This is a genomic window from Flavobacterium sp., from assembly GCF_028689845.1.
GTDB lineage: Bacteria > Bacteroidota > Bacteroidia > Flavobacteriales > Flavobacteriaceae > Flavobacterium.
In genome coordinates this window covers 1-52960 of record NZ_JAQVCH010000010.1, presented here as the reverse complement: position 1 = coordinate 52960, position 52960 = coordinate 1, and the positions used below count along the sequence as shown (strand labels likewise).

The 52960-nt window shown below is 33.4% G+C and carries 43 protein-coding genes; 17 read left to right on the top strand and 26 right to left on the bottom strand.

Annotated elements, in window-relative coordinates:
- Positions 1-4475 (bottom strand): hypothetical protein (locus PHR76_RS05745; protein ID WP_300059469.1); only part of this gene is annotated, 4475 nt, incomplete at its 3' end.
- A 35-nt stretch (positions 4476-4510) separates the two neighbouring features.
- Positions 4511-5080: a hypothetical protein gene (locus tag PHR76_RS05740; protein WP_300059467.1), complete on the bottom strand. Its 570-nt coding sequence runs from the start codon at positions 5078-5080 to the stop codon at positions 4511-4513.
- A gap of 504 nt (positions 5081-5584) precedes the next feature.
- Here PHR76_RS05740 and PHR76_RS05735 point away from each other — a divergent pair.
- The 3 genes from PHR76_RS05735 to PHR76_RS05725 are packed head-to-tail and all read left to right on the top strand — an operon-like array spanning position 5585 to position 9097.
- Positions 5585-6076 carry a histidine phosphatase family protein gene (locus tag PHR76_RS05735; protein ID WP_300059465.1) on the top strand — a complete coding sequence of 164 codons (492 nt, stop codon included), beginning with the start codon at positions 5585-5587 and terminating at the stop codon, positions 6074-6076.
- Positions 6069-8195: a polyphosphate kinase 1 gene (ppk1, locus tag PHR76_RS05730; protein WP_300059463.1), complete on the top strand. Its 2127-nt coding sequence runs from the start codon at positions 6069-6071 to the stop codon at positions 8193-8195. The genes PHR76_RS05735 and ppk1 overlap by 8 nt, the downstream gene beginning before the upstream one ends.
- An 11-nt stretch (positions 8196-8206) precedes the next feature.
- Positions 8207-9097, top strand: coding sequence for an exopolyphosphatase (locus PHR76_RS05725; RefSeq protein ID WP_300059461.1), 891 nt, complete (start codon positions 8207-8209; stop codon positions 9095-9097).
- An 11-nt stretch (positions 9098-9108) separates the two neighbouring features.
- On the opposite strand, the gene PHR76_RS05720 is transcribed toward PHR76_RS05725, so the two are convergent.
- Together PHR76_RS05720 and dnaX are read right to left on the bottom strand one after the other, a co-directional pair.
- On the bottom strand, positions 9109-9546 hold the full coding sequence (locus tag PHR76_RS05720; protein WP_300059459.1) for a DNA polymerase III: 438 nt from the start codon (positions 9544-9546) through the stop codon (positions 9109-9111).
- Positions 9547-9722: 176 nt separating this feature from the next.
- On the bottom strand, positions 9723-10808 hold the full coding sequence (gene dnaX / locus PHR76_RS05715; RefSeq protein WP_300059457.1) for a DNA polymerase III subunit gamma/tau: 1086 nt from the start codon (positions 10806-10808) through the stop codon (positions 9723-9725).
- Between the two features lie 244 nt (positions 10809-11052).
- Between dnaX and typA the strand changes: the two genes are divergently transcribed.
- Positions 11053-12849 carry a translational GTPase TypA gene (typA, locus tag PHR76_RS05710; protein WP_300059455.1) on the top strand — a complete coding sequence of 599 codons (1797 nt, stop codon included), beginning with the start codon at positions 11053-11055 and terminating at the stop codon, positions 12847-12849.
- A 75-nt stretch (positions 12850-12924) separates the two neighbouring features.
- Here typA and PHR76_RS05705 read toward each other — a convergent pair whose 3' ends face one another.
- The 11 genes from PHR76_RS05705 to nudK form a co-directional block, all read right to left on the bottom strand.
- Positions 12925-14679: a hypothetical protein gene (locus PHR76_RS05705; RefSeq protein ID WP_300059453.1), complete on the bottom strand. Its 1755-nt coding sequence runs from the start codon at positions 14677-14679 to the stop codon at positions 12925-12927.
- Between the two features lie 132 nt (positions 14680-14811).
- On the bottom strand, positions 14812-15732 hold the full coding sequence (locus PHR76_RS05700; protein ID WP_300059451.1) for an alpha/beta hydrolase-fold protein: 921 nt from the start codon (positions 15730-15732) through the stop codon (positions 14812-14814).
- Positions 15733-15736: 4 nt separating this feature from the next.
- A complete protein-coding gene (locus PHR76_RS05695) occupies positions 15737-20686 on the bottom strand; it encodes a T9SS type B sorting domain-containing protein (RefSeq protein ID WP_300059449.1) in 4950 nt (1649 codons plus the stop codon).
- 31 nt (positions 20687-20717) lie between these two features.
- A complete protein-coding gene (locus PHR76_RS05690; RefSeq protein ID WP_300059447.1) occupies positions 20718-23015 on the bottom strand; it encodes a choice-of-anchor L domain-containing protein in 2298 nt (765 codons plus the stop codon).
- A 16-nt stretch (positions 23016-23031) separates the two neighbouring features.
- A complete protein-coding gene (locus PHR76_RS05685) occupies positions 23032-23871 on the bottom strand; it encodes an ABC transporter permease (protein WP_300059445.1) in 840 nt (279 codons plus the stop codon).
- A gap of 12 nt (positions 23872-23883) precedes the next feature.
- Entirely contained in the window at positions 23884-24789 is a 906-nt protein-coding gene (locus PHR76_RS05680; protein WP_300059443.1) for an ATP-binding cassette domain-containing protein, read from the bottom strand.
- A 104-nt stretch (positions 24790-24893) separates the two neighbouring features.
- Entirely contained in the window at positions 24894-25142 is a 249-nt protein-coding gene (locus PHR76_RS05675; protein WP_300059442.1) for a hypothetical protein, read from the bottom strand.
- Positions 25143-25325: 183 nt separating this feature from the next.
- Positions 25326-26384: a nucleoid-associated protein gene (locus tag PHR76_RS05670; RefSeq protein WP_300059440.1), complete on the bottom strand. Its 1059-nt coding sequence runs from the start codon at positions 26382-26384 to the stop codon at positions 25326-25328.
- Positions 26385-26517: 133 nt separating this feature from the next.
- Positions 26518-26781 carry a four helix bundle protein gene (locus PHR76_RS05665; protein ID WP_366143570.1) on the bottom strand — a complete coding sequence of 88 codons (264 nt, stop codon included), beginning with the start codon at positions 26779-26781 and terminating at the stop codon, positions 26518-26520.
- A gap of 106 nt (positions 26782-26887) precedes the next feature.
- On the bottom strand, positions 26888-27421 hold the full coding sequence (locus tag PHR76_RS05660) for a hypothetical protein (RefSeq protein WP_300059438.1): 534 nt from the start codon (positions 27419-27421) through the stop codon (positions 26888-26890).
- Between the two features lie 81 nt (positions 27422-27502).
- Positions 27503-28084 carry a GDP-mannose pyrophosphatase NudK gene (nudK, locus tag PHR76_RS05655; protein ID WP_300059436.1) on the bottom strand — a complete coding sequence of 194 codons (582 nt, stop codon included), beginning with the start codon at positions 28082-28084 and terminating at the stop codon, positions 27503-27505.
- Between the two features lie 222 nt (positions 28085-28306).
- On the opposite strand from nudK, the gene PHR76_RS05650 reads away from it, so the two are divergent.
- The 6 genes from PHR76_RS05650 (at position 28307) to PHR76_RS05625 (ending at position 34112) form a co-directional block, all read left to right on the top strand.
- Positions 28307-30460, top strand: a complete 2154-nt coding sequence (locus PHR76_RS05650) for a TonB-dependent receptor (protein ID WP_300059434.1) — start codon at positions 28307-28309, stop codon at positions 30458-30460.
- 198 nt (positions 30461-30658) lie between these two features.
- Positions 30659-31279, top strand: a complete 621-nt coding sequence (locus tag PHR76_RS05645) for a hypothetical protein (RefSeq protein ID WP_300059432.1) — start codon at positions 30659-30661, stop codon at positions 31277-31279.
- Between the two features lie 7 nt (positions 31280-31286).
- A complete protein-coding gene (locus PHR76_RS05640) occupies positions 31287-32639 on the top strand; it encodes a 2TM domain-containing protein (RefSeq protein WP_300059430.1) in 1353 nt (450 codons plus the stop codon).
- Positions 32640-32641: 2 nt separating this feature from the next.
- Positions 32642-32944, top strand: a complete 303-nt coding sequence (locus tag PHR76_RS05635; protein WP_300059428.1) for a 2TM domain-containing protein — start codon at positions 32642-32644, stop codon at positions 32942-32944.
- Position 32945: 1 nt separating this feature from the next.
- Entirely contained in the window at positions 32946-33314 is a 369-nt protein-coding gene (locus tag PHR76_RS05630; RefSeq protein WP_300059426.1) for a 2TM domain-containing protein, read from the top strand.
- Between the two features lie 42 nt (positions 33315-33356).
- Entirely contained in the window at positions 33357-34112 is a 756-nt protein-coding gene (locus PHR76_RS05625; protein WP_300059424.1) for a LytTR family DNA-binding domain-containing protein, read from the top strand.
- A 52-nt stretch (positions 34113-34164) separates the two neighbouring features.
- Here the strand turns inward: PHR76_RS05625 and PHR76_RS05620 are convergent, their stop codons facing one another.
- The 3 genes from PHR76_RS05620 to PHR76_RS05610 form a co-directional block, all read right to left on the bottom strand.
- Positions 34165-35217 (bottom strand): Omp28-related outer membrane protein, encoded by a 1053-nt coding sequence (locus PHR76_RS05620; protein WP_300059422.1) that lies wholly within the window; start codon positions 35215-35217, stop codon positions 34165-34167.
- A 4-nt stretch (positions 35218-35221) separates the two neighbouring features.
- Complete coding sequence (locus tag PHR76_RS05615) at positions 35222-35935, bottom strand: T9SS type A sorting domain-containing protein (RefSeq protein WP_300059420.1); 714 nt, start codon at positions 35933-35935, stop codon at positions 35222-35224.
- Positions 35936-35997: 62 nt separating this feature from the next.
- A complete protein-coding gene (locus PHR76_RS05610; RefSeq protein ID WP_300059418.1) occupies positions 35998-37710 on the bottom strand; it encodes an Omp28-related outer membrane protein in 1713 nt (570 codons plus the stop codon).
- A gap of 201 nt (positions 37711-37911) precedes the next feature.
- On the opposite strand from PHR76_RS05610, the gene PHR76_RS05605 reads away from it, so the two are divergent.
- Positions 37912-38394, top strand: a complete 483-nt coding sequence (locus PHR76_RS05605; RefSeq protein ID WP_300059416.1) for a TlpA disulfide reductase family protein — start codon at positions 37912-37914, stop codon at positions 38392-38394.
- Between the two features lie 2 nt (positions 38395-38396).
- Positions 38397-40100 (top strand): DUF6029 family protein, encoded by a 1704-nt coding sequence (locus PHR76_RS05600; protein WP_300059414.1) that lies wholly within the window; start codon positions 38397-38399, stop codon positions 40098-40100.
- A gap of 53 nt (positions 40101-40153) precedes the next feature.
- Here the strand turns inward: PHR76_RS05600 and PHR76_RS05595 are convergent, their stop codons facing one another.
- The 5 genes from PHR76_RS05595 to PHR76_RS05575 form a co-directional block, all read right to left on the bottom strand.
- The gene (locus PHR76_RS05595; RefSeq protein ID WP_300059412.1) at positions 40154-40924 is read right to left on the bottom strand and encodes a CDP-alcohol phosphatidyltransferase family protein; all 771 of its coding nucleotides are present in this window, start codon (positions 40922-40924) and stop codon (positions 40154-40156) included.
- A gap of 43 nt (positions 40925-40967) precedes the next feature.
- Positions 40968-41987, bottom strand: a complete 1020-nt coding sequence (locus tag PHR76_RS05590; protein ID WP_300059410.1) for a COX15/CtaA family protein — start codon at positions 41985-41987, stop codon at positions 40968-40970.
- 58 nt (positions 41988-42045) lie between these two features.
- Positions 42046-43500, bottom strand: coding sequence for an HD domain-containing protein (locus tag PHR76_RS05585; protein ID WP_300059408.1), 1455 nt, complete (start codon positions 43498-43500; stop codon positions 42046-42048).
- 71 nt (positions 43501-43571) lie between these two features.
- Entirely contained in the window at positions 43572-43946 is a 375-nt protein-coding gene (locus tag PHR76_RS05580) for a GxxExxY protein (protein WP_300059406.1), read from the bottom strand.
- 51 nt (positions 43947-43997) lie between these two features.
- Entirely contained in the window at positions 43998-44567 is a 570-nt protein-coding gene (locus PHR76_RS05575) for an L-threonylcarbamoyladenylate synthase (RefSeq protein WP_300059404.1), read from the bottom strand.
- 47 nt (positions 44568-44614) lie between these two features.
- Between PHR76_RS05575 and PHR76_RS05570 the strand changes: the two genes are divergently transcribed.
- The 4 genes from PHR76_RS05570 to PHR76_RS05555 are packed head-to-tail and all read left to right on the top strand — an operon-like array spanning position 44615 to position 48160.
- A complete protein-coding gene (locus tag PHR76_RS05570) occupies positions 44615-45721 on the top strand; it encodes a glycosyltransferase family 4 protein (protein WP_300059402.1) in 1107 nt (368 codons plus the stop codon).
- Positions 45722-46507 carry a glycosyltransferase family 2 protein gene (locus PHR76_RS05565; protein ID WP_300059400.1) on the top strand — a complete coding sequence of 262 codons (786 nt, stop codon included), beginning with the start codon at positions 45722-45724 and terminating at the stop codon, positions 46505-46507.
- Positions 46508-46533: 26 nt separating this feature from the next.
- A complete protein-coding gene (locus PHR76_RS05560) occupies positions 46534-47295 on the top strand; it encodes a Kdo domain containing protein (RefSeq protein ID WP_300059398.1) in 762 nt (253 codons plus the stop codon).
- A gap of 43 nt (positions 47296-47338) precedes the next feature.
- Positions 47339-48160: a glycosyltransferase family 2 protein gene (locus PHR76_RS05555; protein WP_300059396.1), complete on the top strand. Its 822-nt coding sequence runs from the start codon at positions 47339-47341 to the stop codon at positions 48158-48160.
- Here PHR76_RS05555 and PHR76_RS05550 read toward each other — a convergent pair.
- Positions 48150-49211 carry a glycosyltransferase family 9 protein gene (locus PHR76_RS05550; RefSeq protein WP_300059394.1) on the bottom strand — a complete coding sequence of 354 codons (1062 nt, stop codon included), beginning with the start codon at positions 49209-49211 and terminating at the stop codon, positions 48150-48152. The two genes, PHR76_RS05555 and PHR76_RS05550, sit on opposite strands and share 11 nt — an antisense overlap.
- Before the next feature lie 94 nt (positions 49212-49305).
- On the opposite strand from PHR76_RS05550, the gene PHR76_RS05545 reads away from it, so the two are divergent.
- The gene (locus PHR76_RS05545; protein ID WP_300059392.1) at positions 49306-50058 is read left to right on the top strand and encodes a glycosyltransferase family 2 protein; all 753 of its coding nucleotides are present in this window, start codon (positions 49306-49308) and stop codon (positions 50056-50058) included.
- Here the strand turns inward: PHR76_RS05545 and PHR76_RS05540 are convergent.
- Both PHR76_RS05540 and PHR76_RS05535 read right to left on the bottom strand, forming a co-directional pair.
- On the bottom strand, positions 50055-51914 hold the full coding sequence (locus PHR76_RS05540) for an alkaline phosphatase family protein (RefSeq protein WP_300059390.1): 1860 nt from the start codon (positions 51912-51914) through the stop codon (positions 50055-50057). The genes PHR76_RS05545 and PHR76_RS05540 overlap by 4 nt on opposite strands.
- Before the next feature lie 30 nt (positions 51915-51944).
- A complete protein-coding gene (locus tag PHR76_RS05535; protein WP_300059389.1) occupies positions 51945-52760 on the bottom strand; it encodes a 2,3,4,5-tetrahydropyridine-2,6-dicarboxylate N-succinyltransferase in 816 nt (271 codons plus the stop codon).
- Between the last annotated feature and the right edge of the window lie 200 nt (positions 52761-52960).

The window sequence follows — 52960 nt, the reverse complement described above, 5'->3', positions numbered from 1 at the left end:
TCTTGAACAGTAAAGGTTGCAGCAGAAGTTGCTGTGTTTCCACACGCATCAGTAGCTGTAAAAATAACAGTAATCGCAGTTGAACAATCGTTTGCTAAGGCATCAAAGTCGTTTGACCAAGTTACCAAAGAACAATTGTCAGTAGCTGTTGCACCACCATTAGAGGCCAACCATGCTTCTACAGCACCTTGGTTTCCAGTTCCATCACATTCTACTACGATATTCGAAGCTTGTGTGGTGATTTCTGGATTAATCGTATCATTTACAGTAATTACTTGTGATACAGATGAAGTGTTTCCACACGCATCGGTGAAAGTCCAAGTTCTAGTGATTACAAAAGAGTTTACACATGTACCAGCTACAACAGTATCAACTCCTGTAGCAGTAATTTCACCTGTACATTCGTCTGTAGCAGTTAAAGATATATTAGCAGGTACTTCAGAGGCACAAGCAACAGAAATTGCTGCTGGAGCTGCTGGAGTAGCTGGAGCCGTAGTATCTTCTACATTTATAGTTTGCGAAGCGGTAGAAGTGTTTCCACACGCATCGGTAGCAGTCCAATTTCTAGTAATAGAATAAGAACCAGCACAGTTTCCATCAGTTCTACTATCAACAAAAGTTAAAGTAAAGTCAGAACCACATTCGTCAGAAGCAATTGCTTGAGCGAATTGAGGTACAGCAGGACATGTTATCGTTGAAGTTACTGGTAAAGTAGCAATAACTGGAGCCGTAACGTCTTCTACATTTATAGTTTGCGAAGCAGTAGAAGTATTTCCACACGCATCAGTAGCAGTCCAAGTTCTAGTAATAGAATAAGAACCAGCACAGTTTCCATCAGTTCTACTATCAACAAAAGTTAAAGTAAAGTCTGAATCACATTCGTCAGAAGCAATTGCTTGAGCGAATTGAGGTACAGCAGGACATGTTATCGTTGAAGTTACTGGTAAAGTAGCAATAACTGGAGCCGTAGTATCTTCTACATTTATAGTTTGCGAAGCAGTAGAAGTATTTCCACACGCATCAGTAGCAGTCCAATTTCTAGTAATAGAATAAGAACCAGCACAGTTTCCATCAGTTCTACTATCAACAAAAGTTAAAGTAAAGTCTGAATCACATTCGTCAGTAGCAGTTGCTTGAGCGAATTGAGGTACAGCAGGACATGTTATCGTTGAAGCTACTGGTAAAGCAGCAATAACTGGAGCCGTAACGTCTTCTACATTTATAGTTTGCGAAGCGGTAGAAGTATTTCCACACGCATCAGTAGCAGTCCAAGTTCTAGTAATAGAATAAGAACCAGCACAGTTTCCATCAGTTCTACTATCAACAAAAGTTAAAGTAAAGTCAGAACCACATTCGTCAGTAGCAGTTGCTTGAGCGAAATTAATTGATGCTCTGTTGATAATTCCCGATAAGCAACTAATTGTTGATTCTGCGGGTAAATCTGCAATCACAGGAGCCGTAGTATCTTCTACGTTTATCGTTTGCGAAGCAGTAGAAGCATTTCCACAAGTATCAGTAGCTGTCCAAGTTCTAGTAATAGAATAAGAACCAGCACAGTTTCCATCAGTTCTACTATCAACAAAAGTTAAAGTAAAATCAGAACCACATTCATCAGAAGCAGTTGCTTGAGCGAATTGAGGCACAGCAGGACAATTAATAGTTGTAGTTACTGGTAAAGCCGCAATCACTGGAGCCGTAACATCTTCTACATTTATTGTTTGAGAAGCCGTAGAGGTATTTCCAGCAGAATCCGTAGCAGTCCAAGTTCTAGTAATAGAATAAGAACCGGCACAGTTTCCATCTGTTCGAACATCAACAAAAGTTAACGTAGCTGCACCACAGGTATCTGTAGCTTGTGCTTGAGCAAATGCAGGAGTTGCAGGACAATTTATAGTTGATTCTCCTGGTAACGTTGCAATGGTTGGAGCAGTTGTGTCTACAATTGTAACTGTAATTGTAGCTGAACTACAATTAGTAGGATTAATTATTTCACATATTGTATAACCGAAAACATATTGACCAACTGCAATACCTGCAGTAATAGAAATATTTCCTTGAGCATCAAATGAGATATTTGGATTTGAGCCTGACGTAATCACAAAAGTAACATTCGAAGCAGAGGCTTGAATTGTACCAACAGTATCATTCGATAAGGCATTTCCAATAAGACCATTTTGAATACATTCAATTGCATTGATAGTGTCGTTTTCCGCCAGAATAACTGGAGCAGTTACAACAATAGTTACTATCGCAGTGTCACAATTTGTTAAGTTACCATTTTCACATATTTGATATGTTAAAGTGTAAGTTCCCGCTGGGGTTCCTACTGCAACATCAACACTTCCATCAGGATTTAGAGTTAAAGCACCTGTTGGATCTGGAGTTACTAAAGTTAATGTAACATCCGCAGGGTTTACTGGGTTTCCATTTAAAGTATCATTAGTAAACACATTTACAACACCCGTTTGTCCAGAGCCTCCATTAATTGGACCAGCACTATCATCTACCGCATTGATAGGACGACAAGCCGAGATTGTAAAAGCAAAATAACAGCCTTCTGCATTGTAGGGAACCGCATAATAAGTGACTGTTGAACCAGCTACAATTGGAAAATTAGTTATTGGCATAGCTCCAACTGGAACTGGGTAACTTGCATAAAACAATGAGCCTGGAGGGAACGCAGAGGCTAATTGAGCTGCAGAAACACTGGTTTCACCATTACAATAATAAAAATTTTGAACGAGTGGCACATCTTGACAGTTTTGTGCTACGAAGCTACCCGCATTAATACTAGCAGTAATAGGTTGATAAATAGGCTCGCCTTGACAAACCCCTGTGTTATTATATCCTAAAATTAAGGGTCTGTCTTTAAAAGGAATACTTGTGATTGCACCAGTACCAGATGTCATTCCATATAATGAAATGTTATTTGCACAAGCTGGGTTTGAAAGTATCGCACAATTGTCTGTAGCTTTTAATTTAAAACGCAATGAAGCAAGTAAAGTTTGTGGATTTGCCGGTAATGGCAAAGTTCCAAAATCCCAAACAATTGAACCAGTTGCACCTAAGTTAGGGTCAAAATAAAGGTTGTTTGGTGTTGGATTTGGCGAAAATAAAATAGAACTATTTAAACTTCCGGGTACAAAAGAAGCTGTGTATGGAATAGGTACTATTAATTTGTAATTATTTACCGCTTCTGTTCCTAAGTTTTTAATGTCAATTCCAAATTCAACTTCTTGACCTGGTTGAACACTATAAGGACCTCCAGGAGTAACTGGAATACCGCCTATACTTTGAACACTCAGTAATCCTTCAATTTCTGGGATATAAGCATCAACTGACATCGTAAGGTTATAAATCACATACGTATCTTGCGTTGTTCCATATCTAAAACGAGTAGAAGTTTGATTATTTGTAATAACAGCATTATTTGTATTTGGAATAGTGAACATGCTGATATCTAAACCTGTATTGTTTAAAAGATTTGGATTTCTAGTATTTCCTCCTGTATAAATTGAGGAGTTAAAAAAGTTATTTGTGCTGTTTGCACCATGATTTAAAGTAATCCAATTATTATTTGTATGATTTCTAATTTGAAAATAATCACCAGAAATACCTCGATCACCTTCACCAGCCATCATACCTAATTTCATATTAACTGGTCCAGCTTGAACCGTGTTAAATCCTGAAACTGGGATTTCAAAATCCGCAGTAATACTTCCCGCTACATAAGAGTGTCCGTCAAAAACGGTTACATCTCTCCATTTCATTTTAGCGTTCTCATAGACTACTACTAATCCCCAGCCACCGTAGTAACCAGTTCCGCCGCCATTTCCTTCAACTAAGGCAATGTCGGCAAGTGTGTAGCTTCCAGTTCCATTATTTTTAACATAATCGGTTACTTCAATATAACCAGAATACATAAAACCATCACCATTTACTGGATAATAAATATCGGAATCTTGTGCTGTTAAAACAGTATAACTTGAAGAGTTTGGCCCTTTAATCGAAACTTTTCTTTTATCAAAGGTTTTTGTTACCGTTGCTCCACCGACTTGTTTGCTTACCGTGAAAGTTGTTGGGCTACTTGTTCCATCAGATGCTCTACCCGTCCAATATAAGCCAGCATAAACAATATTTGAACAAGATGGATTCGCTCCATTTTCTGTAGATAGCACTAAATTGGCAGAAGAGGAGTTCCAAGTATTAGCATCACTGTCAACGTCAACATATCGCATGTTTCCGTTGTTGGATGATTCATTTCCATATTCCACTAAGGTAAGATTCGTGTTACCAAGCATGGTAAAATCACCCTTAACGTTATAAATGGTCTTACCCGGAGAATAAATTGACGTTCGTTGTGTAAACGGAACTTTTATCTGGGCATTTACCGTAAATAGATTACCTATTAATACTACTAACAGCAGTAAAAGGTAATTCGATTTTAGATTTAAATTTGAGTAGATATTCTTCATGATTTAATCATAGATTAGATTAATGTCTTTACGTATTAAGAAGGTTTTTCGATGCTGTATAAGACTACGAAATTTGGTTTTTCTCCTTGAATCATAGGTTCCAACAAATCAGTTGTACAATCAAATTGTACATTAAGATGTAGTACTTTTAATGAGGAGAATTTAGAAAAATCATTTATAGCAATGATTGAGCGTAGCTCTTGTCGATCTTTGATAGTAATCGTTACAATTTCAATCTTACTAATGTCTATTCTTAAAGTTTTGAGTAAGCCAATCGACTCAACATCGGTAAATATCGAAATAGGAGATTCTCCATAGGAGTTAATCCGCCCACTTGTAAGATAAACAGAAGGATGTAAATCCTTGATTAAGGACTTTATTGCACTCACATCATTGTTTCTGCTTGATGAAACTTGAGCTTTTACATACTTGTCTGAGCTTTCAATTTTTACATTTTGTGAAAATCCAAAAATAGGCACAATTAAAAGAAGAAGTACTTTTATTCTTGTCGAGTGGGGTAGACTCATTAAGAACAGGGATAAGGCATCCCTTTTTTGAAGGTTTGTTTCTTTTGATTGAAAAGAAACAGCTAGGTCTTTTTTCATAATTAAATAATTAGGTTGAATTGGGTTTGTTAATTTTTTTTACCTTCCACAGGCTATTTAAATAACGGGAGCTAAACTATATACAAATTCGTATTATTGTTTATTTTTCCCATAACTAACCAAAATACTCGATAAATGACACTGTACTATGCAGTTTAAAGATTATTTTGACATTTAATAGCTACTGCTTTCAATTTGTTAAATGATTTTTGACATACTTAAGCGTTAATTAATTCTTAAATACTGGACGAATGTAAAAGTAAAGAATGAGAAAAAAAAATATTTTATCGATAAAATGCATTTTATTGACGATAAAAAGTGTTAAAATACATATATTGTAAGAAAAAAAGTATAATAATTATTTTGTTGAAAACATGTTCATAACTTATTTCTTAATTAATTACTTTACAAAAGCTAATTCGTAAAAGCTTGAAATGTTAAAATAAAAGTATCTACTCTTAAATTTTAAATATATTTACTTAAATTGTCTCTTATTTATAAAATATGAAAAATCTAATTTTAATCAGACATGCTAAATCAAGCTGGGATGCTCCAATAGACGATAAACAACGTTTTTTATCTACTAGAGGAGTAAAAGATGCTCACTTGATTTCTCAACATATTGATACCCTGATTCCAAAAACAAATTTAATTTGGAGTAGCGATGCCAAAAGAGCCTCTGAAACGGCTATCATTTTTGCACAAAATTTAAATTGGCCGTTAGAAAGTATTATTTTTAAAGAAGATTTATACACCTTCGATTGTACTAAATTGGAAAAAGAAATTAAACGTTGTGCCGATGAGTATGAAAATCTTATTCTTTTTGGACATAATGAGGCAATCACAGAATTTGTTAATAAATTTGGAGATGTTTTTATCGACAATGTTCCAACAACTGGATTCATATCTATATCTTTTCCAGAAGACAGTTGGACAAAAATTAAAAATGGTAAAACAGCAACAATACTTTTTCCAAGAGATTTAAAAAATGATTAAAGCTATAGAATACCGTTATATTGACAGAGAAAAAAGTTGGCTGTGTTTTAATGCTCGTGTGCTTCAAGAAGCCGCAGACCCAACCGTTCCGTTATTAGATAGACTCCGTTTTCTAGGAATTTTTTCAAATAATTTAGATGAATTTTTTAGAGTTCGTTTCGCCGCAATTAGAAGGCTTACGCTTTCTGGCGAAACCGGAGAGAAGATTTTAGGCGGTATTACCGCTCAGCAACTTGTTAAAGACATTACAACGATTGTTATTAAACAACAATCAGAAAGTTTACGAATCTTAAGTCTAATAGAAAAAGAATTAGAAAAAGAAGGTGTTTTTATTATTAATGAAAAAGAAATATCCAAAGAGCAAGAAGGTTATATTCATGATTTTTTTATTCAAAAAGTAAGTCCTGCTTTAGTAACTATTATTTTGAATGATTTGGCCGAATTTCCTTTATTGAGAGATACTTCGGGTTATTTAGCAGTAAAATTAGTTATGAAAAGTGAGCCCGAAGTTGAAAAAGGTTCCTTTCTTGGCTTCAAAAAATCTAAAAAAGACATTCGTTATGCTGTTATCGAAATTCCTAAAACGCTCAATCGATTTGTGGTGCTTCCTGCCAACGGCGATAAACAATATATTATCTTACTTGATGATGTGATTCGGTACAACTTACACAGTATCTTCAATATTTTTGAATATGAAAGCATCTCGGCACACATGATTAAAATTACACGTGATGCACAGTTGGAATTTGATAGTGATATTGGTAAAAGTTTTGCTGAAAAAATTTCAGAAAGCGTTCGCGATAGAAGAATTGGCGAACCCGTTCGTTTTGTCTACGATCAATCCATTGATAAAGACACCTTGAAATTCTTTTTAGAAAAAATGAGTATTGAATCGACCGATAGTATCATCCCCGGCGGACGATACCATAACCGACGCGATTATATGGATTTTCCAAATTTGTCTCGTTTTGATTTAATATATCAACCTAAAACACCACTTCCTGTTGATGGCCTGGCTTTAGAAGGCAGTATTTTACAAAAAATTAATATGCAGGATTATTTAGTAAATGCTCCTTATCAAACTTTTGCTTACCTCATTAAATTTTTAAGAGAAGCGGCTCTTGACCCTAAAGTGGTCAGTATTAAAATTACGTTATATCGGTTGGCAAAAAATTCACAAATTATCAGTTCTTTGATAAATGCCGCTAAAAACGGAAAAAAAGTCACAGTCCAAATTGAATTACAAGCTCGTTTTGATGAAGCCAGCAATATTTCGTATGCAGAACAAATGCAAACCGAAGGAATTAATTTGATTTTTGGTGTGAAAGGATTAAAAGTACACAGTAAAATTTGTGTAATTGAACGGATGGAAGAAAAAAAAGTACGTCGTTACGGCTTTATTTCAACCGGAAATTTCAACGAATCGACGGCTAAAATCTATACCGATGTAACCTTGTTTACCAGTCATCAACAAATTTTAAAAGATGCCGATAAAGTATTTGATTTCTTTGAAGTGAATTATCGGGTTCACCGTTATAAACACTTAATTATATCGCCGCATTATACCCGAAATAAATTTTATAAATTAATTGATAGGGAAATTATGCACGCTCTTTCTGGAAAAGAAACCTATATAAAACTTAAAATGAATAGTTTGTCAGATACGCGAATGATTGATAAACTCTATGACGCCAGTCGGGCTGGAGTCAAAATTCAATTAATTATAAGAGGAATTTGTTGTTTAATTCCAGGAGTAAAAGGAATGAGTGAGAACATTGAAGCAGTCAGTATCGTTGATAATTTCTTAGAGCATTCAAGGGTTTTTATTTTTGGAAATAATGATAAGCCAGAAGTATTTATCTCTTCCGCCGATTTTATGACACGAAATATTGATGCTCGTGTTGAAGTAACTTGTCCTATATATGCTGAGAACATTAAATCAGAATTAATCGAAAGCTTTAATGTGGGATGGAAAGGAAATGTGAAAGTCCGAATTCACTCTGAAAAATTAGATAATAAATACCGTGTTCGCAATGAAGAAGAACGCGTCTATAGAGCCCAAATAGAAACTTATAATTATTACAGAAATCAATTGGATGTAATAACAGAAGAAATATAAAAATAACCGAAATGATTACTATTAAAAGATATGCAGCCATCGACGTTGGTTCAAATGCCATGCGATTGTTGATTTCAAATATTGTGGAACAAGATGGAAAAGAACCACAGTTTAATAAAAGTTCTCTTGTGCGAGTGCCAATTCGATTGGGACAAGACGTGTTTACTGTCGGAGAAATTTCCGAAGAAAATATTAGTCGAATGGTCGATGCCATGAAAGCATTTCAGTTATTGATGAAAATTCATAAGGTAGAACACTATAAGGCATGTGCAACTTCTGCCATGCGAGAAGCCGAAAATAATTCTGAAATTGTTGAACTCATCGAAAAAGAATCGGGTATTCATATTGATATTATTGATGGCCGTAAGGAAGCTACAATTATTGCTTCTTCTGATTTAAAAGAATACATTTCAACCGATAAAACCTATTTATACGTTGATGTTGGTGGTGGAAGTACCGAATTTTCATTATTTGATAATGGTAAAATTGTCGCTTCAAAATCATTTAAAAACGGAACGGTTCGCATGTTGCATAATATGGTCAATGAGGTGGTTTGGAATGAAATTGAAAAATGGATAAAAGCTAAAGTCGAACCTTATGATAGTATAACCATGATTGGCTCAGGCGGAAACATCAATAAATTATTTAAAATGACCGGAAAATTACAAGACAAACCCTTGTCTTTTTTAAATTTAAACGCCATGTATACCATGTTGAATAACATGACCTATGAGCAACGCATAGCCGAATTAGCTTTGAATCCAGATCGGGCCGACGTAATTATTCCAGCGACTAAAATTTATTTAAATGCAATGAAGTGGAGTGGAGCCCGACAATTATATGTGCCCAAAATCGGTCTCTCTGATGGCATTGTGAAAGCAATGTATTATGGAAAGTTGTGAGTTTATTAATTCTAAACATCCAAATCGAACGTTTTTCGTAATAATTCTAAATTCGGATTGATTTCATTCATTCGATTGAATTTGTCTTGCGGCGTAAAAGCACGTTTGTTTTCCATTTTTTCATTCACGATCAATTCAATTTCAATATCGTGATTGTGCAACATCCCACGTAAATAACCTAGAATTTCCTTTTTGGCTTCTTCAAATTCCAATTTGGTTCCTTCATTCGGAAGTTCATGCTTGATTTTTGTTCCTTCCAGTTTCGGATTATTTATCGTCATAAGCGAATGCATAATCATTTGCCCTTTTTCTTCCAATTTCACCGCAAATTTATTCCACTGAAGTAGCATGTCCGTTTCTGTAAAAGGCTCTGTGGGATATTGAATCGTTTCGTGAACGACTGATTTTTGTGCTTCGGCTAATTCTTTTTTTTGCTTAATACTGGCCAAAGAAAAAGCAGAAACTTTAGTTGAGTTTACCGTTGAATTTGTAATTGGTGTAGCAGAAACTTTTGGCTCGACCGTTTTCAGAATTTCTTTCGGTTCTTCAGGAGTAGGTAAGATCTCTATCGAAACATTCGGAATCTCTATCGCTCCTAGTCTTCCTAAAAAATGAAAAGGCGGAATTATATAGTCGTCAACTTTTTTTTTTCTCCATCAAAGGTGATGGAGGCTAATTGCATCAAACAAAGTTCAATGAGTAAACGTTGATTTTGACTAGTCTTGAATTTTAAATCGGTATCGTTGGCTAATTCAATTGCTTTTAATAAAAAGTCATGCGAACATTTTTGAGCTTGAAGACCGTATAGTTTTTGAGCTTGTTCTCCAACTTCTAATAAAATAAGTGTAGATGGGTTTTTGCAAACCATTAAATCTCTAAAATGGGAAGATAATCCTTGAATAAAATGATGGGAATCAAATCCTTTTGCTAAAATCTCATTGAATAAGAGTAATAGGTCTGGAATTTTGTTCTCTAAAATTAAATCGGTTACCGAGATATACGACTCATAATCTAACACGTTTAAGTTTTCGGTAACGGCTTGCCTTGTTAAATTATTTCCGCAATAAGAAACTACTCGGTCAAAAATGGATAAGGCATCACGCATTGCACCATCCGCTTTTTGGGCAATAATATGTAAGGCATCATCTTCAAATTGCACCCCTTGGTTTTCGGCTACATAAGCCAAATGCTCTTTCGCATCTTTAATAGTAATCCGTTTGAAATCAAAAATCTGACAACGAGAAAGAATTGTCGGAATAATTTTGTGTTTTTCTGTGGTTGCCAAAATAAAGATGGCATGTTTAGGAGGCTCTTCTAAGGTTTTCAAAAAAGCATTGAATGCATTTGAGGATAACATGTGTACCTCGTCAATAATATAAACTTTATATTGTCCTGTTTGTGGCGGAATCCGAACTTGGTCAATCAAATTCCGAATATCATCCACGGAATTGTTAGAAGCCGCATCTAATTCAAAGACATTAAAGGTGAAATCTTCATTCGGATCGTCATAGCCAGGTTGGTTAATTTTACGAGCTAAAATTCTTGCACAAGTTGTTTTTCCAACGCCGCGTGGCCCTGTAAAAAGTAAAGCTTGTGCTAAATGATTGTTTTCAATGGCATTGAGTAAAGTGTTAGTAATAGCCTGTTGTCCCACAACGTCAATAAACGTTTGGGGTCTATATTTTCTAGCCGATACTACAAATTGTTCCATAAAAAAACTTTGAATGACAAATATAAAATTTAATCTTCGATTGGCAAGCGAAGGAGGAAAATTAGTTATCAAATAGTGCCTACAGGAGTCATTTTTACTACAAACAATAAATTGTGACTAAAGGCTGAAAACCGCATTGGCATACTGTGACTTTAAATGGTGACTTACCACTGAAAACTAATGTATTAATAAATGTTATTCGTGTAAAAATAATATGTAACTTTGCACCCTGAAAAAAATATAGATGGAATCAATTAGAAACATTGCAATTATTGCCCACGTTGACCACGGTAAAACTACTTTGGTTGACAAAATTATGTACCATTGCCAACTTTTTCGTGAAAACGAAAACTCGGGTGATTTAATTTTAGATAATAATGATTTAGAACGCGAACGTGGAATTACCATTACTTCTAAAAATGTTTCGGTAACTTATAAAGGCACAAAAATCAACATTATCGATACACCTGGTCACGCCGATTTTGGTGGTGAAGTAGAGCGAGTATTGAATATGGCAGATGGTGTTTGTTTGTTAGTAGATGCTTTTGAAGGACCTATGCCGCAAACGCGTTTTGTACTTCAAAAAGCAATAGATTTAGGTTTAAAACCATGTGTGGTTATCAATAAAGTGGATAAAGAAAACTGTACTCCAGAAGAAGTACACGAAAAAGTTTTCGATTTGATGTTTGAATTAGGTGCAGAAGAATGGCAGTTGGATTTTCCAGCAGTATATGGTTCAGCCAAAAATAACTGGATGTCTGACGATTGGAGAAATCAAACAGAAAACATTGAACCATTATTAGATATGGTGATTGCAAATGTTCCCGCTCCAAAAGTGTCGGAAGGAACTCCACAAATGTTGATTACATCCTTAGATTTTTCTTCTTTTACAGGTCGAATCGCGATTGGACGTTTAGAAAGAGGTGTGTTAAGAGAAGGAATGCCAATTTCTTTGGTAAAAAGAGATGGTAAAGTAATTAAATCGAGAATTAAAGAATTACATACTTTTGAAGGTTTAGGTCGTAAAAAAGTACAAGAAGTAATTGCAGGTGATATTTGTGCTATTGTTGGTGTAGAAGGTTTTGAAATTGGCGATACGATTGCTGATTTTGAAAACCCAGAAGCATTGCAAACCATTGCTATTGATGAACCAACAATGAGTATGTTGTTTACCATTAACGATTCACCTTTCTTTGGAAAAGAAGGAAAATTTGTTACCTCAAGACATATTAGAGATAGACTGACCAAAGAATTAGAGAAAAACTTAGCCATGAAAATGGGTGAAACAGATTCTGCTGATAAATTCATGGTTTTTGGTCGTGGTGTTTTGCACTTATCGGTTTTAATTGAAACGATGCGTCGGGAAGGATATGAAATTCAAATTGGTCAACCACAAGTTATCCTTAAAGAAATTGACGGAAAAAAATGTGAACCAATAGAAGAATTAACAATCGATTTACCAGAGCATTTATCAGGTAGAGCGGTAGAGTTTGTTTCTATCCGTAAAGGCGAAATGCTTTCTATGGAAGGAAAAGGTGAACGAATGACTATCAAATTTAATATCCCGTCTCGTGGAATTATCGGATTGCGTAATCAATTGCTAACAGCAACAGCTGGTGAAGCTATTATGGCTCATCGTTTTATTGGCTATGAACCTTACAAAGGTGATATTCCTGGAAGAAATAACGGTTCGTTAATTTCGATGGAAAACGGAAAAGCAATTCCGTATTCTATTGATAAATTACAAGATAGAGGAACATTTTTTGTTGATCCAAACGAAGAAATTTATGCGGGTCAAGTAATTGGTGAAAATACACGTTCTGATGATATGGCGGTGAATGTAACCAAAACGAAAAAGCTATCAAACGTTCGTTCGTCAGGTGCAGATGATAAAGCCAGAATTATTCCACCAAAGAAATTTTCACTAGAAGAAGCTTTGGAATATATTCAAAAAGATGAATACGTTGAGGTAACACCAAAAAGTATTCGTTTGCGTAAAATTTTCTTAGATGAAAATGATAGAAAACGTAATAAAATATAATTATCTTTTCACAAAGAACAAATCCCAACTACGAAAGTAATTGGGATTTTTTTATTTCAAGAAAATCGAATAGTATTACAGAATATTTCCAGTGGAGGTATTTACAAGCATGATCCATAAATCATCCACATATTTTCCTTCGGCATTCGAATAGTAATATGCTAATGCATCACTCCAATTATTGAAATGTGCTAAATAAACACTTTTAAAATTGGTATTCGGATTATATAATACTTCAGGCTGAAGACCTTCTTTTTTTAGTTTTGCAACAAATCGGGTCGTATTAGAAGGGACAGCAAAAACATTGGCTACAACATAATAGCCTTTTTGTTGTCTCGGAATAATCACGTCTGCACCTGGCAAAACCGTGATGCGTTTTTTACTTCCAATCATTGAAGCAGCCGCACTTTTTTGTTCGCTTTCGCGAATCATATCCATAATGCTATTGTATGTTCGAATTGGTTTTTCCGTCGGTTTTGTTTCAACTAATTTTAAAGTTTCAGTTTTAGTTTCTTCTTTTTTTTCTGAAATCGGATTTGTTTCGACACTCTTTTTTTCTGGAATAGAAGATTCTACTATCGTTTCTGAAACTGGAATTATTTCTTTTTTTGTGCTTAGTATAACTTGATTACTTACATCTATTTTTTTTGGTTCTTGAGCGATTAACTTTGCAGCTTCTACACTTTTTAACGGATCAATAACTTCTACATTAAAGGCATTAAAAAACATCGAATAGCGGTCGCCAGACGATTTTAATTTTAAAGAAACTTTAGTGGTGTTATTTTGAATAATAGTATTATTTTCGTTTTCAATCGATAATAAACAGGTGTCATAGCCTAGCGTATTTAAACTATTTGGATTTCGTAAAGTATAAAAATCTTGATTGACTACAATGGTGCTGTTAAAAAAATTATCGGCAGGTTTTAACGGATGACTTAGTAAACTGTATTTTAAACTTTCGCCAGATTTTATTTCTAATTGATCTCCCGTTAAATTATAATCACCTTCTAAGGCTGCACAAGCTAATTTAGCATTTACTTTACCTTCTGGCAAGGTCATAAAACCATTGTATAAAATCTCAACGGGTCGTGTCGTAATCCCGACAAATCCGTCAAAGGAAGTGATGAATTTTTCCGTATCTGTGGCATCTTCATAAACGACAAAAAGCGTCCAGCCTCCAGCCACTCCGCCACTAATTATTCCTTGTGTTGCTTTGATATTGGCAACCGTGTACTCACCATTTGGATTAGATAATGCTTGAATATATTTTGTAACATCTGCATAAACGGCATACGGAGCACTTTCTTTAAAATTTTTCTGATTCAAACCATCGTATAGAATTTCTCCTTTTAAATCTAGGTAAGCAGCACTTCCTGGTAATTTAAATTTAATTTCATTCACCACGCCACGAGCTTCATCAGTGGCAATATAATTCCATTTTTTATCTCGAATTCCAGCTTCATATTTATACGAGGCAGCCCAGTATAAACCGGCATAAATAATTTTTTTGTTGTAAACCGTTTCTAGTTGTAATTCTGCTGTACTCGAACTAAATGTTGTTTCATCATTATCCACATCGATATAAGCCATTTCAAATTCATCATTTAATTTAGCTTTCTCAGAAAGTTCATTATACGGTTCGGAAGTTGACTCTTTATTGCTTTTTCGATTAACAATACCATTGGCAATAACAGTCATATCACCTTTTACATGCGATTGATACCTTACTTTGAAAGGAACAGCTAATTGCGCATATCCGCTTTGAAAACAAAAAAAGAGTAGAAACAACGAGATGGAAAATACTATTTTGGCTGTGAATGATTTAGTCATAAATGAAAAGTTTTAAAAATCGTTTTAGCAACTACTAAATTACCGTTTTAACACTTTCCTTTTAATAGGAGAACTTTTTTTTTTCAACATAGAAGTTGAATAACTTTCTTGTTAATTTAAAAAAGGGAATACTTACTTAGCTAACAAAAACTCGAATGGAATAGATAAGCGTTCTCGCCACGCATTTTCAGAATGATCGGCTCCTTCAAATTTTTTGGTCAACCAGTTTTCTGTAGAATAACCTTTTTCTTTTAAAATATGATCAACTTGAATTTGAAACGGTTCATATTGGGCGTCAAGCGTAGCTGTACCATAATCAAAATAAAAACGATGGGTTTTAGGATCGGGTAATTTTGTTTGCATATAGTTGAAAAAAGCTTCTGGAATCGGATTGTTTTCTGTGGATAATGTTCCAGGCCAATGTGTCGATAAACAAGCAGCTCCACCAAAAACGGTGGGATATTCACAAACGGCATACATTGATATGAGTCCACCCATGCTTGAACCTGCCATAAAAGTAGACTGCATTTCCTTTCGAGTAGAATAGGTTTTGTCAATAAATGGTTTGAGTTCTTCTACTATAAATTTCAAATAAGCATCTGAATTTGGTTTGAATTGTTCTATTGTCATTTTTGCTTCTTGTAAGGAAGCAGAAATAGTAGCTTTTTGGTCAATACTTAGCGAATCATACGGTTTCTGCGGAAAATAATCGGCATGTCGGCTAGCGTAATTGCTCCAAATTCCGACTACAATTACGTTTTTTATTTTTCCGGTTCTTGCCAAGTTGGTCAAACATTCGTCTACACCCCATTCTTGATTATTCCATGTGGTATTGGCATCAAAAAGCATTTGTCCATCGTGCATATATAACACAGCATATTTCTTTTTTGGATAATAATTTTCTGGCAACCAAACACTTACATTTCTAGTGGAAATATAAGTAGAAGGAAAATTCTCGTAAATTTCAATATTTCCAGCAGAAACAGTAACTTTTTGAGCGAAACCGTTTATTACAAAAAATATACTAAAGAGTAAAACTAATTTTTGATACATATTCTTATCGTTTTAAGGCAAAATGTCCTTTGATAGAACGGCCATCTTTAAAATCTATTGAATACCAATAATCGGTAGAAGGTAACGGACTTCCGTTAAAAGTTCCATCCCAACCTTTACTTTTAGGATCAATTTGAATAATTAATTTCCCAAATCGGTCAAAAACATAAATAACAGAATTGGAATAATATTTTTCGTTCACGCCACGAACTTGCCAAGTATCATTGAATCCATCCCCATTTGGTGTGAAAAATTTTGGAGCTCCTAAAACAGAAATTTCTTGTGTGACAATGCCACAACCTAGCAAATCTTTTACATAAACTGTATAAATACCAGCAGTAACGTTTTCAAAAACTCCTGCTGTTTGGTATAAACCAGTCGGTGAATCTAAACTGAAAACATAGTTTCCAGAACCGCTCACCACTACGGTAACGGTATTGCTTTCTACTAAATCGATCACTGTAATGTCTTCGATAGTGGCTGGTTGAGAATAGACAATTTCAATTAAACGGGTTTGTTCACATCCAAATTGCGAAGTTACCAAAACCTTATAAAATCCATTTTGATTAACAGTGAGTTCGTAATTTGTTGCTCCATTAATTATTTCGTCATTTCTAAACCATTGATATGTAAAATCAGCGGGACTTCCTCCTAATAAACCGGCATCAAAGGTGATTTCGTCGACATTAAAACAAATAATTTCTGTAAATCCATCTTCTAATTGTGGTAAGGGATGAACGATGAAATCAAAAGTTCTTGTTGCAAAACAAGTTGTATTAATTGGGTTAGTGACTATCGCTGTAATAGTTTGTGAACTTGTTCGAAACGGATTTGGCAACGGACTCGGCAACGCATTTCCGTTTTCGTTTAAATAAGTAACACTCATGCCTGTTTGACCATTGAGTAAACTACTTTCTATGGCAGAAGTATCAAAACCATATTGACCATCTTCCAACCCATCGTCATCACAATGACTTAAATTTGAAACGGGATAAGCCACAGGTAGAACATCCACGATAAAAGTAAGGGTTGTTTCATCAAAACAAGGACCGTTTAGAGCCGACGTGGTTGTATTTGCAACTACAATTCGAATGGTTTGCGAACGCGTTAAAAAGGGGTTTGGTAACGGACTTGGTAACGGACTATTATTTTCATCAAAGTAAGTTACGTTCACATTTGCTGGATTCTGAATTCCTAAAATAGTTGATTGAACCATACTCGTGTCAAAAGGAAAACGACCATCTTGGTTATCATCACAAGAAATTAAATTAGCAATGGGGTTAGCAATTGGTAATTCTTCTACTGTTAATTCAACAAAAGCCCCTAAACCAAAACAAGCATTATCTAACGTGCTTTCTACCCGAACCCAAATTTGTTGAAATCCCGGAAATCCGATATTTCGATAATTGGAAGGGTCTACTTCTATCGAATTACCATCGATGTCTGTTTCTGCTAAAGCATCTGCTTGGGTTTTATAATATTTAATAGTGAAAGGAGTTGCAGCGGGTAATAAGGCTGTGATGTCGTTGGTAACACTACTAAAATTAAATAGTGAAATACCATCTCTGTTATCATTAGCTGAGTTTAAAAAATCATCACATACTGCGAATTTTCTTAAAAAGCTACTTGGGATTTGAGTTGCAGAAACAAAAACATTGATTTGTCCTACTTGAAAACAACCATCGCTATTTTCTACACGGACCCAAACCACTGTGTTTCCTGTGTTATAGGTCAACGGATTTAGAATTTTAAAAGCAGTAGTGTTGTTTTGAGCCGCTATTTGCGTTGTAAAATAAGTAAATGTTTCATTAGCTGAATTGGCAGAAATAATATCGTTTTTTTGAATTAAACTCACTTCCGAAATCCCGTCATTTGTATCATCATTATCACATTGAACAATAGAAACAGGCGAAGTTAAAACAGGTAAAGGATAAACTGTTAATTGAGCAGCTTCTGAAAATAAACCACAACTATTGCCATTTCGGTTTAATAAAACACGATATTGATAGGTATTCATTGAGGTTGTTGCTCCAATAATTTGTAAATTAATAGTTGTTGTTCCAGAATATAATCCAGAATTAGTTAGGTTTGTCCACGTTGTGCCACCATTAGTGCTCACTTGCCATTGATAACTAGTAGAAGGAGTTCCTGTGAATGTAAAACTAGCATTTTGCGAATTACATGTCACTTGATTTTGTGGTTGAGTAGCAATAACAATTGGAGCTCCGATGATGTAATTTGGGTTTGGAGTAGTGTAACCGTTTGGAGCGTTTGTAACAATTCCGAAAGCATCAACCGTAACGGCAACATTGCCCAACAAACCATCGTTATTGGCATCAGTAAAACCAGCTTCAATCACATCAGGACACAAATCGCCATCACTGTCTAACGAGATATAATTAGCAATTCCATCACCATCGGTATCAATCGCTGTTTCAACCGAATCGTATATTCCGTCGTTATCACTATCTAAATCTAAATAATCCAAAACACCATCGCCGTCTGTATCTATTGGAATTATTCCACTTCCGTAAACATCACTCATTCCATCTCCATTAGCATCAATGGGAGAGGAGACAATATAGTTTTGACCTTGAGCTTCAATATTGTCTGAAATGCCATCGCCATCACTGTCTAAATCAAATTGATCAGGAATGCCATCTGAATCAGAATCTTTTGGAACGCAAGTAGCGAAAATTTTGAAAGTTGCACGTGAAGAGCCTTCCGAAATATTAATGTGTTTGATGGATAAAAAATCAGTTAAATAGCTGCGAATTTTAAACGTTCCACTCCCAGCAGCAAGTGGTACGGTACTATTTAATCGGAATCGAATTTGAAAAGAAGAAAATTGGGTTATGCCACTTTCATAAATTCCATCATAATTGGTGTCAATTAAAAGTTGTCCTGTTGGATTGAGAATCGTAATCGTTTTGTCAATAGCACATTGGATGATAAATTCACCTGTAGAATTTAATAAATTTCCTGGAGCCGAAGTCGTTACATATTCCATTGAAAGACTAACAGGTTGAGCAAAATTCATTTCATAAGTTACTTCGTTATCAATTCCATTAGCTGGATTAGTGATAAAACTTCCGTCTGCAGCTCCAGAAAAAGGCGTAGTGGTTGGTGTATTTGTTCCAGCTGTAGAAACTAAACCTGTAAAAGAGTTAGTATAATTTCCGACAATAAGATTTCCTGTGGTTAGATTGGTGAGATTGAAATCTTTATTCCCATAGGATTCTATACAATTCGCAATACCATCGTTATCAAAATCGATATCAATGTTGTCAATTGCACCATCCAAATCAGTATCCTCAGGACAAGAACTTACGGGAATTTCATCTGAAATTAAAGTAATCGCACAAGCGGCAACTGTGGCAGAAAGATAATATAAACCAGGAATTGTGGGAGTATAGCTCGGATTTGTTGCACCCGCAATAGGTTGACCATTAAAAAACCATTGATAGGTATCAAAAGGCGAAAGCGAATTGATGGATAAATTTACATTAGGAATACAATTCGAGGTAGTAATATCAATTCGGTTAAAAGAAATTTCGGGTTTAAAAGTAAATCCTGAATAATAACCGCCATAGGTTGCGGCGTCATTAGAACCAAAATAGGATATATATAATTGTTTATCGGCAAATATGGAAATGTTTCCAGTAATCCCTGTTAATTTATAGGTTTCATAATCTGCATTTCCATTTACTGCAAATGGTCCTTGAACATTAACATTTGAAGGAAGTGACGCTAACGAATAATTAGTTCCATTGATGATAAAATCTAGATTTGCTCCCGTTTCTGTCACAATGTTTACACCACTATTTACCACGAAAGAAATATTTCCAATTAAATTAATTAAAGGAATATTGTCAATAATCTTAGGGGTTTGACAACTTAAAGGCGGAACAAAAAACATTTCTTGGTTGGCTTGCGAATTTCCTCCAACACCTTGATAAGCAAATACATTTTTAGAAGTTTGTACGTATAAGTTTCCGTTTGCACTATATTCTGAACCATCTAAGGCGATATAGTCGCCCGCATTTAGCTGATAGTCTGGAGTTCCTGTATTTCCATTTAAATAAATCTCAGTATTATTTTCATGAGCAATGAGCAAAGGTCTTTCGGTAATATCTATTCCAAAACCTCGAACAAAAATATATTCATTTCCAATACGTTCTGTAGATACAATTTGGTCGAAACCTAAGTCGAGGTTATTATCGACATTTCCGTTTGTGCCAGCAAAAGAACCACAATTTACGGTAATTGGTTTATCAGATGAAATTAATGCTCCAATTAAACCATCGGTATTGGGGCCTGAAGTTGGTCCCGTTGTTGCCATTACAAAGCTTTGACCTCTATTTAAACTGATGGAAGGCGGTAAGTTTCCAGAGCCGCCATTGTTAATTAAAGTAACTCCTGGGGCAATATCATTAAAATCGACTGTGGTGTTGTTTTCTGTTGCTAAAATCGAAACAAAGGTTAGGTGATTATTAGTAATTCCTGTAATTCCAGTATTGACAAAAGCTCCCACCCGAAATTGAGTTCCCAACGCGGCCAATCCTTTTGAAACTAATCCACCTGCTTGATAATTTTGCGGAGAAGCGGTTAGGCGGATAGCTACATAGACTTGGTCTTCCGCTTCTATAATATAACCTTTATTGTTTAATATGGAACTGATGCTTCCGGTAGGCACCATCAATTGTGAATCGACACCAAATCCAATATTATAAACATAAGGATTGTTTCTTGAAACTGTGCCACTTATGGTTCCGCCACCTAATGAATTAATCGTGAAATTAACGGGCGTTAAACTTGGCGAAGAAATGTACATGTATTGATTTTGTGCTGGTTGACCTCCAGACCCACTAAGCGGTGGAATATAATGGGTTTTACTAAATTGTGCAAAACCAGTAAATGTAAGTAGTAAAAAAAACAGGTATATTTTTTTCATAAATTTTTAAAAGGATATCAAATATAGCAAATTATCGCTTTAAAGAAAAGTGACCTTTAATGTTTCTTCCATTTTCTAAAAATAAAGAAAACCAATAATCGGTGGCAGGCAAAAGAGCTCCCTCCAAAGTGCCATCCCATCCTTGGTGATTGGCTTTGATTTCTTTAATGAATTGGCCGTACCGATTGAAAATATAGATTTTAGAATTGGGTTGGTTTAAATTTTTAATTTCCCAAATATCATTGAACCCATCACCATTTGGCGTAAAAAAACGAGGGTAATCTAATACATAAATTAATTGAGAAACACTTCCACATCCATTCATGTCTTTCACAGTAACCAAGTATTCTCCAGGTTCTACGTTGGTAAAAATGGGGCTATCCTGAAAATAATTTCCATCTAATGAAAATTGATAATCTCCCAAACCTGAATAATTAATTTGTACTGTGTTTTGGCTTCCTACAAAATCAAAAATAGTAATGGAGTTGATAATCGCGATGCTAGAAGGCGTAATTACAAACGTTTTGGTGGCTTTACATCCTTGACTATTTGTTACAGTAACCGAATAAGTTCCTATTTCTGTAATCGTAATGCGTGGCGTAATTTCACCGGTGTTCCATAAGTAACTTACATAAATTGGACTTACTTCAATGAAATAAGATTCATCTTCACACAACGAAAGTTCTTCTGTTTCAAAATTATCAGGTTCAAAGACGTTAATTTGTAATGTGATAGGAATTATTCCTAAACAGTTTAAACCATCTGTTACACGTGCAAAAAGTTGGGCAGAAAAGGGAGTTGGGTTTGCATATAAATTAGGTACCGCATTACTTTGTGTTTGAGCATCTGCAACCGAAGCGTAATAAGCAACTTGTAAACCTGATCCAGAAAAATTGGCTAAAATAATTGGTGAGACTTCGGTACTTAAATTAATAACCGTTATTCCGTCGGCTATTTCGTCTTCATCGCATAAAGAAATGGATGGAATTACAATGGAAGTTGTTGATGTGGTTAACGTGACTTCTGAAATTCCAAAACAACCAAACGTATTTTCTAAACGAGCATAAATAACTTGATTAGGAATAGTATTTTGAAAATTTGCGATATTGGTTAAGGTGTTTTGAACAGTAAACGCTTCTGCAAAACTTAAAAAATATTTGGGAGGCCCCGTATTTAAGTTGCTTCCAATAATGGTTGTATTTGCTTCTGATAAATTAAAAATAGCCAATCCATCGGAATCCGAATCACATTGGGTTAAGGTGGTGTTATTCGGAATAGGATTAGCACTGTATTCAATTACAATTTCACCAAACGAAGAACAAGTAGGATTGAAAATAACTTCAACTTTATAAACACCAAATTCTGCAACCGAATACGTTGATTGGGTTTCTGTGTTTAATAAAATATTATTGCGGTACCATTTATAACCAATTGCATTGGGTGTGTTTGCATCTAATAAAAGCGTTTCATTTTCACATAAGGGGTTATTTGTAGAAAATAAACGATCTTGGCCCAAGTCCGTTTCTACAGAAAAACTTCCTCCGCCAAGAAAAATAGCTGAATCATATAAATTATTTCCTTGGTCGGCAATTACTAATTTGATATGGTATAAAACACCGGGAGTGACTAAACTTTGTGCTTTTAGAATTTTAGTTTGACCATTAAAATTGGTAGGATGCTCACTGCCATTAAAAGCATCAAAATAAATTTCATTCGCTGGCGGACAAATAGTTCCACTTCCGCGAACGGTTGGTATTTTTACAGGAATGGCTGTGCCTGGAACTACCGCTAAATTGGTATATTGGTCCTGACTTCCTACTTCTTTTAGCAAAAAAGCAAAACCATCAGAATAATTACATTGATTTGAACTCGGATTGGATAAATATTGCTCTGAAGAAAAAATATAATCAAAACTAATTTTATTAGCAAAGGGCAAAAAATCAAATTCGATAATGGTCGCGTTTACGGTATTATTTTCATTGATGGCTTGCTGCAAATCAATGTCGCCACCCCAATTTGTTGGGCCTTCACTTAATAAACTAGTGTTTGGACCAACAGCAGAACTAGCCCTGCCGTTTGAAATAATTACGCCATCCTGAAAAGGAAACGTGCTGCTACTCCGATTAAAATAGCCATAACTATTTCCGTTTGCAAACGCCCAACCTGAAACGGTTATATTAGAAACATTGGCACATGAACTATTGATAAGTACGTTTTGAACTAAATCTTCAACCGATTGATTATCATCAACGGTAATATATTGTGCTTCTGCAGTTTGGAAAGCAACAAAAAGAAAGAGGATAATAAAAATGTTTTTGGTAAGCTTCATAGCGTCTGCAAAGATACTACAAATCTCGTTTTTTTAGAATTTTATAAGACATTAACACAAAAATAACAATCCAAAATAGCACGATTAACATCGAATACCAATGAACACTATAATCCTTTGCATTGGCTGCTCCGCCAATGGTTTCTTCGATGTTTTTCACGACTGATAATCGGCTTATTGGTTCTTTGATTAAATTTGACATCGATTCTAAAGGTAAAAACTGTGTTATTTTTTGATAATTGTCTGAATTATCGAATACTTTCCACTTTAAAAAACCAATGATAATTCCTTCAATAATATTCCAAATAAATAAAAAACCGAGGGCAAAGGCAGAACGTTTGACTAAAATTCCCAAGAACAAACAGAAAGAGAAAAAAGCAGTTAATTTTAAGAAATAAGCCAAAAGATAGTCTAAATCTGAAAATATAATCCCTATTTCATTATAGGAAGAAAAACTCAAACCCAATAAAAGTGACATGATGAAAACGAAAATAGTCGACCCTAAAGCAAAGACTACGACTGTTAAAAACTTGGATTGAATAAATTCTTTTTTGCTCAATCCGTCAATTAAATTTTGCTTTAATGTGCCATAAGAATACTCATTGGCCATCATAGAAACAATGACAATCGCTAGAAACAATTTTAAAATTGCGGCGATATAGGTGTTAAAATGCCAGATATATGGAAAATTAAAAATTCCTTGGTCGGCAAGGTGCAATTCAAAACTTCCAATTTTAAATTTGATAGAAGCTATTAATGCGATGAAAGAAAGGATAACAAAATAAGAAATAGTCAAAACACGACTTGCTCGGTTTTTCCAGATTTTTTGAAATTCTATTTGAAGTAATCGTAGCATAAGGATGACAATTTATAGCGATTGATTTGAATTGGTGAGTTGTAAAAACTGTTCTTCTAAACTGTGTTTCCGCTTGACAAGATGTGAAAGATACATTCCTTTTTCTGCCAAGAATTGATTCAATTCGTGAGCTTCTAACGGAAGTTTGAGATAAACAAAAAGTTTGTCATCTTCTGTGACCAGTTTGTCAATAGCAACATGATTTTGAAGCAGTTGACGTAGATTTTCAAGGTTTTCTGCTTGTAATTCAAAAAAACCTTCATTTGCCATCATACTATCTACTTTTCCGGCATATAGAATTTCACCTTTGCGAAGAACCAATACGTGAGTACATACTTTTTCAACTTCATCTAACAAATGCGAGGCTAATAAAATTGTCGTTCCTTGACTAGCAATTTGCTTAATGATATCCCGAATTTGTCTAATTCCTTGTGGGTCTAAACCATTGGTTGGTTCGTCTAGAATTAAAATTTCAGGTTCATTTAATAGAGCCGAAGCAATGGCTAAGCGTTGTTTCATTCCCAATGAAAAAGTGCTGAATTTACTGTCTTTTCGGTCTAAAAGACCAACTAATTCTAGTTTTTCGTGTACTTTAGAATAGGAGGTGCCTTTGATTTTGCAAACTAATTCCAGGTTTTCTTGAGCAGTCATATACGGATAAAAGTTAGGACGCTCAATAATGGCTCCCACTTTTTTTAATGCTTCGTGGGTTTCTAATTTGCCTCCAAACCAACGATATTCTCCCGAAGTTTTGTTGACTACATTCAAAACAATTCCTAAAGTGGTTGATTTTCCGCTTCCGTTTGGCCCTAAAATGCCATACACATTGCCTTTTTTAATTTCTAAGGATACATTTTTAACAGCATGAACAGGACCGAATCGCTTGTTCAAGTTTTCAATGGTGAGTATAGTTTCCAAAATAATTTTTTTTATCGTCTTAAATAGGACGACAGAAATGCAGATTTGTTACGTATTCTAAAAATTAAAAAGCAACTATTTTATAGAAGTAGAATTTGAAAAACTTAGGAATTTTGAAAATGTAATTTCTTTTTTTGAAAAATCATCCGTAAGGTTTCATTAATTTCCAATAATTCGGGCGTGAGTTTAGTAAGCCGACCATGGGAATCATCTGTCATTTCCTTGCCACAACAGCTACATTTGTATTCGCTAAAATGATTAGTGATTTTTCTTTTTGTTTGGTATTTGTGTCCGAGTAGGTTACAAATAATGGTCACATTTAAAAAGTTGCTAGAAGTAAAGTAAGTTTTCATAAGCCTAGTTATTTTTATGAAAATTAAAATTAGTAAATTATCGATAAAAACCATAAAATTATCGATAAAATGCTAAAAAACAATGTTTTATAGTGTAAATGACTACAAATATTTTGAATTAAATTAAAAAATCCTCAAAATATAAAACCTTGAGGATTTGTGAGTTAAGTTAGGGTTGTGCTTTTAGGATTTTTGTTCTTTATTGAAATAGACTAAGTAATAATACATTTGTTTTTCTTCATCCCATCCTTTTTCAACATATTTTTCTGCACTTTCCGGATTAATAAAATCTAATTTAATTTGAATATTTGTATCTAAATTAATCACGTTTTTAATTTTCTTTCTTGCATCGGATACGGCCGCATTGGCAATCGGGAAATTTGTAACGTCTTCAATACTATATTTTTCTCCTTTATCAACTTTATAACTCTTAAATTCTGGAATTAAATCGGGATTGTCCATAACTTCATTCAGAAAGTTACTTTCTTCAAATTCATCGTTTTTAGCAAAATAATTTACAGAACGATTCATAAACATTACTTCTTGCTTTTTATCTTCTGCTGGAAAAACAACGTCTTTCGCAAAATCCTGACAGAATTTTAAGTATTTTTTTGTGATAAAATTTTCATCTTGAAAAGCATCTACATTTAAAAAGTGTTCTAACCAGTAGCGAGCATCGTATCGATTACTATCGACGGTTAAGATTTTATATCCTTCGTCTTTTTTGTAATTAAAAATTAAACAACCCTTGTCTAATTTATTCAAATTGATACCGTGTTGCAATAGCATTTCAAGGTTGCTCCCTTTTTCTTCAAATTGCAAAAAGTCGGCTTGAAGTTCGCTTTTAAAAACACCGATGGCATCAACTTGGTTGTTGTCAATGGTTAAATGGGTAAAATGAACGACATAAACTTCTCCATTTTTAATATGGGGATGGTTGGATTGTTCAAATAAATGCTTCGTAATTTTTTTGGAAACCTCATGAGCAGAAGCGGGATTGTCAAAAACTTCAGTTGCTAATTTGTACATGTCGTGGTATTCCAAATCTACTTCATGAGCAAACTGGTAATAGTTTTCTTCTTTTTCGCGAAACGATTTTAGAAAAAATTCTTTTAATAACGGAACAATTTCATCATTGGTTTTATAAGCTTGTTCTGAAAGGAAAAGGGCTTCGTTCCGACTTTTATTTCCAACTCGATGGATGGATAAGGATTCGATATGGGCGTTGAATAAATTAATCATAAGGTTCTAAGGTGCAAAGGCACTAGGTTCTAAGGTTTTAGTTTCGTTCTTTAATTTTTTTAATAAATGAAATTAGCATTCTTTCAAGCTCTCTTGAATCATCATAAAGAATAATAAAATCATTTACATTCAATTAGTCAATGTTTTTTGCAATTTCTATTTGAGTTTGCAACTCAAATAGAGAACTTAATGAAATGTTCAAGAATTTTAGATAATCATACTTTCCATCTCTTCCATAACCCTCTGCTATGTTACTCGGAATTGAAACAGAACTTCTTCTAATTTGAGATGTTAATCCAAAGAGTTCTTCTTTCGGGAATAATTTTGTTGATTGATAAATTTTGGTTACTAAGGTCATGGCCTTTTGCCAAATTAGAAGGTCTTTAAATGTGCTCATAATAGAATTTGTATGGTTTGTAATAAAATGAAATACAAATGAAATCAAATTCTGGCACACTTCCAAACCTCAGCACCTCAGAGACTAGTGCCTCAGCACCTTAAACTTAATTCCAATTTTCCTCAAATCCAAAATCTTCAAAGCTATCATCACCATCAAATAAATCTAAATCGTCTTCATCTAAATCGTCTTCAAACTCAGAAAATAAAGAGTCTTCGTCGGCTTCAAAATTGGGGTCATTACCTAAAGGCATTTCACCTAGTGAATACAATAATTCCGGATATGTTGCTCCAACTTCTTGATTTTCAATTGCGGCTAATTCGATCAAAAATGTCCACATATTCATGAAATCATAGACATAAATAATCTTGGTTTGCTTTTCATACAACAAATCTTCAAGAGTGAAATCTGACATTATTCGCATTTCGCCTGGTTCATCGCCAGTGTCAAAAAGCGGAATTTCATCTTCTTGATTCCAATTGTCGTCACAAGTATAAAAGGAAGCCATTTCACTACCATCAAAACCAAAAGCATTCACTAAAGCATTGTGTAAATCTTCTAAGCTATCCGTTTTTTTTATTGCTAAATCTCTAAAAATATCTTCTTCTGTATCGAGAATAGCTCGTAATTTATAAATCATTTGCATTGCATTTTAAGGAAGGCAAAAGTAACCATTATTTATTATTTTTTTGCTCAAACAATGCATTTGTTGATAAGATTTTTAGTTAATCAACTGCTTTATTTTGGCATGTTGCAAAAGCATAATTGTTTTGGCATCTTTAATTTCGCCCGTATAAATCATTTCTAAGGCCGTGTTAAAATCGATTTCTAATACTTCAATATGTTCATGTTCTTCTTTTAATCCGCCGCCTTCACTTACTTTCATTTCGGGTGAATAGGCTGCTGTAAAAAAATATAAAATTTCGGTCACTGCTCCAGATGACATATAGGCTTCAAAGATTTTTTCAACTGTTTCAATGCGATAACCAACTTCTTCTTCGGTTTCTCTTTTGATACAAACTTCGGGGTCGTGCTCATCTAATAAACCAGCACAAACCTCAATCATCATTCCGCTTTTATTCCCGTTTAAAAAAGTGGGCAATCGAAATTGACGTGTCAAGATAACGGTTTGCTTTTCTTTATTATAAAGTAAAATCGCTGCTCCATTTCCTCGGTCATAGACTTCTCTTCGTTGAATTTCCATTTCTCCATTTTCTGGTGTAAACTCGTAGGTTACCTTATTGAGTATATACCAATTATCAGAAAGTAAATCGGTTTTTAGAATGTTTATTTTTGGATTCATTTTTTAAAAGTCATTTTTACAAATATCGAGAATTAGATTATGATTTAGAGCGAAATAATTTTTGTTTTTATAAGTATGCAATCGATTTCAACTTTATTAATGGTTTCAGTTGCTGGATTTTTTCTCTTTGATACGATTCAGTCACTTTTTTTGACAATTCAGTCACTTTCATTTTTTATTAGGGTTGATTCATGTCAATTTTGACTCATCAAATCAAAACAGATGAAAACCAATTTACTCTTATTCTTTTTATTTAGTTCACTTTCGCTTTTCGCACAGATAGAAATTTCCGGAAAAATAATCGACGAAAAAGGAGAGCCGATTCAGGGAGCAAATGTCTATTTAAACGGAACTTATGATGGGGCTTCTACCGATGAAAAGGGGCTTTTTAAATTTAAAACCAATACAGAAGGGATGCAGCTTTTGGTGGTTAGTTTTTTATCTTTTGAAACTTTAAAAAAGACGATTGAGGTGACCAATTTTCAAAATCAAATTTTAAAACTAAACGAAAGTGTCAATACCTTAGATGCGGTAATCTTAACCGCTGGAACGTTTGAGGCTGGTGATAAAGCAAGAGTTTCTGTTTTAAAACCTTTAGATATTGTAACCACTGCAGGAGCTGTTGGTGATATTATTGGAGCATTGGCCACGTTGCCGGGAGCACAAACTGTGGGTGAAAGTAATCGATTGTTTGTTCGTGGTGGGGAAGCAGACGAAACGCAAACTTTTGTAGACGGATTGCGAGTTGCCCAACCTTATGGTGTTGCAGCAAATGAATTGCCCACAAGAGGTCGGTTTTCTCCTTTTTTATTTAGTGGAATTTCTTTCTCAACGGGAGGATATAGTGAAGAATATGGTGAAGCGTTGTCAAGTGTTTTGTTGTTAAATACAAACGATGATGTGAAACAAGAACAAACAGAAATTTCTGTAATGACCGTTGGTCTAGGATTAGGAAATACGCAACGTTGGGGTAAAAGTTCATTAACTTTTAATCTCTCGTATGTAAATTTAGCACCTTATCAATTGCTGGTGCAGCAACGTGTTGATTGGAATAAGCCCTATCAAACCCTTGCGGGTGAAACGGTTTTTAGACGTGAATTTAAAAACGGTTTACTTAAAATTTATGCTTCTTTAGATGTAGCCGATTTTGATTTGAATCAAGAAGATATCAATCAACTAAATAAAATTCGCTTTGATTTAACCAACACCAATTTTTATGGAAATGCATCCTATAAAGGGACTTTTGGAACTAATTGGAATATCCAAACAGGGATGAGTTATGGAATTAGCAATAATTCTATTCAGATTAATACGAGTTTAGTTGACAATGTAGAATTTGCTTCGCATTTTAAAACGAAACTTTCCAAAAAAATAACGGAACGTATCAAAATTAGTGGTGGATTAGATTATTTTATTACGCAGTTTGCCGAAGACTACGACTCAAATGATGGCCTAACTTTTTCTTCGGGTTATCATAATAGTATTGCTGCAGCATACGTTGGTAGTGATATTTTCTTCAATAAAAGAATGGCACTAAAATTTGGACTTCGGGCGGCCAATGCCTCTCTTTTAAATGAATTTCATGTTTCGCCTCGCCTTGCTTTTGCCTATAAAGTTTCTGCAAAAGGTCAATTTTCTATTGCCTATGGTGATTTTACGCAAACACCAAAACAAGAATACATCAAATATACGTCCGATTTACTCTCTGAAAGAGCGTCGCATTATATTCTCAATTATCAATATTATCACGATGGGAAAACCTTTCGTGTAGAAACATATTATAAAAATTATACTGATTTAGTGAAATTCGACACTACAACTCCTCAATTTGATTCGAATTATTCTTCTAACGGAACAGGTTTTGCTCAAGGCTTGGATGTTTTTTGGCGAGATAACAAAACTGTTAAGAATTTGGAATATTGGATTTCGTATTCCTACATTGATACAAAACGGGATTATAAAGATTATCCCAGCGAAGCTCAACCGAGTTTTATTGCTAATCATACGTTGTCGGTTGTGACCAAAAAATGGATTGAAAATTGGAAATCTCAACTTGGTTTTTCGTATACGTTAAATTCAGGTAGACCTTATAACAATCCAAATGCATCACAATTTATGGATGGAAAAACCAAACCTTATCAAAATTTAAGTTTTAATTGGGCTTATTTAATAGCTGCACAAAAAATTCTTTATTTTTCTGTTTCTAATATCATGGGAACTAACAATATTTTTGGCTATCAATATGCCAATACACCAAATGTCAATGGCGAATTTGAAAGAAGAGCTATCACGCAACCTGCCAACAGATTCTTTTTTGTTGGTTTCTTTTGGACGATAAGCGATGATAAAAAGTCAAACCAATTGGATAATTTGTAGGAGGAGTTTCTGAGTTTCTAAGATGCTAAGGCCCTGAGTTACGCAGCTACTCAGTCCCTCAGTCCCTCAGAAAAAAAACAATTCATCCACAAAAAACAACAACTCGGTCAATCTCTTTTTATAATTTACTAGAATCGCCCGAAATTTGAAATATCAAAAAACAACTCTTAATTATCTAACATTTAAAAAAGTAGCATCATGACAAAAATTATTGTAATCCTCGTTTTAATGGCAACCTCGCTTTTATCAGCTCAAACTGATTATTCAGAAAATATGCAAAAGGCATTCGCTCTTTGGGAAGCAGGAAAAAACACAGAAGCTTCAGCTGTTTTTGAACGTATTGCTTCGGTTGAAAAGGAAAATTGGTTACCGAATTATTACATAGCTTTGGTAAACACAACAACTGCTTTTGAAACGAAGGATAAAGATAAAGTGAGCAATCTATTGGCTAAAGCACAAAATGTGATGGATAAAGAACTAGCTCTAAACCCCGAAAATGCTGAATTATTAGTTTTGCAAGCGATGATTCATACGGCCTGGATTGTCTTTGACCCGATGACTAACGGAATGAAATTATCGGGTAAAGTAATGGAACTATATGGAAAAGCGGAAGAAATTGCACCAAATAATCCCAGAGTGGTTTTAAATAAGGCTGAATTTGAAATCGGTTCTGCTCAGTTTTTTGGAACAGATATACAACCTCTATGTGCTCAAATTGCAAAATCTATTGAACTTTTTGCTACTTTTAAACCGGAGACTGCTTTTTCTCCAAATTGGGGATTAGAACGAGCCCAAGAAGCGGCCAAAAATTGTAAATAAATTAAAAATGAATAAGTATATTAAAGAGTTTCCAAGAGCAACATTCATTTCTTTATCAGTACTCATTATCTTATTATTGTTAAGAGTAATTAATGGAAATGAGATTAAATTAGATCAAAATTTATATTTGAATATAGTTGTAACAATGCTTTATGGCTACTCTTTATATTATGCAAATACTTTTGTATTTATTCAATTAGATAGATTTTTCGAAGAAAATAGATTTGATAAGCGAAGAATTTTTATTGGATTTATACTTTCATTTATAATTTCGCTATTTACTATTTTTCTCATGCGAATTGTGGAGGAAGTGCTAATAGAAAAAATGTCTTTTCAAGAATTCTTGATGAATGAGAGACCATCAAATTATTTGGTAGCCATAATTATAACTTTGATAGTTACTTTAGCAATTCATGCTTTTTATTTTTATAAAGCTTTTCAAGAAAATAAAATAAAAGAACAAAAAATCATTGCTGGAACAGCTTCAGCCAAGTTTGAAAGTTTAAAAAACCAAATTGATCCTCATTTTTTATTTAATAGTTTAAATGTTTTGAGTTCATTAATTGAAGAAAATCCTGCAAATGCCCAAAAGTTTACTACTTCATTATCTAAAATATATCGTTATGTTTTAGAACAAAAAGACAAAGAATTGGTTACCGTTGCTGAAGAGCTAGCTTTCGCAAAAACCTATATGAACTTATTAAAAATGCGTTTTGAAAACAGTATAACTTTTGAAATGCCAGAATTTGAGATTGATTCAGAACTCGCAATGACAGATGCAAAAGTGGTCCCGTTATCTTTGCAATTGTTATTAGAAAACACCATCAAACATAATATTGTTAGTGAAAAAAAACCATTAAACATTAAAATTAGTATAATAAACAACGAATTAATAGTAGAAAACAACAAACAAAAAAAGGAAGTTTTACAAGATAGAAGAGGAGTTGGGCTTCAAAATATTGTAAGTCGATATGCCATTTTAACCCAAAGAAATGTGCTAGTAGAAGATACTGATGAATATTTCAGAATAAAGCTTCCCATTTTAACAAAACAAATAACAGTGATGGAAAAAACCTATAATTACAACGAACAAACAGCTTATGACAGAGCTAAAGACAGAGTAGAGAAGTTAAAAGGCTTTTATGCCAATCTTATTTCTTATTGTACCGTAATTCCAATTCTAATACTAATAAATATGAACACTTCCAGTTTTCAATGGTTTTGGTTTCCGATGTTAGGGTGGGGAATGGGCTTGACTTTCCACGCCTTAGAAACCTTTGGTTACGGAAGGTCATGGGAAGAAAAGAAAATTCAAGAAATATTACAAAAAGGAAATAAAGAAGAATCAAAATGGAACTAGTTATGGAAACAAAAAATGATTTTGAACGCTATCAAAAAGCTAAAAAACAAGTACAAGAATTAAAAGGATTTTACAGTCATTTATTAATTTATTTGATAGTAATGATTGTAATAGTATACATCAATCTAAAATATACACCGGAAGTTTTATGGTTTATTTGGACTATGCTTGGTTGGGGAATTGGTGTGTTTTTTCATGCGATGCGAGTGTTTAACTATTTCCCATTTTTTAATAATGATTGGGAAAGTAGAAAGATTAAACAATTTATGGAAGAAGAAAAGTCAACAAAAAATAAACTTCAATAAGATGAGTATAGAAAGCAGAACACAAAGAAGAATGGATAAAAATGAGTTTAAAAATTATACTCCAACAAGTCCAGAAGACGCTAAATATTATGAAGCTCTAAAAAAAGTAAAACGAATCAAAGGGTTTTATACGCATGCCATGGTTTATGTGGTAATAAACATTATGATTGTAATTATAAATGTCCAAAATATGGAGGTTGGAGAAAGTTATTTTCGGATGCAAAACATGACAACATTACTATTTTGGGGAATTGGTTTATTAGCTCATGGATTATCTGTTTTTTTACCAGGAATGATTTTAGGAAATAATTGGGAGGAACGAAAAATTAAAGAGTTGATGGAAAAAGATAAAAATAATAAATGGGAATAATTATTTCAAAATCAAAAATCAACATCAAAAATCAATTTTAGAATGAATATAATTATAATCGAAGACGAAAAACCAGCTGCAAGATTATTGCAACGAAAAGTTGAAAAATTAGGGTTAGAAGTGAATACACTTTTACATTCGGTAGAAGAAGCATTGTTCTGGTTTCAAAACAATATTCATCCTGATTTAATTTTTTTAGATATTCAACTTTCGGATGGATTATCGTTTGAGATTTTTGAACAAATAGAAATTAAAAGTTCGATTATTTTTACCACCGCATTTGATGAATATGCGTTGAAAGCCTTTAAATTAAATAGTATCGATTATTTGCTAAAGCCTATTGATGAAGAAGAACTTTCAATTGCTATTGCAAAATTTAAAAATCAACTCCAAAAAAGTAGTGTTTCAAATTTGGATTTCGAGATGATTAGAAAAATGTTAATCAATCCTATTGACAAAAATTATAAACAACGTTTTACAATTAAAATTGGAGAACACCTTAAAATGATTTCTATAGAAGAAATTGAATGTTTGTATAGTGAAAATAAAGGAACTTATCTTCATACTTATGACAACAGAGATTATCTTTTAGACGGTACCTTAGAACAACTCGAATCTGAATTAGATCCTGCTCATTTTTTTAGAGTAAGTAGAAAATTTATTATTCCACTAAAAGCAATGAAAGATATTGTAGTTTATAGTAATTCGCGACTTAAAATTATTTTACCAACATATAAAATGGATGAAATCATTGTGAGTCGTGAACGGGTCAACGATTTTAAAGAATGGTTGGGATAAAAAAAACCGTTTCAACATCTTGAAACGGTTTTTAGTATTTATTTAGCGTAGTTTATAACTCTTCAAAAGTTTGTTCTACATTCGGACTCGCTTTTCTAGAATTGATTGTTTTATTGTCTGCTCCAGTAATAAAAGCTACAAATTCAATTTTGTTTTTGTTTGCTATGTTAGCCGGAATGTCTAAAGAAAATGACTTTGAATAGGTTTTACCCACTGTAGTTTCAGAACTGGCTATTGGCATTCCAAAAAGTGGAGTTAAACACGATTTCAACACATGATCATGTTGAAAATTTATGAGCGTTGCCGCACCACCGTAAAAATTAGTATAATTTACTTGGTCATAAATTAAGCCGTCTTCTAGAATATACACCACCAAATTTAAACCTTCAAAATCTTTACTGAATTTTACGTCTACCCCTAAGTTAATCGTAGTTGCTGTAACTTCACTCGTGATAGCTAAACCTAATTTTGGATTTTCACCTTGCGTCAAATTTATTACTTGTGTAATATTATTTTGTTCCAAAGGTTGCCAACGAGTCATTCTATTTAATAATGCTTTTGGATAACCCGACATTCCTAAATAAGTTTCTAATTCACTTGAATCAAAATTATAAGGATCATAATTGGCGTCAGCAGGGTTAGAGCTCGAGCGATGAATAGCCACTGATATAACTTGATTAGATTGCTGTTTAGCTAATTCAATTGCATGAGCAACACGTGGACAATTTCCACACCAAGTTCCTGTATAATCTTCAATGAGAACATTTTTTACAAAATTAATTTCGGAACCGTCCTGAAAACTAATAGTTAAAGGTTCAGAAAGAACTCCATAATATTCGGCTTGAACAACATAACTAGACACTTCATCAGAGGTGAATGTATTTCCTTCAATTTCAATTGAATTCACCGTTATTTTAGCATCTTCCGTTACATTTGTCCCATTATTGGTATTCACTGTAAAAACAATGGTTTCTCCAATAATTTTTATAGAACTATCAGCCGTTAAACTAATAGATTCAACGGATTCAATTATTTTATAATCGGTACTACAAGAAAAAAAGGTAAAAACAAGAACGAAGAGGCTAATAAGACTAGCTTTTTGCATTATATTAATTTTTAAATAATTTCAATTGCGATGATTTCCCTTCAAGGGTTTGGAATTTAGCAATATACATTCCAGTGCTCAAATTAGATAAATCTATAGTTTGAAAACCTTCTGTGAATGAATAATCTGCAATTTGTTGGCCGTTTAAATTTACTAAAATCACTTTTCCATTAATAGAAGAATTAAAGTTCAATTCATTTTGAATAACGGTACTTTTAAGATTAACTCCTAAAGAAGCTAGTTCTGCCACAGTATTTACACTCATTACAGTTGAGTCATAACGATACGTAAATGTAATGGATTCACTTTCTGCTCCAAGAGCATAAAGTGTGAAAACATAATCAATGATGGTATTCTCTGCTGGATTAAAATTCACAAAGTGATCTCCTTGTGAAGGATTACTTTGACCTGGTTGAAGTAAATTATCATAATCTGGATAAATGCCATTTGAAGTCACATTATCAAAACATGAACCGCCGTAGCACAATTCAAATTGTGTGCCAGGAGTATTTACAAGACTTGTACATTTAATTTTGATGTCTAAGGGAGTTGAGCTAATATTTTTAACTCGAAAGTTTAAATAAGCACCAACAGTATTATAGGTTAAAACGTCTCCATTATTAATTAGTGTTCCATCCGATTTTTTGAATTCAAATCCTTGGGCAAAAACGGTTGAAATCAATAAGCTGAATACGATAGATAAGGTAATTTTTTTCATTTTTTTTCATTTATAAAATCAGGTGTATGCTTTAGCAAACATACACCTAATTTAAAGTATTATTATTTTAGAATGACTTTATCGGTTTTTGAAAAGCTTTCGCCTGCAAAATTGATTAGGTAAATTCCTTTAGAAAGAGAACCTAAATTTAAGGTGGAATCTCCAGCTTCAAGTGTTGTGTTTAAAATAGTTTTCCCAGTTAAGTCTGTCAAAGTTACTTTTGCCATTTCTGGTAAAGATACAGTGATTTCTCCAAAAGTAGGATTAGGATAAAATTTGATTGCCGAAACATCAAAATTAGATACACTCAAATTCGTGTTTACACCGAAATTTTTAGTTTCTCCAGTTCCGTAGCTTCCACCTGTCATTCCAGGTAATAAAACACCGTCTGCTAACACTTGGTAATTTCCATTTCCATAAGAACAACACATCCCATCTCCATAAGCATCTGAAATGGTAAAGGAATAACAATCATTTGGAAGTGTTAAATTCACATCAGCTTGTGGATATGTTCCTGCACCACCAGCATCTGTATACGTTGGGTTTTGAGCCACTATTGCACCAGCAGAATTTTTTAAATTCCATGAGGTTTCACTACCATATTGGTCTAAACTAATTTTAATTTTAATATTAGTTTTATTAGTTTCAACTGCTTTATTGAAATTTAGCGTACCAGTATTGTTTGAAACATTATCATCATTTGGAATAGAAATAGCAATTGTATTTGTTGCTAAAGGAGTAAAAGCCACAGCAGGTAATTGAACATCTGCTCTTTCTAAGGGGCCCAAATTTCCTGTCCATACAAAGCTATTATTTGTTCCACCATTGATAGCATAATCAATCGATAAAGAGGTTAATGGCGTTTGTCCCATGTTTTGGATGCTTACTTTAGGTCCAATTGAAGTTAAACAAGTCGCAATTATAGGTTGTATACTTTTTATGCGAGCATCGTTAGCAGGTAAACCTGTAAAAGTTGGTTTTGCTCCATTTCCGCTGATAATTTTTTGTTGTGTTTCAGACACGAAAGCAACTAATTCTAAATCACCAATTTCAACTGGAATTCCATTGTAACTAGCTGGAATAGCATAACTGAATGTTTGTGAGCTAAATGCACCATTTGTCGTTGAGGTTACATCTGTTCCCCATTGTCCTGTAATCATGTGAACCAAACGGTGTTGGTGATTGTAGTTATTACCCATATTTCCACCATTTTGTGGTCCTAAGGTGTTATTTTGTAATAAAGCAACGTTTAATTTATTTGTACTCACTGGGCTATTTCCTGTATAATAAATTTCTACAGTAACATCCAACATATTGGTTTGTGTATTAATTACTCCTTGAACACCAACATTCACATAGGAACTTTGAAGTTTAATTTGATTTGCAGCATTAGACCAAAAGTTTCTACTCATAGCAGTTGTTCCTACTGCTCCTTGGTTATATCCAGGAAAAACATTTCGGTTAACCGTACCAGCAGGATAACCCGTTAAACCAGATTGATTAGCAATGGCAGTTCCAAAGGGAGTTCTAAAATCAGGTTGTCCAGCCGAAGGATTTGCATATCCTCCTGCGTGGATGTTAATTAAGAAAACATTATTTGGGTCATTGTTTTTAATGGAATTCGCAATAGAGTGGCCTTGCGGGCAATAAACACAGTTAACTCCAGTAAATTCTTCTAAAATTGCTTTTTTGTTCTCAGGAGTTGTGCTCACAAATGTTTGTGCATTTGCAAACCCAAATGTCAGCAATACAGCTGATAGTAAAGTTTTTTTCATTCTTAGTGGTTTGTTTGTTAGTTATTTAGCTTAAAAGCGATTCGTCAAAAATATACATTTTAAATAAATAATAAGTTAAATTTTATGTTATTTTTATTTTTTATTTTTAATCTACATCAATATACGACTTTATTTTTTTATTATTGCGTCATAATTCGTGGTTTTAAAATATACTTTTTTAAAATTTTAATATATTTCTTCATGAAAAAAATTATTTTATTTTCTTTTCTATTTTTAAATGCTTGGTTCTCTTTTGCTCAAAAACAAATGCCTAATGTTAATTTGGTTAATGATAATAACCAAACGGTCAATGTTAAAAATGATTTCAACGAGAAAGATAAGTTATATGTTTTTGCTTTTTGGGCTACTTGGTGTGCTCCTTGTTTAAATGAATTGGATGCCATCAATGAACTTTATGACACTTGGAAAACAGAATTAAGTATGGAATTAGTCGCTGTTTCTATTGATGACACCCGTACTCAAAAAAGAGTAAAACCACTTCTAAATGGTAAAAAATGGACATATACCATCTTACTTGATACCAATCAAGATTTAAAAAGAGCCTTAAGTATTGCCAATGTGCCTTATACCATTGTGGTTAAAAATCAAAAAATTGTATATATCCACAACGGATATAGCCAAGGAGCAGAAATTGAATTATATAATAAATTAAAGGAATTATAATCATGTCATCTCAAAAAATTATTCTCTTTAGTTTTTTCTTTAGTTTTTTCTTTTCCAACGCCCAAGAAAACGATTCGCTTCCTAAAAAAGATTATGGTCGTGTTTATGGTGGTTTTGAATCCAATGCTCAATGGTATTTAAACGATAAAGAAATGGGTACCATTCATCCAGAAGATCCCATTCGTTCAAATAGCTACTTGTTCGTAAACTACCAAATTGATAAATGGACTGCTGGTGTTCAAGTCGAAGGCTATCTAAAAGAAGCCTTGCTAAATTATAATCCAAATTACGAAGGGGTAAACCTTGGAACTTATTTTTTAAATTATAAAACCAGCAAATTAGATCTTACCGCTGGACATTTCTATGAACAATTTGGAAGCGGTATGCTTTTAAGAGCCTGGGAAGCTAGAAGTTTAGGAATTAACACCGCTATTTTAGGTGGTAGAATTGTGTATAGACCTTCTTCAGCGATTAAATTAACCGCATTATATGGCCAGCAACGCTCTGGATTTAAATTATCTGACGGAAAAATTTATGGCTTTGATTCCGATTTTCTACTCACAGATGCTCTTAAATTAGAAAATGCTGATTTGTCAGTGGGAATGAGTTATGTAGGACGATATGAAAAAACCGATATTCCAGAGCCAAATTTTAACGAGTTAACGAATAGTTTTTCTGGAAGAGTTAATTATTCTATTTATTCTTTTTACTCTTCATTGGAATATAATTATAAGTCGAAAGATGCTGTTTTAGATCGAATTAGCAATACACTCAATAATGATTTTATTGAATCAGGAAATGCAGTTTTATTTAATTTCGGTTATTCTAAACAAGGATTAGGGATAGATGCTACTCTGCGAAGAACTGAAAATATGTTGTTTTTGTCTGAACGTGTTCCAACTGTTGAAGGCGATAATACAAGCTTGAATTATAATGATAAAGTTTTGAATTTTGCACCAGCATTAACCAAACAACACCATTCACTTTTAGCCAATATTTATGTTTATCAAGCTCAAGTTGGTGTTGACTTTAAGTCGCCTACAATTTTAAAAGCAGGTGAAACTGGTGGACAAATCGATTTGTTTTATGATTTTGATAAAGAAACTGTATTAGGCGGAAAATATGGAACAAAATTTTCTTTTAATACGTCAGTATGGTACAATTTACCTGGCGAATATCAATTAACACCAAGTAATTATAGTACCAACTTTTTTGGTGTGGGAACAAAATATTACTCAGATTATAATTTTGAAATTAAAAAGAAATTGTCAGAAAAATGGCATTCTGGATTAGTATATATTAATCAATATTATAATAAACCATGGATTGAAGATGCAAGTTCAGATGTTAATGCCAATATAATTGCAGGAGAAGTTATCTATAATATTCAAGATACAAAATCCATTCGATTTGAAGGAGAACATATGTGGGCAGATGCCGATTATAAGAATTGGCTTGGCGGAACATTGGAAGTAGATTTGAACAATAAATATTCGTTCTATCTATTAGACATGTACAATTATGGCAACGATAATCCCGACAAACGAAATCATTATTACAATTTTGGTGGAGCTTATCGTATCAATGCCACTCGAATTGGCTTAAATTACGGTCGTCAACGCGGTGGTTTAGTATGTGTGGGCGGTGTCTGTCGCTTCGTGCCTGAAAGTACCGGATTAGGATTAACGATTAGTACGTCCTTCTAACAAAAAAAAAACAATTGTAAACTTCCCTATATTCTTTTGAGTATGGGGATTTTTTATGAAATAATCTTTTTCCGAATAACGATGAAAACAACTACCAAAAGAGTAAAAACAATAAAAAAAGAGATAATATAGTCAATCCAGCCGAAAGTTAACATCACAGCCATTATTAATAATTGAAAACCCAATCCATAAACAGAAAGTAACGTCATAAACCAATTTGGAAAAGTTTTTACTTTGTATGCTTCCTTATCCAAATAGTGAATTGTCTTATCAAAATGGCCATAAACTAACATGTATATGCGAAACAAAATATCAACTGATTTTTGAGTTTCACCAGATAATGCTTTAGGCGATTTATATTCAAAAATTTTGCTTGTTGCATCGCCACCAACCGATTTTGTTCGCAAAATAACATAGTAATAATTATACAAAGTTCCTTGTAATTGAAGTGCAAAAAATGCCAAAAGAGTCATCCAAATAGTGTTTTCAGACATATACCAAATGGCTATTAGGAATCCAAAATTCAAAAAAATATCAAAAATACTATCCAAATACCGACCTGAATAAGACGGTGTTTTTTTTATCCGAGCTAATTCTCCGTCTGCTGCATCAATTCCAGATTTAAGAAGAAGTAAAAAAGCAGCGGTAATATAATAACCATTTAAAATACTTAAAATAGCCAATAGCCCAGTAAAACCAAAAAGCAAAGTCACATGAATAGGAGTGAATGAAGTGTTTTTTAATTGAGCAGCAAAAAATTTTCCAAAAGTTCTACCATAATCTGATAAATCTAAAAATTTATCTTTTTCGGCGAGTTTAGACATTTCATTTATTCTAAAGATAGTGTGACAATATAGTCAATATAAATTATTTACTGAATCGATGTAATGAAAAGGTCATCGCACTCAGCAAAAAGAAGGCCATGATTTGATGCACTAAACCGAGCCACAAAGGAACATGCAATAATAAGGTAAAAACTCCAAGTATAAACTGAATAAAAACAAAGATTACTAAGGTCGTTACACCTTTTGTTTGCGATGAGGTTAAAGTATATTTCTTACTTCGGATAAATAACCAAACCATTAATCCAACGACCAGGTAAGCCAAAGTGCGGTGCACAAATTGTACGCCACTTTTTCCTTCGGTTAAATTGAGCAACAGACTAGATTGCTCTAGCCAAACGGTTTCATGAATGAATTTGCCTTCGCTCATCATTGGCCAATGGTTGTGAATTAATCCTGCATTTAAACCCGCTACAAACCCACCATAAATGATTTGGACAATCAAAATTAGCATCGCAATTCGAGCCAATTTTCGCAAAGGTAAAATGACTACCGTTTTATTCGGATAAATTAAATCCAAAGCCACCCATAGCGTATAGGCAAAAGTGATAAAGGCAAAAGTTAAATGCAATGACAATCGAAAATGGCTCACGTCGGGCTGGTCAATGAGTCCGCTTTTTACCATAAACCAACCTAAAAAGCCTTGAAATCCTCCCATAAATAAAAGGATTATACATTTTTTGATAGTTGAATTATCTAATTTATTTTTAATTAGAAAATAAGCAAAAGGAATAATAAATACGATACCGATAATCCGTCCAATAAAACGGTGAAACCATTCCCAAAAATAAATAAATTGATAGTCGCTTAACGTAAAATCATTGTGTATATTTATTTTCTGATATTCGGGAAATTTTTTGTATTCTTCAAAAGCAGCAATCCATTTTTCTTCGCTCAAGGGCGGAAAAGTGTCCGTTACCAAATGCCAATCGGTCATTGATAAACCCGAATTGGTCAAACGGGTAATGCCACCTACAACGACCATAATAAACAGGAGTACGCAGCCTGAAAGTAGCCAAATAATGACGGATTTGTTTGTTTTCATAGTTTTGTCTTATTGCAAATTTACGTTCCTTTTCTAAAATGTTCAGAATAAACAATAGTTAAACTACTCCTTTATTTTCTGTCAAACCCAATTTGGCTCCACGTTTCAAAATAAATTGGTAAGCTGCTTCATATTCATTCGGAATTTCTCCTTCTAAAATAGCTTCTTTGACCGCTTCTTTTAGAACTCCAATTTCTTTAGAAGGTTTTAAATTAAATAATTGCATGATTTCTTCACCTGAAATTGGCGGTTGAAATTGGCGAACATGATCGCGTTCTTCTACTTCTACAATTTTTTGTCGAACGATTTTAAAATTTTGATGGTATTTTTTAAATTTCCCTGGATTTTTGGTGGTAATATCGGCTTCGCATAACGTCATCAAATCCTCAATATCTTCACCAGAGTCAAATAATAATCTTCGCACGGCCGAATCGGTTACGATATCTTGAGCCAATACAATCGGTCGGGAACTCAACATCACAAGTTTTGCCACATATTTCATCTTATGATTTAAAGGCAGGTGCAGACGTTCAAAGAGTTGCTTAACCATTTTTCCACCCAAAAACTCATGTCCGTGAAAGGTCCAGCCTTGTTTTTTATTAAATTTTTTAGTGGGTGCTTTGCCAATATCGTGTAACAAGGCTGCCCATCGCAACCAAACATCATTGGTATTCGGACAAATATTATCCACCACTTCTAACGTGTGATAAAAATTGTTTTTGTGCGTATGTCCTTCCATTTCTTCTACTTGATTGAGTGCCGTTAATTCTGGAAGAATCAAGTCTAATAATCCGGTTTGGTATAGTAGGATAAAACCAATTGAAGGTTTAGGAGTGCTCAGTATTTTATTTAATTCGTCTACAATTCGTTCACCTGAAATAATTGAAATGCGTTCACAATTTTTTGTAATGGAAGCAATTGCTTCTTGTTCAATCGTAAAATCCAATTGGGTTGCAAAACGGATAGCTCGCATCATCCGTAAAGGATCGTCAGAAAAGGTGATGTCTGCGTTTAAAGGCGTACGAATAATTTTGTTTTCTAAATCTTTGACTCCGTTAAAAGGGTCGACCAATTCACCATAATTCGCATCGTTTAACGAAAAAGCCATGGCATTAATCGTGAAATCACGACGGTTTTGGTCGTCTTGTAAGCTGCCATTTTCAACAAGTGGGTTTCTGCTGTCAAAGGAATAGGATTCTTTTCGTGCTCCAACAAATTCGACATCCATATCATCATAACGAAGCATTGCCGTGCCATAATTTTTAAAAACTTGTACTTTTGGTTGATGAGGTAAAAGCTCAGAAACTTTGAGAGCAAGTTCAATGCCGCTGCCAATAGCAACAATATCAATGTCTTTTTTAAAATCGCGTTCTAATAAATAATCGCGAACAAATCCGCCAATTACGTAGCAGTCAACACTAAGTTCTTGGGCTGCTTGAGAAATGATTTTGAAAATGGGATTATGTAGTGCTTGTGTGTAATTTACTATCACTTTTTTATTGTTTTTTGCCACGAATTCACAAATTTAATAGCTAGTTCTAAAGCAATTTTAATCGAACAAAAATTATTTTTTCACTAATTCTATTAAAGAATAATTCTTTTATATTCGAGGGAATCTTTATTGAAATTTACTAAAATTGCCAATTTGTTTTTTGACACTTTTAAATAATTTAAACATTGTGAAATATGTTCATCATTTAATGATTTACATGATTTTATTTCTAAAATAATTTTGTCCATTATTACAAAATCAGCATAAAATTTATGTTTTAAAATTGTATTCTTGTAATTTACAGAATACTCTTTTTCTCTTTCAAATTCGATTAATGAATTTTTAAATTCATATTCGAGAGCATCTTTGTAAACGATTTCGGAAAAACCCCTTCCTAAATTATTATGTACTTCAAATAAAATACCCACTAAGTTATAACTTTCTGTCTTAAATAAAATATCTGTCATTACTATTTTTTATTAGTGAATTCGTGGCTGATAAATTTAGTTGCGGTTATTTTATTTCCGAATAATTTGAACCTTACTATCCAACCCCAATTTAATAATTGTTGATGGATTTTTACAAATTTTTTCGCGGTGCAAATTTACAACATAGTCTACACCTTTAATAATTTCTGGACTAATTTCTTTAAATGATTTTGGGGTAATAGCTCCAGAAATATTGGCCGAAGTGGAAACTAAAGGCCTTTTCATGCGTTCCATTAATTTGAAACAAAACGGTTCTTTGACTATTCGAATGGCCAACGTGTTATCCTCCGCGATGATGTTTTTTGCCACATTTCGGGGTTTGTCTAAAATTAAAGTAGTCGGTTTTTCAGCAAAATCAATCAATTGCCAAGCGACTTCGGGTATATCTTTAAAGATAGAATACATCATTTTTTCTCCGTTAAGTAAGACAATCATACTTTTAGATTCTTCCCGCTTTTTTAGGGCGTAAATTTTCTTAACCGCTTCTTCATTGGAAGCATCGCATCCAATTCCCCAAACGGTATCCGTTGGATACAGAATGATACCACCATTTTGAATAACTTGAAAGGCTTGGTGGATTTCTTGGTTTATTTCGTCCATTTCTTTTTTAAATTCAACTTATATTTGCAAAGTAACGAATAAAAAAGATGAAAATACTACATATTTCAGGTGCAAAAGGTTGGGGAGGAAATGAGCAACAAATGGTTTACTTGTTTCCAGAACTTCAACAAAAAGGCGTTGAAAATAGTGTCTTTGGGGTGTCAGATTCGGTTTTACAAGCTGAATGTGCCCGTCTTGAAATTCCGTTTATTGTTGCTAAAAAACATAAATTAAATTTAGCGGTGAATTATCGCTACCTCAAAGAAGTTGTGCTAAAGATTAAGCCAGATCTAATTCATTTGCATACCAGTGATTCGTTGACCGTTTTTACAATTTCTGACATACTTTTTGGATTGAAAACCAAAGCTGTTTTTTCTAAAAAAGGAATGGGCACAAGTAGCAGTTTTTTAAGTAAAATAAAATACAATTACAGTGGATTAAATTCGATTATTTGTGTGTCAAAATCAGTACAACGCGATTTAGGTGCTATACTTTCCTCTAAAAATAAATTAAAAACGACGGTTATCCATGATTGTGTTTCATTGACTATTCAAAAGGAATTACCAACCTTTTCAATCAGAGAAAAATTTTCTATCCCAGCAGAAATTAAACTTGTTGGAAATATCGGAAATCATGCCAAAGCAAAAGATTTAACTACCTTTATTGAAACGGTTTCGGTAATTTTAAATCAATTCGATAGAAAAGATATTTTATTTGTTCAAATTGGTGAATTTTCAAAACTCACACCAGATTTAATGGAATTGATTAAAACAAAAAAGGTAGAAAAGAATATACTTTTTTTGAATAAAATTGAAAAAGCTTCCTCGGTGGTTCCACAATTTGATGTTTTTTTAATGACATCTGAGCGTGAAGGCGGGCCAACTTCTGTTTTAGAAGCCATGTTAATGGGCGTTCCAGTAGTTTCTACACAAGTTGGTGTAGTTCCAGAAGTAATTAAACCAGGCGAAAACGGGTTGTTTGCACCCGTGAAAGAGGCTAACCTTTTGGCAACACATGTAATTGAAATGCTAGATAACGAATTATTACATCAAAAATGTAGTCAAAATGCTCGGGAGTTAATCCAAAAAGAATTTAATTCAAATGTCATTGCAAATCAAACCAAAACACTATACGAACAACTAATTCAATCGTAAATGAAAACAGCTTTATTGATATCAACGTACAATTGGGTCGAAGCCTTAGAACTTGTTTTGGAAAGTGTTTTGCAGCAAACCCAATTACCAGATGAGATTTTAATAGCAGATGATGGCTCAAAGACAGAAACAAAAGAATGCATTGCTGCTTTTTCGAAAAAAATAAATAGACCAGTAAAGCATTTTTGGCAAGAAGACAACGGTTTTCGAAAATCAAAAATTTTAAATAAAGCCATCGCAGGCTCAATAGCAGATTATATTATTCAAGTTGATGGCGATTGCATTTTACATCGTCATTTTGTAAGTGACCATCTTGCTCATAAACAGCAAAATACTTATTTATATGGTTCTCGAGTAAATATTAAAGAAGGATTTGTCAATCAAGTTTTGACCAAAAAAATTATTCAGTTCAACTATTTTTCAAAACAAATTAAAAATAAAACCAGAACCTTACACATTCCGTTTTTTTCTAATTTATATAAAGCTCATGAAGGGATTTCTAAAAAATTTAGAGGTTGCAATGTGTCGTATTGGCGAGCAGATTTTATCGCAATAAATGGCTATAACGAAGATTTTGAAGGTTGGGGAAAAGAAGATAGTGACTTAGCGGTTCGATTAGGAAATTTGGGTGTTAAAGCAAAACGTCTTCGTTATGCAGGAATTGTTTTTCATATTTGGCACCACATCAAATCGAAAGAAAATGTAGCTAAAAATACAGCTATGGAAGAAGATGCTGCAAACCAAAAAATGGTGAAATGTGAACATGGAGTAAGCCAATATTTATAAATTAAAGTAACTTTGCTAAAAAAAAAATGAATTTAGTAATTCATCCAACTTTTCAAAAACTAAAAAACAATATTGAATTGCTTTTTAAAAATTTCAATTCTTCTGGCGAAATTTTTATCAAAGGCAAACGAAATACGATTAAACTTTTTCCATTAGAAGGAAAAACAATCAACATCAAATCGTTTAAAGAACCCAACTTCATCAATAAAATTGTTTATCGGTATTTTAGAAAATCAAAAGCCAAACGTTCGTTTGAATTTGCTGCTTATTTACTTGAAAATAGAATTGGAACGCCACAACCTTATGCGTTTTCCGAAAATTTTGATTGGATTGGCTTAACCGATAGTTATTATGCAAGTGAACATTTACTAGCCGATTTGACCTTTCGCGAATTGGTAGAAATACCCGATTATCCGGAACGCGATAAAATTTTGAGACAATTTACCCGATTTTCGTATTTATTACATCAAAAAGGAATTGAATTTAAAGACCATTCGCCTGGAAATACGTTAATTAAAAAAAACCTACATGGCGATTATGATTTCTTTTTAGTTGATTTAAATCGTATGGAATTCCATGATAATATGGATTTTAATTTACGGATGAAAAACCTTTCTCGCCTCACGCCACATAAAGAAATGGTGGCTACGATGAGTAATGAATATGCTAAAGTTTCAAATGAATCGGAAGAACTAATTTTTGAAACCTTATGGAAATTCACCGCTGATTTTCAATTTAAATTCTATCGTAAAAAAAGATTAAAAAAGAAATTCTTGTTTAGGAAATAGAAATTCTGAAAAAACAACTAAATTTCCGTTTTTTAGAACATTGATGAAAGTTTCGATAATCATAACCACATATAAAGCAGAAGAATGGTTGCGTAAAGTCTTAGTTGGTTTTAGCGTGCAATCGGAAACTGATTTTGAGGTCGTGATTGCAGATGATGGTTCTACCGAAGCAACACAAAAAGTAGTAGCCGAATTTCAATCAAAATTTAATTTTCCCATTCAGCATATTTGGCAAGAAGATGATGGTTTTCAAAAATGTAAAATTTTAAACAAAGCCATTTTGCAAACAAAATCAGATTATTTACTCTTTACTGATGGCGATTGTATTCCGAGAAAAGACTTTATTTCTCAGCATTTAAAATACAAAGAAGAAGGTTATTTTTTATCAGGCGGTTATTTTAAATTGCCGATGGAAACTTCCAAAAAAATCACGACTACGGATATCGAGCAACAAAAGTGTTTTTCTATTTCATGGCTTTCTAAAAATGGTGTAAAAAAGAGTTTTAAACTAACAAAACTTACACACAATCGAATTTTTGCAAGTTTTATGAATTGGATTACGCCAACCAAAAAAACGTTTAACGGACATAATACTTCTTGTTATAAGAAAGATTTACTTGCTGTGAATGGCTTTAACGAAGAAATGCAATATGGAGGATTGGATAGGGAAGTAGGGGAACGCCTTTTTAACCTTGGCCTCTTGTCGAAGCAAATTCGTTATGCCGCTATTTGTTTGCATTTAGACCACAAAAGAGGGTATGCAACGACTGAAACGTGGGAAAAAAATAATGCGATTCGAGATTACAATAAAAAGCATAAAATCACGACAATCGAAAAAGGAATTTCGCAATACCTTAGCGAATAAGTACAAAAAAGGCATTTAATTTTTCTTTAATTAGATCAATCGGATATTCGTCAAAATATTTAAAAGTGTGTTCTTTGATGAACTTATCATCGTGTTCCTCATATATTTCTGGTTTCAAATCTTTTAAGTGAATGGAGATGTTTTTTTCATCTTCAAATATTTGCCATGTTTCTTTGTCTACAGATGGAGAAAACAATGAAAAAGTTGGAATAAATAATGCTTTTGCCATATTCACACTGCCACCTTCGTTGCCAATCAAAGCATCACATTGTGATAATAAACCTAAAAAGGAACGTAAATCAGTCGCATATAGATCAAAGTAAATTCGATTTTTCGTTTCTGGTTTACATAAATCTACTATTTTTTGAGCTTCTTCTTTTTGTTTCGGAATATAATTAAAAAGTAAGTTAGCATCCGTAGTTTGTACCGTATAGTCTAGCAGTTCGGCCATTTTTGCATACGGATATGTTTTATACCATTCGCTTCCTAAAATACCAATCATAAAAGTGGGTTTGTCCAATTTTAAAGGAAATGAGGTTATCAGTTTTTGAGCTGCGTTTTTTTCTTTATCAGTTAGGAAGATAACAGGTTTGTAATTCGTAATTTCTTCTTTAATAAGTGGCTGTAATAAACGTAAACGATTAATAATTGCTAAGCCTATTTCAGATTGTGTTCCGTTTTGTAAGCGTTCAATATTGTAATTGTAAAAAATAGCGGAATAGCCTTTTTTATAAGAGATTTTATATTTTGCACCAGAAAATAAGGTAATTAAGTTGGTTTCTAGTTTGCTGTAAGCATCAATGACTACCTCATATTTTTTAGCTCTAATTTTAAAAATAAATTTAAAAAATGAAAGGTAATTTTTTCTAACTTTTTCTTCTAAAACAATGATATTTGAAATGGAAGGATTGTTTTTTAAAACATCCACACAATTGGCATAACACATATAGTCAATTTCGGCATCTGGAAATTTTTCTTTTAGGTTATTGGCTAAAATGGTTGAGGTCAAGACATCGCCAATTCGTTTTTGCTGGATGATTAAAATTTTCATTTCTATTATTTGGTGCTAAAATACATAACTACTAAAGATTTTGAAGACTTGAGAACAAAATAATTTAGTTACTTTTGTCAAAATTTGTTTCAATATGGCTATTAGTGGTTTAGTAATAACATTTAATGAAGAAAAAAACATTGGAAAATGTTTGGATGGTCTTTTTGAAGTCTGTGATGAAGTGATTGTAATCGATTCCAATAGTACGGATAAAACGGCAGAAATTGCCATAAGCAAAGGAGCTAAAGTGATCCTTCAAAAATTTTTAGGTGATGGACCACAACGTTCGCATGGATTGCCTTTTTGTAAAAATAATTGGATATTGAATCTCGATGCAGATGAATTTTTAGACAAAGATGCCAAGAAATTTATTTTAGAAAATAACTATTTAAAAGGGGGTTTTGATGCGTTTTCTTTTCGTGTGAAAAATTTCTTAGCCGATGAATTAATTGATTTTTCAGGTTGGTATCCCGATAGTAAAGTGCGTTTTTTTAATAAAGAAACGGCTCGTCCGTCGGATGATTTAGTTCATCAGAAAATTTTAACCAAGAATGAAAAGAAAGTTGCCGTTCATATTTTACATTATGGTTGGAGCTCACTCGACCAAATTATAGCCAAAAAAAACCAATATTCTACTTGGCATGCTCAACAACTTTTTGACCAAGGCATTCGAATAAACAGCTTAAAACCTGTACTAAACGGAACGGTCGCTTTTATTAGATGTTATTTCTTTAAAAAGGGAATTTTCAACGGGTTAGATGGCTTTACCATTGCCAGTATTCAAGCTTTTTTTTCGTATATGAAATATGCCAAATTACTCAAGTTACAACGACTAAATAAAAATTAATTAGCCGTTAATTTATTCTCTATCACCCTTACGTTAAACGATTGGATATAGGCTTTAATGAATTTTTCCATTTCGGCTACTTTTTCAGGTTGTAATTTTAATAAGTTGTTTTTAAGCAATTCATCCGTTTTAAAATTATATAAACCAATTGCTTTTTTGCCATCAAAAGCAAGGTAATAATCCCCTTCAATATAGTGGTAAACATTATCTAAAAAATAAACTACAAAATTTTTATCAGACAAAAATGACTTTCCGTAGGTCACCATTTTCGTTTTGATTTGTAAATAATCAATCACGCTAGGCATGATATCGATTTGTTGGAAATTTTTATCAGAAACACCTATCAAATCAGAATTAGATGGGTCAAAAAATACAATTGGAATTCTAAATTTGCCCACATTTGTTTTGTGTTTTGCTAAAGTTGGTTCAGACGAAGTATGGTCTGCCGTAAATACAAAAAGTGTGTTTTTGTACCATTCTTCTTTTTTAGCCGATTCAAAAAATTGCTTTAATGCAAAATCCGTATAGGCAATACTTTCTAAAATTTTTGTTTTTCCTTTTGGGAATTTTCCTTTGTATTTTTCTGGAACTGTATACGGATTATGGGAGGAAATTGTAAATAATGACGCGAAAAAAGGTTGTTGAAAGCTGCTTATTTTTGTGTTGAAATACTGAAGAAAATCTTCGTCAAAAACACCCCATTTTCCATCAAAAGAAGGTGGGCCATCATATTCGTTTTTACCATAATACGCGTCAAAACCTGCCACTTTACAATATTGATCAAAATTCTGACTTCCGTTAAAAGCTCCGTGAAAAAAAGAAGTAGTATAGGCGTTATCTTTTAAAATCTTCGGTAAACCATAAATTTCATTTAACGAATAACTGGACGTGATGAGCGAATTGTTCATCAAACTCGGTATACTCGACAAGCTCGAGGGTACCGCATCTATCGACAATTTACCATTTGCAAAACCATTTTTAAAGTAATAGGATTTTTGAATCAATGAATCTAAAAAAGGAGTAAACCCAATTCCGATATTTTCATCGCCAAAACTTTCTAAAATAAAAATAACCACATTTTTTTTGCTTATCGAATCTTTTGGATGGGTTTCATAGATAGGACTAAAAATAGCGTTTAACGTTTCTTCCTCATAAAATTTCGGGTTTTCTAAGGTTTCCTTCTTGCCAATGGTTTTTAAAATTGAAAAAGGCGTATTTAAAATTAAAGCAGCATTTCCAATACCACTATAACTCACAGCATCTACAATACGGATTGGTTTTTTTTGAAAGCCACCTCTTCCCATTAATAAACCAACTGCTAAAGCAAAAATTAAGACCACCGATTCTTTTAGGAGTTGTCGTTTTGATGCAGAAGGGGCTCCTTTTTTTAAATTTCCAATTCCTTTCCAAAAAACAAAACCTAGAAAAAGTAACAAAACAGGCAAATACCAAAATTCCATTACAAATGAAAGTATAAGTCCACCTATTTCATTTTCCATTCCACTCGCCGTAATCAAACCAAAACTACTGCGTCTACCTGTGAATTTAAAATATTCAAAATCGACTAAATTAGTGGCTATGAATAGTAGGTTTGCACTAAAAAAAGCAATTTTCAATCCTTTTTGATAACCAGGTTTATATTTAAATTGCCCAGGAATTAAATGAGCTAAAATAAAAACCAAATTAATATACCCAATTGCTGATAAATCAAATTGTAATCCACCAAAAAAAATAGCACTATCTACATTAGTAAATGCATCTTTATTATAAAAATAAAATAATAGACGACAAATTTGATAGAATAAAATGACGATTAACAATCGTTTAATTAATAGGGCAACTAAATTTTTATACAACAGGACTTAATTTAAAATGAGTAAAATTGTTTAAACTGCTACGTTATATTCCCGTAAGGCATCATTCAAACTTGTTTTTAAATCGGTTGATGGTTTTCGTTTTCCGATAATTAAAGCACAAGGTACTTGAAATTCGCCAGCAGGAAATTTTTTAGTATAACTACCCGGAATCACCACGCAACGAGCCGGAACAACTCCTTTATATTCAACAGGTTCGTCGCCAGTAACATCAATGATTTTTGTGGAGCCAGTCAACACGACATTGGCACCCAAAACGGCCTCTTTTTCTACGCGAACTCCCTCTACTACAATACAACGCGAACCAATAAACGCACCGTCTTCTATAATGACTGGGGCAGCTTGTAAAGGTTCTAACACGCCGCCAATACCAACGCCGCCACTCAAATGAACGTTTTTTCCAATTTGAGCACAGCTTCCCACAGTAGCCCAAGTATCAACCATAGTTCCTTCATCAACATACGCTCCGATATTGATGTAACTCGGCATCATAATTACCCCTTTTGAAATATAGGCTCCATAACGAGCAACGGCAGGAGGAACTACACGTACGCCTTTTTCGGCATAGTTTCGCTTTAATTCCATTTTGTCATGGTATTCAAAAATGCCCGTTTCCCATGTTTCCATTTTTTGAATTGGGAAATACATGACAACCGCTTTTTTGACCCATTCGTTCACGTGCCAACCATTTTCTGTTGGTTCTGCAACGCGAAGTTTTCCGTTATCTAATAAATCAATCACTTTTCTAATTGTTGATATTGTATTTTCTTCTTGAAGTAAAGTTCGATTTTCCCAAGCTTTTTCAATGATTAGTTGAATGTCATTCATGATTTTTAAATTTTGTAACAAATATAAATCTTTTATCAATAAAGAATGGTTTGATTTTTGAAAGATAGTTTTACAATCATTAATGTCCGATAAAAATTAAAATCGAACTTTTTTGTTTTTTATTTAACTGAAAATCAGTTGTTTGATTTTATTTTTTTGTCAATTTTCAAAATCAGGCATCAAAAAAATCTCAATTGCTC

Excerpts from the sequence above, each read along its gene's own strand:
- PHR76_RS05535 (WP_300059389.1), bottom strand. The coding sequence starts at position 52,760 with ATGAATGACATTCAACTAATCATTGAAAAAGCTTGGGAAAATCGAACT.
- PHR76_RS05595 (WP_300059412.1), bottom strand. The coding sequence starts at position 40,924 with ATGTCTAAACTCGCCGAAAAAGATAAATTTTTAGATTTATCAGATTAT.
- typA (WP_300059455.1), top strand. The coding sequence starts at position 11,053 with ATGGAATCAATTAGAAACATTGCAATTATTGCCCACGTTGACCACGGT.
- PHR76_RS05610 (WP_300059418.1), bottom strand. The coding sequence starts at position 37,710 with ATGAAAAAAACTTTACTATCAGCTGTATTGCTGACATTTGGGTTTGCA.
- PHR76_RS05700 (WP_300059451.1), bottom strand. The coding sequence starts at position 15,732 with ATGTATCAAAAATTAGTTTTACTCTTTAGTATATTTTTTGTAATAAAC.
- PHR76_RS05670 (WP_300059440.1), bottom strand. The coding sequence starts at position 26,384 with ATGATTAATTTATTCAACGCCCATATCGAATCCTTATCCATCCATCGA.
- PHR76_RS05735 (WP_300059465.1), top strand. The coding sequence starts at position 5,585 with ATGAAAAATCTAATTTTAATCAGACATGCTAAATCAAGCTGGGATGCT.
- PHR76_RS05555 (WP_300059396.1), top strand. The coding sequence starts at position 47,339 with ATGAAAGTTTCGATAATCATAACCACATATAAAGCAGAAGAATGGTTG.
- PHR76_RS05560 (WP_300059398.1), top strand. The coding sequence starts at position 46,534 with ATGAATTTAGTAATTCATCCAACTTTTCAAAAACTAAAAAACAATATT.
- ppk1 (WP_300059463.1), top strand. The coding sequence starts at position 6,069 with ATGATTAAAGCTATAGAATACCGTTATATTGACAGAGAAAAAAGTTGG.
- PHR76_RS05650 (WP_300059434.1), top strand. The coding sequence starts at position 28,307 with ATGAAAACCAATTTACTCTTATTCTTTTTATTTAGTTCACTTTCGCTT.
- PHR76_RS05590 (WP_300059410.1), bottom strand. The coding sequence starts at position 41,987 with ATGAAAACAAACAAATCCGTCATTATTTGGCTACTTTCAGGCTGCGTA.
- nudK (WP_300059436.1), bottom strand. The coding sequence starts at position 28,084 with ATGAATCCAAAAATAAACATTCTAAAAACCGATTTACTTTCTGATAAT.
- dnaX (WP_300059457.1), bottom strand. The coding sequence starts at position 10,808 with ATGGAACAATTTGTAGTATCGGCTAGAAAATATAGACCCCAAACGTTT.
- PHR76_RS05725 (WP_300059461.1), top strand. The coding sequence starts at position 8,207 with ATGATTACTATTAAAAGATATGCAGCCATCGACGTTGGTTCAAATGCC.
- PHR76_RS05640 (WP_300059430.1), top strand. The coding sequence starts at position 31,287 with ATGAATAAGTATATTAAAGAGTTTCCAAGAGCAACATTCATTTCTTTA.
- PHR76_RS05630 (WP_300059426.1), top strand. The coding sequence starts at position 32,946 with ATGAGTATAGAAAGCAGAACACAAAGAAGAATGGATAAAAATGAGTTT.
- PHR76_RS05570 (WP_300059402.1), top strand. The coding sequence starts at position 44,615 with ATGAAAATACTACATATTTCAGGTGCAAAAGGTTGGGGAGGAAATGAG.
- PHR76_RS05615 (WP_300059420.1), bottom strand. The coding sequence starts at position 35,935 with ATGAAAAAAATTACCTTATCTATCGTATTCAGCTTATTGATTTCAACC.
- PHR76_RS05605 (WP_300059416.1), top strand. The coding sequence starts at position 37,912 with ATGAAAAAAATTATTTTATTTTCTTTTCTATTTTTAAATGCTTGGTTC.
- PHR76_RS05600 (WP_300059414.1), top strand. The coding sequence starts at position 38,397 with ATGTCATCTCAAAAAATTATTCTCTTTAGTTTTTTCTTTAGTTTTTTC.
- PHR76_RS05665 (WP_366143570.1), bottom strand. The coding sequence starts at position 26,781 with ATGAGCACATTTAAAGACCTTCTAATTTGGCAAAAGGCCATGACCTTA.
- PHR76_RS05705 (WP_300059453.1), bottom strand. The coding sequence starts at position 14,679 with ATGACTAAATCATTCACAGCCAAAATAGTATTTTCCATCTCGTTGTTT.
- PHR76_RS05695 (WP_300059449.1), bottom strand. The coding sequence starts at position 20,686 with ATGAAAAAAATATACCTGTTTTTTTTACTACTTACATTTACTGGTTTT.
- PHR76_RS05620 (WP_300059422.1), bottom strand. The coding sequence starts at position 35,217 with ATGCAAAAAGCTAGTCTTATTAGCCTCTTCGTTCTTGTTTTTACCTTT.
- PHR76_RS05550 (WP_300059394.1), bottom strand. The coding sequence starts at position 49,211 with ATGAAAATTTTAATCATCCAGCAAAAACGAATTGGCGATGTCTTGACC.
- PHR76_RS05690 (WP_300059447.1), bottom strand. The coding sequence starts at position 23,015 with ATGAAGCTTACCAAAAACATTTTTATTATCCTCTTTCTTTTTGTTGCT.
- PHR76_RS05635 (WP_300059428.1), top strand. The coding sequence starts at position 32,642 with ATGGAAACAAAAAATGATTTTGAACGCTATCAAAAAGCTAAAAAACAA.
- PHR76_RS05740 (WP_300059467.1), bottom strand. The coding sequence starts at position 5,080 with ATGAAAAAAGACCTAGCTGTTTCTTTTCAATCAAAAGAAACAAACCTT.
- PHR76_RS05625 (WP_300059424.1), top strand. The coding sequence starts at position 33,357 with ATGAATATAATTATAATCGAAGACGAAAAACCAGCTGCAAGATTATTG.
- PHR76_RS05580 (WP_300059406.1), bottom strand. The coding sequence starts at position 43,946 with ATGACAGATATTTTATTTAAGACAGAAAGTTATAACTTAGTGGGTATT.
- PHR76_RS05645 (WP_300059432.1), top strand. The coding sequence starts at position 30,659 with ATGACAAAAATTATTGTAATCCTCGTTTTAATGGCAACCTCGCTTTTA.
- PHR76_RS05545 (WP_300059392.1), top strand. The coding sequence starts at position 49,306 with ATGGCTATTAGTGGTTTAGTAATAACATTTAATGAAGAAAAAAACATT.
- PHR76_RS05565 (WP_300059400.1), top strand. The coding sequence starts at position 45,722 with ATGAAAACAGCTTTATTGATATCAACGTACAATTGGGTCGAAGCCTTA.
- PHR76_RS05685 (WP_300059445.1), bottom strand. The coding sequence starts at position 23,871 with ATGCTACGATTACTTCAAATAGAATTTCAAAAAATCTGGAAAAACCGA.
- PHR76_RS05575 (WP_300059404.1), bottom strand. The coding sequence starts at position 44,567 with ATGGACGAAATAAACCAAGAAATCCACCAAGCCTTTCAAGTTATTCAA.
- PHR76_RS05675 (WP_300059442.1), bottom strand. The coding sequence starts at position 25,142 with ATGAAAACTTACTTTACTTCTAGCAACTTTTTAAATGTGACCATTATT.
- PHR76_RS05660 (WP_300059438.1), bottom strand. The coding sequence starts at position 27,421 with ATGATTTATAAATTACGAGCTATTCTCGATACAGAAGAAGATATTTTT.